Source organism: Pseudophaeobacter arcticus DSM 23566, assembly GCF_000473205.1.
Taxonomy (GTDB): Bacteria; Pseudomonadota; Alphaproteobacteria; order Rhodobacterales; family Rhodobacteraceae; genus Pseudophaeobacter; species Pseudophaeobacter arcticus.
This window is the reverse complement of the sequence record NZ_AXBF01000004.1, coordinates 229,496-279,892: the sequence shown is the minus strand read 5'-3', so window position 1 is coordinate 279,892 and position 50,397 is coordinate 229,496. Positions and strand designations below refer to the sequence as shown.

The window sequence follows — 50,397 nt, the reverse complement described above, 5'->3', positions numbered from 1 at the left end:
CAGAGCAGGGCGATAGGATGATTTTGGTCTCGGACCGGATGCAGCAGGGGTACAGCTATCGTTTGACGGCCAAAATGGGCGCGGAGTTCGACGAGGCCTTTACCCCGTTTCATACACCGGCTGAGATGCTGGCGCTGGGGGTCTTTGAGGGCAAATACCTGAATGACTGCCGTGCTGAGTTCCCGGCAGCCTGGTTCGACGAGGCTAAACTCTCTGAGACCGCCGATGTGGCAAAGAACTATTTTGGCATCAAAAGCCGCCAACCCCTGGGCCATTGGCAAGACAAGGGCTGGATCTACGGCCCAGATCCGCGCGGATGGTTTCAGTGGTATTGCCGCTATTACATGGGGCGTCGCCTGACAGATATCGACCAGATCCAGATCAAACGCTGGCGTGGCTTTGCCCGACATGCCGGTCAGATCCGCGCCAATTGTTATCCGGGGGATGTCTTTTGTCGCCCGCGGCAAAGGCAGGCGCTTTTGCAATGGGCCTATGACCCCTTCATCTGATTGATGTGAGGTGGTTCAGGCTGTGCCGGAGTGGTTGAGTATTCAAGAAATGGAATTTTGGTTGAACGAATCTCCTTATGGTGGCGCGGGGGATGGGCTATGCTGGAGCCGTGACGCGCATTGTTTCTGGGCACCGGACAGCGGGTTTGGGCGTGTTTTTGCAAAAGAACCTGCCGCCATTACAGATTTGTCTGGTTCTCTCTTTTTCATAGACGTGGTAGTAAGGGGCAAATTTTTTGATGGAGACTGTTTATGACAATCCGTAGAATTTTGATTATTGGATCTTCACTTGGTGCCCTTGCGAGCTCTGCATTTGCTGCAGTTGAACCGCTGAATTGTAAAGCGCCTGTCAATGCAGCCCAGGAAGAGTGCTTTTGCCAAGACAGCAATATTCCTAACTTGTCCGATGCAGACAAAGAGCTTTGTGTTGCTTGGATTGCCAGTGGCGGCGTGCCCGCTGGTGGTGGCGCGGCCGTCACCAACTTTGCGCCACTGATCGCGCCGGTTGCCGGTGTTCTGGGTGCTGCTGCGGCTGCAGGTGCAGGTGGGTCCACGACCGGTACGACCGGAACAACCAGCACCACTGGAACCAACTGAACCCTGTTGATAACCTCAGGTTCTGATGAATCGGCCTGCCGCCTGGTGGGCCGATCTTGTTTTAAACCTATGACATCCCCGCGACCGGTATGTGCCTAGGGTTTTCCGCCTAAGCGCTGTTAGGCCGTAAAGAAAGAGACGCCATCTGGGCCAATTTGAGCAACGGTGAGTTTGCCGGTGGCATAGGCGCCGGTGTCAATTGCAATCCGGCCGTTTCGGGCAGTGGCGCTGTCCACAATGGTGTGGCCATGGACAATCCAGATTCCATCCCTGCGAGGAGTTTTGTGAAATTCCGGATGCCCCCATAACAAGTGATGTTGTTGCTGATCTTGCAGAGCCGTTTCAGGATCGGCTGCCGCGTGAACGACAGCCACATTTCCGGAGCAAAAGCGCAAGGGGAGGGCCTGTATCCAGTTAATCAGTTCCGGCCCCATGGCCGCGATCAAGGCATCCCGCACCTCGAGCAGCCTGCTGGACGCAGTGGTCTCGGTCACGCCGCTGACGCCAAAACTGGCCAGAGTTTGCAATCCTCCGTAGCGCAGCCAGCGTGAACCCTGCCCTGTGGGATCCTCAAGAAATTTGAGCAGCATTTCTTCATGGTTGCCCTTCAGGCATTGAATGTCACGGCGGTCATGCAACAGGCGCAGGACCTCGGCGCTGTTTTCGCCCCGGTCGATGTAGTCGCCAACACAGATGATTTGATCAGCGGGAGACAGGTGCTCCAAGGCTCGCTTCAAAAGATCGGCCCGGCCATGGATGTCACCAATCGCATAGAAGGGTTTGGCTGGGGCAAGGGGCGGGAAAACTGTTGAATTACCGCGTAGTCTGGTAATCCATGCGCCAATCATTGTGGTGTCTCCAAGGGTAAGGTACTGAATGTGATATTAGAGGCGCAGATAACCAGGAACTGTTATCCTGTGTCGGGCAATTTGGGAAGAGAACCTGGTTATTTGCTAGGGTTTTAGCACGAATTTGTTTGGGTGATTTGTATGCGATTTTTCGCAGGTTTTGGTGTGGCACTTTATTTCTTGCTGACTGGGGGCACCCCTAGCCAAGCGCAACACCTGTCGACCTATGGTACGCCGGGTTTGATCGACATGCCCACAGCCGAAGTGATGCCAGATGGAAACCTGGCGACCACCGCCTTCGTGATGCGGGACACGAACCGGAATACTGTTACATTTCAGATCCTTCCACGCATATATGGGAGTTTTCGCTACTCCTATATCGAGGATTTTAACGCAGGTGGAACGCAAAGCCGCTATGATAGAAGCTTTGATATCCACTACCAAATCCGCGAAGAAACCCGACGTGGCCCCGCCTTAGCTGTTGGCCTGCGGGACTTTGGCGGCACGGGTATTTATAGTGGCGAGTACCTGGTCGCAACCAAGACATTTGCGGAGCGATGGAAAGTCACCGGAGGTATGGGCTGGGGGCGATTGGGTCTGCGCAACAGTTTTACCAATCCCTTTGCTGCACTGGATAGCCGTTTTGAGGTCCGGCCGGCCCTGAATGTTGTCACCGGTGGGCAGTTTAACTTTAGTCAGTGGTTTCGTGGACCCGCCGCATTGTTTGGTGGTGTACAATATAATGTCGGTAATCGTCTCACCCTGTTGGCTGAATATTCCTCAGACACCTATCCCGGGGAGACAGCGAACATTGGTTTTGACGCCAGCAACCCATTCAATTTTGGTGCGAGTTACCGGTTCGACAATGGTCTCACTCTGAATGGCTATTATATGTATGGCTCCACATTGGGACTTCAGCTGAGCTATACATTGGACCCCAGGAAGGCGCGGGCGCCTGGGGGACAGGATGCAGCGGCCCCGGCTCTCAGTTCTATGCAGCAGGTCGCTGCGGCAAGTTGGAACTTGCCGCCCGAACAGACCGCTGGTGATGGCCCTTCTACCCGTGATGTATTGCGCAGCCGATTGGGCGACCAGGGTCAGCGCCTGGTGGGATATGAGGTGGCTGGAGAGCGCGCCACTGTGGAGGTGGAAAACGACAAGTTCCACGTCTCTGCGCAGGCCATTGGCCGCACCGCCCGCGCTATGGCGAACACGCTGCACCCGTCAGTGAAGGTTTTTGTGATTACCCTGCGCCGTCAGGGGCTGCCGATCACCACAGCAGAAATCCGCCGCGCTGATCTGTACAATCTGGAGAACGAGCTGGATGGCGCCTGGGCCACCCTGGCGCGGACTTCCATTCGCGATGAGCCAAGCGGTTTGCCGACAGGAACGGTTGAAGGTGCCTATCCTCACCTGAGCTATTTTCTTGGCCCCTACGGCCGCCTGTCATTCTTTGACCCAGATAACCCCCTGCGATACGAGGTTGGTCTTGCTGCCCGTGCCACCTATGTGGCGCGCCCAGGTTTGACCTTTCTCGGAGTCGTCCGGCAGCCAGTGGCCAGTACACTTGCCGACACCACCCGGGTATCGAATTCTGTTTTGCCACATGTGCGTTCAGATTGGGCCAGCTATTCACAGGAGTCCAATCTGCAAATTGGCAACTTGACTGCTGAATACCTGTGGCGTCCCGGGCCGGATCTATTTGCGCGTGTCACTGCAGGCTATCTTGAGGAAATGTATGGCGGGCTGTCGGCTGAGCTCCTTTGGTTTCCTGCGGAAAGCCACCTCGCTTTTGGGGCTGAGCTCAACTACGTCAAATAGCGTGATTTTGACATGTTGTTTGGGTTCCAAGACTACGATGTCGTAACCGGACATGTGTCCATGTATTACGACACGCCAGGGGATTATCATCTGCAGGTTGATGTCGGGCGGTATTTGGCGGGCGATTTTGGCGTCACCTTTGGGTTGGACCGTGAATTCAACAATGGCTTTAAGGTTGGCGCTTTTGCGACACTGACCAATGTTTCCTCTGCGGATTTTGGCGAAGGTTCGTTTGACAAGGGGATCCGTTTTGAGGTGCCGGTCTCCTGGTTCACCGGAACATCGAGCAAGGCCAAACTGCGTCAGGTCATTCGTCCGGTCCTGCGCGATGGTGGTGCGCGGCTCAACGTGGCCAACCGTCTGTATGAATACACCCGCGAGGAGCGGGCGGGGCGCATTGTTGGGCAATGGGGACGGTTCTACCGATGAAACATCTCATTCTTGCCCTTTGTGGCGCCGCTCTTCTACTTGGCTGCACCAATGACAACGACAGTCTTCGGCAGCTCCGCCAAGTGGTGCAACCGGGTAAGGTGGTTGTGTCGGATCCGCGGGTCGAAAGGTTGATCGAAACCAAAGCACCGCGCAAGCAGGTGAGTTTTGAACGAAATGATCTGGCGGGGGTTGTTGCCTTGGAGTCCCGCCGAGATGGGATCGAGACCTGGTTGTCCGTGGATGGCGCGACTTTGATTATGCAAGAGGGCATGGTCGTCGGCACCCGAGGCTTCGGTGGCGGTTTAATGGCCTCGGATGTTGCCCAATCCCTGGATGCAGTATTGTCAGGGCAGGGCGGTTATACCCTTCGCTTTCATAGTTTCCTGAATGGCAATGATGAGACGGTGCTGCGCAGCTACAAATGTGAGGTCAAATCCCTGGGGGCCAACCCTGCAACCATTCTTGGTGAATTGGTTCCGGCGCGCCAGATGACGGAAACTTGCCGCAGCCTGGGGCAGGTGTTTGTGAACTCTTACTGGGTGGCCGAGGCCGGAGGGGGCATTATTCAGTCGCGCCAATGGCTGGGTGACTTCCTGGGCTCCGTGACATTGCGAGATATCCCTCAGGATGCGTTTTGATTATTCGTGAAGTGCAAAGCGCGTGAATAGCGGCCTGAAAGCTGAGAATCAGGGCGTATAGGTTTGATAATTGTGCTGTTTTGTTGGGCGAATTGGTGGATAGATGCAATAATCGTTCTGTAAAACTAATATGAAAAAAGCGCTCCGATCTTATTTAAACCCCCTGCAGCACTGGGTTGTGGGGCGAAACCTCTGGGGATTTTGGTGGTATGGAAAATTATTTATTTTCAAGTCGGTAACTGAAGGTTCCGCCCCCAGGAACAACCCAGAGCAGCCCGTCGGCTGATCGTCCGGCGTCACGGTAATTTATTAACCATTCTCAAAAACATCTTATCTCTTTGTTTACTTTGACCTTGGTGGCGCGTTACAAACACTAAAGTTTTAGATTCTTTTTTTGTAAGTTGTAGCGATGCTGGATTTTTGGATTCCGCTTTTTACTTCGGTAATTGTATCGGCCGTTTTGGTCATTACGAAGTCAAAGCATTTGAAGTTTACTGGAGCGGGAGCAGACACTTCCGCAGTACAAGCCTCACATACTGTACCGACGCCTCGCATTGGCGGCTTGGCCGTCATGGCTGGTATGGTGAGTGGTGTGATGTTCGACTTGGCGCAGGGGCATACCCTGTACCTGATCTTGCTGCTGACAGGCCTCCCAATGTTTCTAACCGGGCTTGGGGAAGATCTGTTTCGGCATATCTCAACCAAAGTTCGGTATCTCGCGACGGTTGTCTCCGCTGCAATCGCGATTTGGGCAACGGGGATCTGGATCACCACAGCAGATTCCTACGGGTTGGAATGGGCCTTCGCCCTGCCTCCGCTTGCCATTTTGATCACCCTGTTTGTTGTGGCCAGTTACTGTCATGCGTTTAACCTTATTGACGGGCTGAACGGGCTTGCTTCGGGTACGGGCATTCTGATTGCCGTTGGTCTGGCAGGGATTGCAGTGCAGGCCGGGCAGCAAGAGATTGTCAGTATGTGCATGATCACAGCTGTATCAATTGCTGGTTTCTTTCTCTTCAACTTCCCGTTTGGCCGCCTTTTCCTGGGCGATAGCGGCGCCTACATCATCGGCTATATGCTCACCTGGACTGGCTTGGTGATCCTTCACCTTGAGCCAGCGACATCAACCTGGGCACTGTTCCTGATATTCTTCTGCCCTTTGTTGCCGCTCTTTTTCTTTCAAACTGTGGCATAGCTTATCATTCTTCTTCGGTTTCTCCGGGGGTTACATCCTCTGGGTCGAAGGTTCGTGTTATTCCACTGACAGCAGAGTCGGTGCTGGTGGCCAACCGAAGCGCCTATACGCCAAAGCAGCTGCCTGATGCTTTTTTTGCCTCAGCCGGAGCGCCTGCTGGGTTTGCGGGTACCTAACGCAGCGGTCGAGCCGGCATATAGGCCTGAAACCCGGCCGGGACATGTGGCAACACGGCTGCCGCCAGCCCCAGCCCAGACGCCCTATCGTATTGGCGTTGCCGATACTTTGCTGCTCGCTACCCCAAGTGCCTCGTCCTCGGTTGAGCAGCTTTCGGGACTTTTGGCGGCCCAAAATCGTCGGCAGGGGTATTCGGTTCAGGACGATGGATCCATTTCGATCCCCGACGTTGGGCGCGTGCTCGTGGCCGGAAAATCCCTGGAAGAAGCAGAAAGCGCTGTTTTTAACAGTTTGGTTGAAGCGGGCATCAATCCGGCCTTCAGTCTGGAAATCTCGGAGTTCAACTCGCAGCGGGTGTCGGTTGGCGGCGCAGTGAATAATCCCACTGTTGTGCCACTGACCTTGTCACCCTTAAAGTTGAATCAGGCCGTGAATGCGGCAGGCGGGTTCTCCTTGAGCGATTTGGATTATGCATCCATTCGCATCTACCGAGATGGCACATTGTACCAAATCCCGGTCAAGGAATATTATAGCAAAGGCTCTTTGCAAAATACGCTTTTGGTGGACGGCGACAGTGTCTTTGTCGATACCGATTTTGATCTCGACAAGGCGACGCTATATTTTGAGCAGCAGATCAAACTGACCGAGTTTCGCCAGTCTGCCCGCAACACTGCTCTTTCCGAGCTGGAGCTGGAGGCTGATCTTCGCCGCGCGGAATTGGCAGAGCGACGCAGCAACTTTGAGGATCGCGTTGCTTTGGACGCTGTCGAGCGGGACTATGCCTATGTTCTGGGTGAGGTTGGACGCCAGTCACGGTTCCCGCTTCCCTTTGGCCACAAGGCTACTTTGGCAGATGCTCTTTATAGTGAGGCGACAGGTTACAGTAATCGTACGGGTGATCCGCGCCATATCTACGTTCTGCGCAGCAGCAATGACCCGGCTGGTTTTTCCGGAATGACTGCTTGGAATCTCGACGCACGCAATGCTGCAAATTTCATTCTCGCAACGCGGTTGGAGCTTCGGCCTAATGATGTTGTCTTTATTGCGGAGCAACCGGTCACAAAATGGAACCGGGTTTTCACACAGCTTGGGCCAAGTATCCTGTCCAGTTCGGTGGCTGCAGTAAATTAATTCTCCTCATTTTAAAGTATAGAATGGGGCCTTTTGAACGGAACTTCTGACGTGAGCACATTCGAAAATATGTCCCAAATGGGTGTTTCTTCGCCAGTCCAAAGGGCCTCTCAGGCTGCGCAGCCTCTTTCGGATGATGGTATCGACCTGGGGCAGCTGTTGCGAACCCTTTGGCGCGGTAAGTTCTGGATCCTGATCTCCATGTTGGTGGCGATCCTGGTGGGCGGATATTATGCCTATGCAGTTGCGGTCCCCCTCTATTCGACAACTTCCGTCGTGACGCTTGAAAACCGTCAGGAGCAGGTCGTTGATTTTGAAAGTGTTGTCTCTGGGCTGGGGGGGGACCAGACCAGTATCAATACCGAGGTTGAGATCCTTAGGTCCCGTGCATTGATCAAAAAGCTGGTTATCAAACTGGACCTGATGAGCGACCCGGAGTTCAACATCAGCCTTCGAGAGGACACAGGGTTTTCTGTATCTGGTGTGATTGATGGCGTTAAGAACTTGCTGCTTGGTGCCCCGGACCCAAAGCCGGACCCAACGGAAGAACAGCTGTTAGAGACTGTTACAACTGCCGTTCGGTCTGCTATCTCCATCTCCAATATTCGCAACACGTATGTTTTCAATCTGCGGGTGACGACTGAAGGGGCGCAAAAATCCAAGCTGATGGCGAACACGCTGGCGGATCTTTATGTACTCAATCAGTTGGATGTGAAATTTGAAGCAACGCAGCGGGCAACGGCATGGTTGTCCGAGCGGGTGGCCGACCTCCAGGTTGACCTCGAGAACTCTGAGGCGCGCGCCAAGGAATTCAACGCCGGCACCGAACTGATTAGCCCGGAAGTTCTGGAAGGTTTGAACCGACAGGCCAAGGATACGCGTGAGCGGCTGAAAACAACATCGGACCGGATTTCCGTGGTGTCCGCCCGCATCGCCGACATGCAGGTTGCGCTTGACGGTCGCGACCGGGCAGAAATGGCACGGCTGGCGAATAACCCAACACTGACACAAAGCCTGGCGCGGGTTGAGGCGGGCACCACACCAGCGGAGCTTTTTGACAGCCAGTTTGAACAAATTCAGCGCAGTGAAACCGTTAGCCTGAGCCGGTTGCAGACTCAGGCGGCGGGTCTCAAACAATCTTTGGTCACAATCGACGGCCAGATTGAGCGGCAGTCCAAGGATCTGGTCACACTGCAGCAGCTGACACGAGAGGCAGAAGCGGCGCGGTCGATCTACGAATATTTTCTGGGCCGCCTCAAGGAAACCTCTGTTCAGCAAGGAATCCAGCAGGCCGATAGCCGGGTTCTGTCCCAGGCTGTATTACCCGATGTGCCATCGGCACCCAAAAAGTCACGTGTTTTGGCGTTTTCGGCCATTCTGGGCGCAATAGCAGGTGTTGCCGGTCTTCTTCTGCGTGAATTCATGAGCAATTCATTCCGTTCTGCGCAGCAGTTGCAATCTGCCACGGGCTTTACAGTCTTAGGCCAGGTGCCCAAATTCCCCGGCCGCAAGCGCAGAGGGGTTATCGAGTATCTCAAGGAGAAACCAACGTCAGCAGGGGCTGAAGCCATTCGTAATTTGCGGACCTCCGTTATGCTGTCAAATGTGGATAAGCCGCCTCAGGTGATTATGTTGACGTCGTCAATTCCGGGAGAAGGGAAAACAACTCTGTCATTGGCCCTCGCTCAGAGTTTTTCGGGACTTAACAAAAAGGTTCTCCTGATTGAAGGCGATCTGCGAAGATTGGTATTCTCCGAATATTTTGAGGCTGAGCCCAATAAGAAGGGGTTGGTCTCTGTATTGTCCGGGGAGAGCACATTTGAGGAGGCGATCCGCAGTATTGATATTGTCGGAACAGATGTTTTGCTTGGGGAGAAGACCCAGGCAAACGTTGCGGATCTATTTGAATCAGAGAGATTTGCCAACTTGATGGAATTGGCCCGCAGTAAATACGATATCATCCTGATTGATACGCCTCCTGTCTTGGTGGTCCCCGATGCCCGTACTATTGCGCAGCACGCAGATTCCTTGTTGTTTGCAGTGCGTTGGGACAGCACCAGCCAGGAACAGGTTGCCGAAGGTATTAGAATGCTCGCAAGTGTCAATATACGGCCAACGGGCGTTGTATTGAGCCAGATCGATATGAAGGGAATGAAGCGCTATGGGTATGGTGGTCAGTATGGCGCGTACTCTCAATACGGCCGCAAGTATTATGTGAATTAATTATTATAGGGAACTGAGGTTGGTCATTGCGCCTGAAATAGATCAACTGTCGAACAGTTCTGGATAAAGAGTGACAAACTTAGTATGAGGAGGATCCTATTGCTAACCTGTATTTCAGAGCAGCTCAGCGCAATTGGCAACCCTGATGATCGCGTAAACATTTGAAGTCTTTATGACAATTTACTTATCTATTGCATCTGCCTGTAGATGCTGCAAATACTCACAAGTATTTTAGAACGTTGGAAACCATTATGCTTAAAAACAGTACGATTCTTGTTACTGGCGGAACTGGATCTTTTGGCAATACTTTCATTCCGATGACCTTGGAAAAGTACAATCCAAAGAAGGTTATTGTTCTTTCCCCGGATGAAATGAAGCAATGGGAGATGGCCAAAAAGTTCGAGGGCGACAGCCGTGTCCGTTTCTTTATCGGCGACGTGCGGGACCGCGAGCGCCTGTACCGGGCTTTGGACGGGGTCGACTACGTGGTTCACGCGGCGGCTACCAAGATTGTACCAACGGCGGAGTACAACCCGTTTGAATGTGTAAAAACCAATGTTATGGGTGCAATGAACTTGATTGACGCCTGTATCGACAAGGGCGTGAAGCGCGTTGTGGCGCTCTCCACTGACAAGGCTTCCAGCCCAATCAATCTTTATGGTGCCACGAAACTGGCCTCCGACAAACTTTTTGTAGCGGGCAATGCTTATTCGGGTGAGCACGGAACCCAGTTTGCCGTGGTGCGCTATGGGAATGTCATGGGGTCGCGCGGGTCGGTGATTCCGTTTTTCATGTCGATCCGTGACACTGGTGAATTGCCCATCACCGACACCCGTATGACCCGCTTCATGATCTCGCTCGAACAGGGCGTCGAATTGGTCTGGCACGCCTTCGCGGACATGGAAGGCGGCGAAATCTACGTCAAGAAAATTCCCTCGATGAATGTCACCGACGTGGCGCGTGTGGTGGCCCCCGAGGCCAGGCAGAAGGTCATCGGTATCCGTCCGGGCGAAAAGATCCACGAACAGATGGTCGGCGAGGAAGACGCCTTCTTCACCTACGAATACGCCGAGCATTTCAAGATCCTGCCGCAGATCAATGAATGGTCCACCAGCCCCGAGCGGATCAAGGATGGCCAGCGCGTGCCCGAGGGGTTTGTCTATTCCAGTGGCAACAACACCGAATGGATGAGCGACGCGGAACTCCAGGCCTGGATTGACAGCAACGAAGGCAAGATTGGTAAAATCTGATGATCCCCTATGGTCGCCAGGACATCCGGCAGCAGGATCTCGATGCGGTCATCGAGGTTCTGAAATCCGACTTCATCACCCAGGGCCCGGTGGTCCCGCAGTTCGAGGACGCCCTGGCGGAAAAATCCGGCGCGGCGCACGCGGTGGCGATGAACTCCGCCACCTCGGCACTGCACGTCGCCGTGGTGGCGCTGGGGCTGGGGCAGGGCGATCTGATGTGGACCACGCCCATCACCTTTGTGGCCTCCGCCAATTGTGGACGCTACGTGGGGGCGGACGTGGATTTTGTCGATATCGACCCGGACACCTTCAATATGTGCCCCAGGGCGCTGGCCACCAAGCTGGCGCAGGCCGAGGCGGCAGGCCGCCTGCCCAAGGTGATCGTGCCGGTGCATATGTGTGGCCAGTCTGCCGCAATGTGCGAGATCGCCGAACTGGTGCGCCCCTACGGCATCCGCATCGTCGAGGACGCCAGCCACGCGGTGGGCGGCCGCTACAGGGATCAGCCGGTGGGGTCCTGCCAGTACTCGGACATCACCATCTTCAGCTTTCATCCGGTCAAGATCATCACCACCGCCGAGGGTGGCATGGCGCTGACCAATGATGCCGAACTTGCGGCCCGCATGGAGCTGCTGCGCAGCCACGGCATCACCCGCGACCCCACCCGGATGACCCAGGATTCTGACGGGCCGTGGTACTACCAGCAGGTCGAGCTGGGCTGGAACTATCGCATGACCGAGATCCAGGCAGCGCTTGGATTGAGCCAGCAGCTGCGTTTGGCCGACTATGTAGAGGCCCGCAACGCGCTGGCCAATCGATACGACCGATTGCTGGCGGATCTGCCGTTGGATCTGCCGGGACGGCTGGAGGCTACGCGCTCTGCGTTCCATCTCTATGTCATCCGACTGCATGATGCCTCGCGCCGCCGCGAGGTGTTCGAGACGCTGCGCGCCAACGGCATTGGTGTGAACCTGCATTATATCCCGGTTCACCTGCAGCCCTATTATCGCGATCTCGGTTTTGCGGAGGGGGATTTCCCTGCGGCTGAAGACTATTACAGCCGCGCCATCAGCATTCCTCTTTTTGCCCAATTGAGCGAGGTGGAGCAGGACGAAGTGGTCGCCCGAATTCTGGAAGCTTTGCAATGAGGGTTGCGGTAATCCCGGCACGCGGTGGTAGCAAGCGTATCCCCAACAAGAACATCCGCAAATTTGCTGGAAAGCCAATCATTTCATGGTCGATTGAGGCGGCGCTTGATAGTGGCTGTTTTGACAAGGTTGTTGTATCGACCGATAGTGCAGAGATAGCGGAAACAGCGCGCGCTTATGGTGCGGAGGTTCCCTTCGTTCGGCCATCGGAGTTTGCGGACGATCTGACTCCTACAATTCCTGTAATCCGTCATGCTATCCAAGAGTTGCGTCGACAGGGTCTGAGCCCGGAAGAAGTCTGCTGTATCTACGCCACGGCTCCGTTCTTGACCCCTGAAAACCTGTGCACAGCCTTTGAGATGCTGCCCGAGACGGAGGCTTTTGTTTTGGCCGTGACGGAGTATCGCTTTCCTATACAGCGCGCGCTGAGGCGTGATGCGGATGGTCGGATTGCGATGTTTTCGCCCGAATATTTTGCCACCCGATCGCAGGATCTTGAATCGGCTTGGCATGACGCTGGCCAATTCTACCTCGCGCGGGCGGTCACTTGGCTGTCAGAGTCCGTTGTTTTTCAGGAAGGCTCCATAGGGGTCGCTCTGCCAACCAGTCAAGTCCAGGATATTGATACGCCAGATGATTGGTTGCAGGCCGAACTGATGTACGAAGCTTTACAAAGCCGTATTTCCCGACAGGAGACATAGGATGAGCCAAGTTACCTTTGTCGAAAACCGGGGTAAGACTGCTTTTTGGCAAGACGTGGCCGGTGTTCTGAAGCGCAACGGACATAAAGTCAGCTGGATTGTCCAAAATCCGGTCTATAAGCCCAGTGCCCCAGGGGGGGATGTCGTCGTACTGCGTTTTCCCAACCCAGGAGATTTGCAGGACGCGGCCATCCCCGAAGCCGTGAATACCGATCGAGGGCGGACGCTTTTTGGTGCCGGACATCGCCACTACGCACATTATCAGCGAGAAATTGACCAAGCGCTTACTCAGCTGAACCCCAGCCTTGTGATTGGTGAATCTACGTTGTTTCACGAGTTGTTGACCATTGATGCTTGCGCGGTGCGGGGTATTCCCTATGTGCATCCAACCGGCACCCGCTACCCAAACGGGCGGATGATGCTGTTTGAGGGCAATACTCAGGTGCCGGCGGTGCGCAGCGGTGATGTCTGGTCGGACGAAAAACTCGACCTTTTTGCGCGGTCTTTGCAGACAGGTAATGCTTTGCCGGATTATATGCGGGTGCCGGGAAAGTTCGCTCTCTATATTCGCAAGGCCCGGCTGGCGTTGGGGCACGCGCGAACATTGTGGGGCCGCATACTGGGGGATCATTACAACACGCCTTCCTTGACGCGAAAGCTGGCGCTGTCACGCCAGCTGAAGGCTAATCTGGTGGTGTGGAAGCAGCTTCAGCGTCTGCCGGATACCGGCCTAGAGGCTGGCCCGGTGATCCTGTACCCGCTGCAAATGCAGCCAGAAGCCAATATCGAGGTCTGGGGACGACCGTTTTCCAACCAAGTGGAAATCGTCGAACGCTGCCTGTCTGCCTTGCCAGCAAACGGGCAGGTGGCCGTGAAGGCCAATCCAAAATCAAAATACGAAGTCTCCGAAGCGCTTTTGGCGCTGGCGAGACGTGACCCGCGTGTCGTTTTGCTACCTTTGGACTGCCGAATGCCAGTGGCCCAGGATCTCGCAGTCGGTGCGGTAACGGTCACTGGAACGGTCGGTTACGAGGCCGTGTTTGGCCGAGGTCGCTGCATATCGCTGCGCCATCCCATAGTGGAACAACACTTCCCCGCGTTCCATGCGCAAACGCCTGAGGCGGCCGTAGGTCGTTTGCTGGACGATCCGCAGGCAGGACGTGGAAATCTAGATACGGGGCGGGCGCTGCTTAAGCTGCTCATTGCTGATAGCTTTGAGGGTAGGATCAACGAGCTGGCCTTTGACCCTGACTGCCGTTCCCCGGAGAATATTGAAAGAGTGGCAGGCGTTTTGGAAAAGCTTTTGCACAAGTTGGAGCAACAACATGTGGCATAGCCGCTTTGGGTTGCACGATGTGACGTGGGGGAGAGGAGAGCCAGGAATGGCCACTGGGCGTATCGTAATTCGCGCCGATTCTGGTCTGGACATCGGAACCGGGCATGTCATGCGCTGCCTGACTCTGGCGGATGCCTTGCGTGACCAGGGCGCTGAGGTGGTCTTTGTCACCCGTAGGCACAAAGGCCATGTGATCTCTGCTCTCACCGGACGGGGGCACCGTGTGGTAATTTTGCCGGGCAATACTGGGGTTTCTTATGGGGCGCATCCGGCGCCGCCTGCCCATGCCGGTTGGCTGGGAGCAGCTTGGAGCGAAGACGCGGCTGCCACCCGCAGGGTTCTGGATGCCGAGGGGGCAGATTGGCTGGTGATGGATCACTATGCGCTGGACCGGGAATGGCAACAAGCGGCGCTGACTGCTGGCACCCGGCTTTTGGTGGTGGACGATCTGGCAGATCGCCCACATATGGCGGATATACTGCTGGACCAGAATGCGGGGCGGCAGGCGGCGGATTACAATGGGTTGGTGCCGGATGATTGTGACCGCCTTATCGGTCCGACCCATGCATTGCTGCGGGCTGAATTTGCCCAGTCGCGTTCCGAAGCGCTGGCGCGCCGCGACAGCCTGAGCAGGCCTGAGAGACTTCTGGTCACACTTGGAGGCATCGACAAGACAAACGTTGCTGCGACGGTACTGGAGGCCCTGGCCGCAAGCCCTGTAGCTGCCGGTTTTGAGATCACCGTCATAATGGGCGGCAGTGCGCCGTGGCTCGAAGAGGTGCAGTCTAGAGCCGCCTGCATGCCCATGCCTACTGAGGTGGCTATCGATGTGGCCAATATGGCTCAGCACATGACCAGGGCCGATCTTTGCATCGGCGCAGCCGGGTCAACCGCTTGGGAGCGCTGCACCCTCGGTTTGCCGACCCTTCAGGTTGTGCTCGCCGATAACCAGATGGCTGCCGCATCTTATATGGACAAACACGGTTTGGCGCTGGCGCTGCCTTTTCCCGATGCGCCGGATTTCGCAAGCGCAGTGTCGAAGGGGCTGGAGCACCTGAGCCAGCGAGATACATATCGCACCATGGCCCATCGCGCCGCTGCCCTGACCGATGGGGAGGGAACCGGGCGTCTCGCACACCAATTGATAGACAGGGAGCCGCTGCATGCGCATTGATCTTCTATGTACCAACCGCACTCACCCGGTGGTGCCCAGCCTGCGCGATTGGATCTCCGCGCGCGCCGGAGATCACACACTCCGGCTGATTCACGACAAGTCCGACCTGCAAGAAGGGGACATCCTCTTTCTAGTGTCCTGCAGCCAGTTGATCGCTCGCGATGACCGCGCGCGCTATCGCACCACCATGGTTTTACACGCCAGTGATTTGCCTGAGGGACGCGGTTGGAGCCCGCACGTCTGGGACATTCTGGCTGGCAGAGAGGAATTGACACTCTCGTTGCTCACGGCTGAAGATGGCGTCGATAGTGGCGCAATCTGGGCCAAGCGGCACTTTCATGTGCCACGTCATGCCCTGAGCGCCGAGATCAACGCGTTGCTGTTCGAAGCGGAACTGGCGTTGATGGATCGTGGCATTGAAATGGTCGCGGCTGGTGAGTATCCCCAACCTCAGCCGGATGCTGAGGCCAGCTACCACCCGCGCCGGACGCCGGAAGATAGCCGCCTAGACCCAAGCCAACCCTTAGCAGAGCTGTTTGATCGGATCCGCGTTGCGGACCCTGACCGTTATCCGGCTTTTTTTGAGATGCATGGGAAGACCTTTGAGCTAACCTTGAAAAAACGGGAAATTTGAAAATGGAAATTTCAGGACGGCTGATCGGCCCGGATCACACTCCCTATGTCATTGCCGAACTGTCCGCCAACCACAATGGCGACTATGATCAGGCATTGCGCATTATCGAGGCCGCCAAAGCCGTTGGTGCCGACGCGGTCAAGCTGCAAACCTACACGCCGGATACCATCACGCTGAACGCGAATACCGAGGATTTTGTGGTTAAGGGGGGACTATGGAACGGGCGCACACTTTACGATCTCTACGAGGAGGCACACACGCCCTGGGATTGGCACAAGCCGCTGTTTGAGCATGCGCACAAACTGGACATCACCATGTTTTCTTCGCCTTTCGACACCACGGCGGTGGATCTGCTGATGGATCTGAACGCGCCGGCGTTCAAGATTGCCTCCTTTGAGGTAATCGACCTGCCGCTGATCCGCTATGTGGCCTCGACCGGGAAACCGATGATCATCTCAACCGGCATGGCCGATGACGAGGAAATCGCCGAAGCCGCACAGGCCGCGCGCGACGGCGGCTGCACCGATTTTGCCTTGCTGCACTGTGTGTCGGGGTATCCAGCCCCTGCTGCGGATTACAACCTTGCAACCATCCCTGACATGGCGCGGCGCTGGGGCGTGCCGGTGGGCCTGTCGGATCATACGCTAGACAATACCACGGCGATTGCCAGCGTAGCGCTCGGGGCCTCGATAATCGAGAAACATTTTACCCTAGACCGCAGGGGGGGTGGCCCCGATGACAGCTTTTCATTAGAGCCGACGGAGTTCGCGCAACTCTGCCAAGGTGCCCTCACCGCATGGGAGGCCATCGGCCACATTGATTATGGCCGCAAATCCAGCGAAGTGGGGAACGTGACCTTCCGCCGATCCCTTTATTTTGTGAAGGATCTCAAAGCAGGTGAGATCGTGACCGCTGATGCAATCCGTTCGGTCCGCCCCGGCTATGGTCTGCCGCCAAAACACACCGACGTGGTGATTGGCAAGCGGGTTACTCGCGTGGTCAAGGCCAACACGCCTACGTCCTGGGAGGTCCTGGAAGAGGACCAAAACGCATGAAGCAGCGCCTGATCAGCCTTGAACGCACCCTATTGCGCGCCGCGCCAGTGGGGCTTTTGGTGCGCATCTTTGTGACCTTGGGATTTCGGTTGCGCTGGCTCTGGGGGCGGGTCAGCAATCCCACTCGGCGGGCCGCTCTGGCACAGCGGCTGACTGGCTTCAAACCCGACCACACCCCTGCCGACGCAGCCCGTGCTGACGCAGGATTACGCGATCTGACCAGCTCGGGCCTGCCCGCAGTGGCGTCTTATGATCGTTGGATCAATCGAGCGTACCTGAAGTAAGAAGCGCGCCCGTTCGGACTTCTTCTCCGGATGGGAAAATGCGGAGAATTGCATGATCTATCGCCCGGAAAACGTTCTCTTCATGGGGATCGGCCTCTACGTTCTGATCTACCTGTTCAGCCCGCTTGAAGTGCTGGTGGAAATGGAGTTTGGGAGTTTCGTCTTCATCGGGTTGAGCATTGCCGCGCTGGTGCTGGGCAGCCGGGTGGCGGATTATTTTCGCCTGGGCGGGACAATCCGGCAGATCCCTGCCGCACGACTGATGCGGATAGAAAACCGGTTGTTCTGGATCATGATCTGCCTAGGGGGGCTGGGCAACCTGCTGCGGCTTGTGGACAAGTATGTGTTGCGTGGCGTGGGCAGCCTGACTGGTCTTGAGGCGCGCGAGGTGTTGGTCGAGACAAGTGTTACCAAGCTATCTCTGATTGGCGGTGTGCTTTATCCTTTCGGCTACCTACCAATCATAATCCTGTTGGGGGCACGGGTCTTGCCCCTCCGCCGTTGGAAACTGGTTCTGGCGGCCTTCATCTTCTTGATCCCGGCGCTGGATGCGCTGGTTCTGTTCTCGCGCAGTTTCATGCTGGTAAGCCTCGCTATGATTTATTTCGGCACCTCGCTGACGCTGTTTCAGGGCCGCGCCCTGCCGCGCCAGCTGGTGCTGCCGGCCATGGTGGGGATCTTCGGCGTGCTGATGTTGTCGGTGCTGGCCTTCCTGTGGCGGCTCGACCAGATGTCCTTTGACGTGTCGGATTCGATCTTCCAGTCGGGCTATGCCTATACCGTTGTGCCCAATGCCGCGATGGAGCGACTGATCTCCGGCGACAGTGCTCTAGGCGGGCTGGTTGTGGGGCTGCTTCCCATCATGCAGTACTACGTCCACTCGATCCCGGAATTTCAGATTCTCTGGAGCGTGAACGACACTCAAACATTTGCTGGCGGGGCGCTGCATTTTGCGCCTTACGTCAAATTTCTGGCCATGTTCGGCCTGACCTCCGAGCTCGATCTGTTCACGCTCTTCCCGCGCGTCGGCATTTTTACCAGCTTCTGGGGACCGCTCTGGGTGGATTTCGGTTGGTTCGCGCTGCTCTTCATGTTTCTGTCAGGCTTCATGGCGCGTATGATTGGGCGAGCTGCCCGTAACGGCGATCTGGGGGCCTACCCGCTCTATACCTATTTCTGTGTCATTCTGTTCTTCATGCCGGTGGTGAATTTCGCCATCTCGGCGCAGGGAATGTACGTCATCAATGCCTTTGCCCTGTTCTGGGTCATGACGCGCAAAGCCGCCCGCGCGATACCGGCATGATCAGTCGCCTGTTCATGGCCCTGCGTTTCCTAGCCGGTTTCGGCATCGCGCGAGGCCTGTTGTTCTTTTCCCCGATCCTGCTGTCTAACCTGCTGCCGTTGGACCGATATGGACAGTTTGAGCTAGCCCAATCGTTAGCTTCAATCGGCGCATTGGTCATTGGCTGCGGCCTTGTTGGCACGGTTCCTCTGATCCGCCTGCGTGATGAGATCGATGGGCGCTGGGACACGCTGTTGTTGCTAGTGGCCGGACTGGGTGGGGGCTGTATTCTGCTGGCGCTGGGGGTTGGGCTCACCTCAGGTACACTGTTTTCTGTACCTGTGTTGGTACCGCTGGGCATCGGGGTACTGATGCTGCAGGGGCTCTGGGCCAATACGCTCAAGAGTGACGGGCAAGGGACGCGAGCGATCTTTGTTGAAGTCGGATTCTGGGCAGTGGCCGTTTCGGGTGCTGGGCTAACGGTCTTGAGCAAAGACCGTCTGTCGCAAGGTACCATTCCATTGGTCTTGCTGGTCTATGCTGTGGTGCTGCTGGGGGTAACCTTGGTGCAGCAGGTCCGTTGCCGTACAGGGTCCTTTGGCCTGCTGGACTTACGGCGCAACATTGCGCTGGGGCTGCCCCTAATGTTCACAGGGATACTGACCGTGTTGATTACCTCTTCGGGGCGGCTGGTACTGGGGCAAACTTCGGGAGTCGAGGCCGTCGGGCTTTACGCGGTGCTCTATCGTTCGACCACCCTGCCGCTGGTGGGACATCAGATTCTAATTATCGGATTCTTCCGGCAAATCTTTTCGTGGTCGGACGAGGTGCTGCGGGCCCGCGCTGCGGTGATCGTCGTGGGGGTAAGCGCCATGGCATTGGGGTTCTGGGTGTTGGAGCCCTATCTTGGATGGCTGCTGGGAAAGCGTTTTACCCAGATCTTTGCCGCCTATCGCGCCGAGGGGCTGACCCTGCTGGTGCAGACCATCCTGTGGTCTGCCATTGCGCTGAATGATCTGGTGAATTCGCGGCTGCAGATTGCCGGGCGCGTGACCCGTGTGACCGCACCCTATCTTGCCTTGGGTCTGGGGGCCCTGACCTTCTGGACCTGGAGCCGGGCACAACACATGCCGATCAGCGATACCCTCCATGGTTTCATCATGGGTCATTTCATTTTGATGGTTGGTTTTTATACGGTTCAATGTTGGAGTGCTTGGTGGCTTGGCCACCGCTTTGTACGCCTATGGCTGTCGACTTACGTCTGCACCGTTGGGGTGGGGCTCCTGATATTCTTAGGAGAGCTTTACGGATGAAAATTGTTCATTTTGCAAAATTCTATCCGCCGGAATACGGCGGCATCGAGAGCGTCACCGAAGCGCTGGCCGAAGATCACGCCGCCGCGGGCCATGATGTGGAAGTTGTCTGTTTTACCTCTGGCGATTCACGGGTGGAGAGGCGGGGAAGCTTAACGCTGCGCCGGGTGAAAATGCAGGCCAAAAAATCTTCACAACCACTGGCGATGGGGTATCTCGGAGCCTGCGCTCGGGCGGCGCGAGATGCGGATGTGGTCCATGTGCATACCCCAAATGTGCTGGCCTCATTGGCCGTATTGCGCGTGCCGCGCGCTATACCGGTGGTGATCCACTGGCATGCGGATATCGAGGGGAAAGGTGCGCTTGGGTACGTCGTGCGCCCGGTTGAGCGGGCGATGCTGCGACGTGCGGACAAAATTTTCGCCACCACCGAAGCCTATGCCAAGGCCTCGCCTGCGCTGACGCCCTTTAAGGACCGTATCGAGGTCATTCCAATCGGCATTGCAGATCAAGACTGCGTACCGGGGGAAGAGACGGGAGCTCAGCCCTTTGTGCTATTTGTCGGCAGATTGGTGCCCTATAAGGGGTTGCCTGTCTTGCTGGACGCCATTCGACACGTACAGGAGGACGCGATATTTCGCATCGTTGGCGTCGGTCCTGAAGAGGCGGCGTTAAAGGCGCAGGCCCGGGAAATGGGTATCACGGATAGGCTGCAGTTTATGGGGAGGGTCGACAGCGACCGGTTGCAGATGCTGTTTTCTGGTGCTGCACTGTTCTGTTTGCCCTCGGTTAACCGACTTGAGGCGTTTGGTGTGGTGTTGCTTGAGGCAATGCGCGCAGGCCGCGCCATTATTTCTACGGATATTCCCGGCAGCGGAGTGTCCTGGGTCAATACAACTGGTGCCGTTGTGCCTGTGGGAGATTCAAAGGCACTTGCAAAGGCATTGGACAAATTGCTGGCCAATCCGGAGCAGGCCGCACAGATGGGCCGTGCGGCCCGTGCGCGCTTTGAGCGTGAATTCCTCCGCGAGCTCATGAGCACACGGTTCCTGGATTTGTACAAGAGGCTCATCGAACAGGACAAGGCCGAGGTCTGAGGCGGCTTAGCTGCATATATAGGCGCCACTTTGGGGAGAATGCGGCCCTCAGCCGATGTGCACAACAGAGCCCATCGCGGCGGAAAAGTCTTGCGATGCTGATCTTTGATTACAGTCGCAGATCAGAAGCTTCAGCGGGCAGGACATATTTGAGATCATAAAGCACTGCGTCTTTGCTGCCAAATGCGCGAAAATCGCTTTCTTTCATTTTGGCAAATTCAGCGTGGGCCACGGCAATGATTATTCCGTCATAGGTGTCTTTTTCGGGGTTTTGAACAAGCTTCAATCCAAAATTGGCACGTGCAGACACCGGGTCGGCGCAAGGATCACAAACATCTACGCTCAGCCCGTAGTCTTCCAGTCCACGGACCACATCGATAATCCGCGTGTTGCGCAGGTCGGGGCAGTTTTCTTTGAAGGTCAGCCCCATGACCAGCACCCGGCGCATAGGTTTGCCGCGCTTGACCAGAGCCTTGATCATCTGTTGGGCAACATAGGTCCCCATACCGTCGTTCAGGCGTCGCCCTGCAAGCAGGATATCAGGATGATAGCCTAGGCTTTCGGCCTTATGGGTCAGGTAATAGGGGTCTACGCCGATGCAGTGACCGCCGACAAGGCCTGGGCGGAAGGGCAGGAAGTTCCACTTGCTGCCGGCCGCTTCCAGCACCGCCTCTGTGTCGATGCCCATGCGATTGAAGATCATTGCCAGCTCGTTGATCAGGGCGATATTGATATCGCGCTGGCTGTTCTCGATCACCTTGGCGGCTTCGGCGACACGGATGCTGGGGGCCAGATGTGTGCCAGCGGTGACAATTTCATTGTACAGCGCATCGACGCGCGCCGCCACCTCTGGGGTCGATCCCGAAGTTACCTTGGTGATATCGGGCAAACGGCGGGTCTTGTCACCGGGATTGATCCGTTCAGGCGAGTAGCCGACGTAGAAATCCTGATTAAATCGCAGACCGGATTCAGCCTCCAGTACGGGCACGCAGTCTTCCTCGGTGGCACCCGGATAAACGGTGCTTTCATAGATCACCAGATCGCCGGGTTTCAGCACGGCGCCAACGGTTTTGGAGGCCGCCAACAGAGGGCGCAGATCGGGGCGATGGCTGGTATCCACAGGGGTTGGAACGGTGACGATATAGATCCTGGCATCAGAGATCTTGGCAGGGTCCGTAGTGAGAGCCAGCTGGGGTGCGGCGGCCAGCTCTTGCGGCGTAGCCTCGCCGGTCTGATCTGTGCCTGCGCGCAACTCGGCGATGCGGCTTGCGTCGATGTCAAAACCCAAAGTGGGACGCTGCTGACCAAAGGCGAGGGCCAGGGGCAGGCCAACATAGCCAAGGCCAATGATGCAAATCTGATCCTGCATGCTCTGCTCCTGCACTTTTGTGACGCCTGGGTACTGACGCTCTTTCATAAACGCCCATATAGCCACTCGCCGGACGCATCACCAGCCCTACCAAAATGGAGTCGCAGCAGATGCTCGGCTTTGGGTCTTTACGGTTTGGCTTGGGCTAAGGTTTCGACTACACACAAGGCAGTATAGGGAAAGCGTATTGTAGGTGTGGAATGAAGATTGCCGTTGCTGGAATTGGATATGTTGGCCTGTCAAATGCCGTCTTGTTGGCTCAAAATCATCAGGTGACTGCAGTTGATGTGACAAAAGAGCGGGTCGATATGATCAATGCCCGCGAATGTCCCATTGTTGATGCAGAGCTGGAGGCCTTCCTGGCGGATAAACCCTTGCAGTTGACGGCCACAATGGATGCGCAGGCGGCCTATCGCGAGGCTGAGTTTGTCATTGTCGCAACGCCGACGGATTACGATACGGATACCAACTATTTTGACACCTCCAGTGTTGAAACGGTGATAAGTCAGGTTCTGGCGGTAAACCCTGCGGCCACAATTGTCATCAAATCAACCATTCCGGTGGGGTTTGTTCAGCGGCTGCGGGCTGAGCTCGGCATTGACAACCTGCTGTTCTCGCCCGAATTCCTGCGCGAAGGTCAGGCGCTATACGACAACCTGCATCCCTCGCGGATTATTGTTGGCTCACAAAGCGAAGCTGCGCGCAGATTTGCAGATTTGCTGATCGAGGGGGCGATCAAAAAGGATGTCCCGGTTCTCTTTACCGATCCCAGCGAGGCCGAGGCGATCAAGCTGTTTGCCAATACCTATCTCGCCATGCGGGTGGCGTTTTTTAATGAGCTGGACAGCTATGCGATGGCGGGTGGCATGGAGGCGCGCCAGATCATCGAAGGTATCGGGCATGATCCGCGGATCGGCAATCATTACAATAACCCCTCGTTTGGCTATGGTGGCTACTGCCTGCCCAAGGATACCAAACAGCTCTTGGCGAATTACTCAGAGGTACCGCAAAACCTCATCCGCGCCATTGTGGATGCCAATCACACCCGCAAGGATTTCCTGGCGGATCAGATCATTGCCAAGGCCCCCAAGGTGGTCGGCATCTATCGTCTGGTGATGAAGGCGGGGTCGGACAATTTTCGCCGCTCTTCGATCCAAGGTATCATGAAGCGGATCAAGGCCAAGGGGATCAAGGTTGTGGTCTACGAGCCGGTCTTGCAGGAGGGTGAATTCTTTGGCTCAGCCGTGGTGCGGGATCTGGAGGCCTTCAAACAGGTGTCAGATGTCATCGTGGCCAATCGGGTGACCGATGACATCCGCGATGTCGAAGACAAGATCTTTACCCGTGACCTGTCGGGCACCGACTAAGACCCGCTGGATCAAGGCGGGATTGCCCCGGCGCCGGTGGCCGGGGCGTATCGGTCACTCTGACCAGGTGATGGTCAGGTCTTCACGGAAGGCAAAGCGCACCAGGTGATCTGTGATCACCTGTCTCCAGCGCGCCAGATCGCCACGCGGTCCTGTGGTGGCGGTGATCTGCAACTGGTCGGCTGAGGCCGTCATTGCAACCCGGTTGCCAGTGTCAAAAGTGATGCTGCCCTGGGTCGTATCAAAGTCTGTTGTGGCTTTGTGGGACCAATGTTTGCACAGCTGTTGCAAATAGCGGCTGGCGTTTTTGGTTGTTGCCTGTCCGGTTGCGACCTGATCCGGCAGCAGCGCCAGCGCGGCCTTGGCGGTATTGCGCATGGCAGCGGCAAACAGCGTGACGTCGATATTGGTGGCCACAAAGGTCGCCCCGGCCGCAAGGCAGGCCCGCTGCATTTCTGGGTCCAGTGTCAAGATACCGCCCGCCTTGCCCGCAGCGACGATCTTGCCCATGGCCTCCATGATGGCGGCCTTGACCTCGGGCGCATCGGCATTGCCGATAAAGCCCATATCGGCAGCCAGATCCGCCGGACCGATAAAGACCCCGTCGACGCCCTCGACCTGCAAAATGTCATCCAGCGCCGCGATGCCTGCGCGGTTTTCCACCTGCACCAGCAGGCAGATTTCGGCATCGGCGGTTTGCAGATAATCCGGAATGGCTGAAAAATTCGAAGCCCGCGCCAGAGCAGAGCCAACACCGCGTAGCCCATGGGGCGGATAGGTCACCGCACGCACCAGTTCGCGCGCCTGTGCGGCGCTTTCGACCATGGGGATCAGCAGGGTCTGGGCGCCTGCATCCAGGTACTGTTTGATCATCCAGGTCTCGCCGATGGTGGGGCGGACGATGGCATGGCTGTCAAACCCGGCCAGCACCTGCATCTGCGCGGTGATCGAGCGCAGATCATTGGGCGCATGTTCGGCGTCAATCAACAACCAGTCAAACCCGGCCCCGGCGCTGATCTGCGCCACATAGGGATCAGCCAGCCCCAGCCAGCAGCCCATTTGGGGTTTCCCGGCTTTCAGCGCGGCTTTGAACGGGTTGTGCGGAGCGGGCATGGGCTATGTCCTTTTAGGTAAGATATAGTGTCACAGGAGCCTTAGGCGAAGCGAATGTCAACCGAACCAAAGGCACCAAAATCAGCGTGGATGTCGCTGCCCGAGGGGCATTCAACAGGCCGGATAAAGCTGCCGGAGAGGATCACCTGGCCCGGTTCGATGCTTTGGCCATATTGCGCCATGCGCCGGGCCAGCCAGACAACGCTTTCCACCGGATCATTCAATACGCCCGCGCCCAGACCGGTTTCCTCGACCTCGCCATTGCGGCTGGTGATGGCTCCGACCCAGCGCAGATCATGGGCGTCAAGGCTGTGGCACTCGCGGCCCAGCACGATACCTGCATTGGCGGCATTGTCGCTGATGGTGTCAAAGACGCTGCGGGTCTGGCCGGTTTCCGGGTCTGCGCGCAGGATGCGGGTATCCAGGATCTCGATCGAGGGCGTCACATAATCAGTGGCGGCAATGACTTGCGCGCGGGTGACCTCGGCGCCGCCGATGGGGGTTTTCATCACAAAGGCGATTTCGGCCTCAATGCGGGGCTGGATAAACCGCCCCGCTGGCACCGTGGCGCCGGTTTCAAACAGCATATCGTCAAACAGGATACCGCTGTCGGGAATGTCGATGTTGAGCGCATATTGCATCGCCTTGGAGGTGAGGCCGATCTTCCAGCCGATCACCTTTTGACCCGCCGCCAGTTTGGCGCGGTAGATGGCGTTTTGCACCGCATAGGCGTCATCCATGCCCATGTCCGGGTGGCGTTTGGTCAGCAGGCCGATCTGCTGGCCACTGGACTCGGCCTGCAACAGATCGGCGGCGGCCCGGGCGTGGTCCTGTGGCGTCATGATAGCACCTCGTCCTCAACGCCATTGCGCAGGGTGCCGATGCCTTCGACCTCAACCTCGACCACATCGCCGGGTTTCAGATAGCGCGGCGGATCAAAGCGGGCGCCAGCCCCCGTCGGGGTGCCGGTGATGATGATATCGCCGGGCTGTAGCGTCATGAAGGTGGAGATATATTCGATCTCGCGGCGGATCGGGAACATCATTCGCGACAGCACATCGTCCTGGCGGACCTCGCCATTGACACGGGTGATGATGCGGGCCTCATCCAGCTGTCTGGCCTCGGTGAAAGGCACCAGCCAGGGGCCGAGCGCGCCGGAGTTGTCCCAGTTCTTGCCTTGGGTGACGTTGAACTTGGCATGGCGCACCCAGTCGCGAATGGTGCCCTCATTGCAGAGCGTCAGGGCGGCGATATGGTCATAGGCGTCGTCCTGGCTGATCCGGCGACCACCCTTGCCGATGACGATGGCAACTTCGCCCTCATAGTCCAGGGTGTGGTTTTCCGGTGGCCGGACCAGATTGCGCCCATGGCCGGTGAACCCACTGGCAAAGCGGGGGAAAAGCGACATGTATTTTGGCTGGGCGCTGCCGTCTTTGTATTCGGCGTTGCGATCCGGGAAGTTGACCCCAACGCAGAGGATGCGCGGCGCATTGGGCAGTACCATCTCAAAAACATAGTCCCTGTGGGTCACCGGTCTGCCGGCGGCGGATTTTTCCAGTTCCGCCAGGCCCTGATTGGCAATCACATCATAAAGCGTTGCCCATTGTGGGCAGGCGTCATTCAGCGCGATCATACCCGTGTCGGTGACGGCGCCAAAGAATGTCGCCCCCTCGGCGCTATAGGTTGCAAAACGCATCTGGTTTCTCCTCCACAAACAGGCGCCGTGGCGCTGCCCTGCGTATCATTGTTTGATGAGATACCCGGTCAGACCGGGAAGATCACATTGGTCTGGCCAGTGCCGGAGGATGGAAAATACTCCGTCACCACTTCGCATTTGCCGGTGTATGTGTCCCAGCCAAGCGCCCCATAGAGCATCGCCGTGTCATGCATCGAGCCTTCGCCACAGCAGAATTGGGCATATTCGCCCAGCATTTTCAAGAACGTGGCATGGTCGCCCTGTTTCCACATCTCCAGCACATGCAGATCCATCTGACGGTTGAATTCGGAGGAGATGGTAAAGGTGCCATTGTTGGCGGCATAGTCCTTGTTGGCCCAGATCTTGTGGCTGAGACTGCCAGAGGCCACCAGCAGAACCTTTTCATCCGAGGCCTCAACCGCTTCGCGGATCGCTTCGCCGACAATGCGGCTCTCGTCGTGGTCATGCACTGTGGCCCAGGCGGCCACCGAGACCACCTTCATGTCATGTTCGCGGCTCATGAAGCGCATCGGCACCAGGGTGCCATATTCCAACTCCAGACTGTCGAGTTGATGGCAGAGCGTATAGGCGCCCCTGTCAGTGGCGGCTTTGGCGATGGCCTCGCCCAGGGCCGGGTTGCCATCGTAGCCATAGGGCAGGTCCTGAATGAACTGGGGGAATTCGTTCGAGGTGAACAGGCCTTCAAAGCGTTTGTTGGCATTGATGTGAAAGCCTGCGTTGATCACCCAATGGGTGTCGCAGATCACCACGGTGGTGGCGCCAAGCGCCTTGGCGCGGCGGGCGATTTCGGCGTGACCGTCAATGGCGGCCTGACGTGTGCCTTTGACCGGCCCGTCCTGCTCGGACATGAGCATGGTTGGGACATGGGTCATTTTGGCGGCAAGTACGATCTCTCCCATGGGGGTTCTCCTTATGTGAGGCGGGGGGAGGGGCCAGCCCCTCAATTTCAAATTGGCATTTGAAATTTCACCCCGGGATATTTTTGGCCAAATGAATTTGGGGTCATGCGCCGAGGCGGGTGATCTTGTGTTGGCCGGTGGCAAAGCCGATGTGTTTTTGCTCCATGTAGAAGTCAAAGCTCCAGTCGCCGCCATCGCGGCCGATGCCGCTGGCCTTGACCCCGCCAAAGGGGGTGGGCAGGTGGCGGACGTTTTCCGAGTTCACCCAGATCATGCCGGCCTCAAGCTGGTCGGTGAAGCGCAGGGCGCGGGTGAGGTCGCTGGTCCAGAGATAGCCGGTGAGGCCGTATTGGGTGTCATTGGCCAGCTCAAGCGCCTCTGCTTCTGTGCTGAAGGGGATCGAGGTCAGCACCGGGCCAAAAATTTCTTCCTGGGCGATGCGCATCTTGGTGTTGGCATCGGTGAAGAGGGTGGGGCGGATAAAATAGCCCTCATCCCCCAGTCTGGTTCCGCCAGCGGCCAGGGTGGCGCCGTCTTCCTTGGCGATGTCAAAATAGGAGGTCACCTTGGTGTAGTGCTCTTGGCTGATCAAAGGGCCAATTTCGCTGGCGGGATCCAGCGGGTGGCCAACCTTGATGGCGTTGACGCGCTCAACCAGCCGGGCTTCGAAGGCTTCGCGGATAGTATCCTGCACCAGCAGGCGCGAGGAGGAGGTACAGCGTTCGCCGTTGATGGAATAGATCATGAAGATCACCGCATCCAGCGCTCGCTCCAGATCAGCATCGTCAAAGACGATGACCGGGTTTTTACCGCCCAGTTCCAGGTGCATGCGCTTGAGTGTATCGGCACCCTGTTTGGTGATGATCGACCCGGTGCGGCTTTCGCCGACAAAGGCGATGGCCTTGATTGCGGGGTGTTCGGTCAGGCGTTTGCCTGCGTCGTGGCCATAGCCGTTGACGGTGTTGAGCACGCCGGGGGGCAGGCCGGCCTCTTCGGCGATTTCAACCAGGAGGCGGGCGGTCAGCGGGCTGTCTTCGGCGGGTTTGTGGACCACGGTGCAGCCCGCTGCGAGGGCCGGGGCGATTTTCCAGGTGGACAGCATGAAGGGGGTGTTCCAGGGGGTGATGACGCCAACCGGGCCGATGGGTTTGCGGGTGGTGATATTCATCAAGGTGGGCGATTGCAGGTGCTGGCCGTCACGGGCCTGCACCACCTGATCGGCAAAATAGCGGAAGTTTTCGGCGCCGCGCAGGGCGGCCTTGGACATGAAGCGCAGGGTCTGGCCGGTGTCCCAGCATTCGCACAGGGCAATTTCTTCGGCGCGGGCTTCGATGCCTTCGGCGACGCGGATCAGGATTTTTTTGCGCTCAACTGCGGGGATGTCGCGCCAGGCGGGGAAGGCTGCTTTGGCAGCTTCTGCGGCGGCGTCAATGTCGGCCTCTGTGCCGCGGGCCACATCGCAGATCACCGATTTGTCCACTGGTGAGGTGGATTGAAAGGTGCCCGCAGAGCCCGGGCGATCCTCGCCTGCGATCCGGTTCTGGATGCCGGTGTCCTGAAAGCGGGCAAGAAACCCGCTCAGCTTTGAGATGTTGTCGTTCAGAGCAGTCATGAGGATACCTCCAGCGAAGAGCGGCCAAGATGGTCACGAATTGAGCCGGTTTTGGGGGAAAGATCGGGGTCGATGTCGCGCATTTCCAGCGAAAGAGCGATGGAATGCCTGGCGATGGCGGGGGCCAGAAAGCTTTGCGCGGCGTCAAAGATCCGCTGGGTTGCGTCTTGTTTGACCTCGGGCGTACGCCCGGCGCGCAGGCGGATCGAGATGTCTACAAAACCATGTTTGGGATCCCCATCGGCGATGGCATAGTGGTCTACGCGGGTGGCACGCACCCGGACACCGGCCATCGGGAAGGTGTCGATTTCAACTGCGGTTGCGCGAATATGTTCACATAGCGCAGTGACGTCGACGATCTGTTCCAGATTTCCAGAGTATTCGATCTGAAAGTGGGGCATCTCGAAACCTTTACATGTTAAGTAAGGGCACCATAGTTCTGGGGAGGTGGGCTGTCAAGATTTATTTAACATGACAACTATCTTAAGCTAAACCTAAGAGCTGCCCCTAGATGCTATCCGCATTGGGGGTTTGGATCGACCTATGCCATCCCGGTTGCCAAAGCCCCTTGGCCTGCCTTTAGAGAGGCCAAGGGGGGCGTTTTGCCTTTAAACTGTCAAGTGTAGTGGGATAATCTCAATCGGGGTCAATCCTTCGGGGCCTTGGGATGCGGTGTAAAGACCTTGGTTCTAGCTGCGCGCAAAAGGGCGTTTTTGATCCCATTGGACGAAGGGGCTGGTCATACTTATGCTTGGTTATTACTGCAGGATGCGGATGATCAGTGCAGCATGCGATTTTGAAGGACGGATTTATGATTACACCAATTTTGCTTTGCGGTGGTTCCGGCACCCGGCTTTGGCCTTTGTCGCGCAAAAGCTACCCAAAACAATTTGTGCCTCTGGTGGGGGAGACCACCCTGTTTCAGGCCTCGGCGCAGCGGCTTGCGGGGGCGGAATTTGCCGCCCCGATGGTGCTGACCAATTCTGATTTCCGCTTTATCGTGACCGAGCAACTGGCAAGCGTTGGTATTGATCCCGGCGCTATCCTGATTGAACCTGCCGGGCGCAACACCGCGCCTGCGGTTCTGGCGGCGGCGCTGTATCTGGCCAAATCTGACCCCGAAGCCGTGATGCTGGTGGCGCCCTCGGATCATGTGGTGCCTGATGATGTGGCCTTTCGTGCGGCGGTGGCCGCTGGGGCCGAGGCGGCCAAACAGGGCCAGATCGTCACCTTTGGTATCAAGCCCACCCATGCTGAAACCGGCTATGGCTATCTCGAACTCACCGGGGATCCCGGCGATTTTTCTCCCCGCGCCATTGGTCTGAAACGCTTTGTCGAGAAACCCGATGCCGCCACCGCTGAGGTGATGCTGGCCTCTGGCAATTTCTTGTGGAACGCCGGGATATTTTTGTTTTCGGTCCAGACCATCCTTGCGGCCTTTGCTGCCCATGCGGCTGATCTGATGGCGCCGGTCGAGGCGGCGATTGCAGCGGGCGAAAATGATCTTGGCTTTTTCCGGCTGGACCCCGCCGCCTGGGAGACGCTTGACGATATCTCGATCGACTATGCGGTGATGGAGAAGGCTGACAATCTGACGGTGGTGCCCTTTGCGGCAGGCTGGTCTGACCTCGGCGGTTGGGATGCGGTCTGGCGTGAAAGCAAGGCCGATGCCAATGGTGTGGTTGCCAGCGGCAACGCCACGGCAATTGATTGCCGCGACAGCCTGTTGCGGTCCGAAGATGACAGCCTGGCGGTTGTGGGCATTGGCTTGCAGGATGTGATCGCGGTGGCGATGCCGGATGCGGTGCTGGTGGCGGATGCTTCCCGCGCACAGGATGTGAAACTGGCGGTGGCTGCGCTGAAGGAAAAAGGCGCCAAGCAGGCCACCGAATTCCCGATGGATCATCGCCCCTGGGGCTGGTTTGAGAGCCTGGTGGTGGGCGAACGGTTCCAGGTGAAACGTATCCACGTGCACCCCGGCGCGGCGCTGTCGCTGCAAAGCCACCATCATCGCTCAGAGCATTGGATCGTGGTGGAAGGCACCGCCAAGGTGACGGTGGATAACGAGGTGAAACTGGTGACAGAGAACCAATCGGTTTATATCCCGCTGGGGTCGGTGCACCGGATGGAAAACCCCGGAAAACTGCCAATGGTTCTGATCGAAGTCCAGACTGGCAGCTACCTTGGGGAAGATGACATCATTCGCTACGAGGATGTCTATGCCCGTGGCCAGGGGGCCAAAGGGTAATTCAACAAGGCAGCGCTCTGGAGGCCCCAGTAGGCGGGCCTCCATATGCCCGGCTGCTTGGGGCTGGGATGGGACCTGCCAAGGGGCCTGATGGGCGCGGCAGGCGCTGAGGCCTCAGTGGGGGGCCACCACCTCGCGGGCGAGAAGATCAACGTAGTCTTGTGCAGAAAATTCGCTGTCCTCACTCAGATACAGCCGGTCCAGAGCGCGCATTTCCAGCGGGGTTTTCCAGCCTGTTTCTACCCGGTTCAATGTCACCCGGCCGGGGCTGCGAAAATACAGGCCTCCGGGCGTCACAGCCGCATAATAGGCCCTGTGTTCCCCGCTGCGCGTTGTTTGTGCTGACAGGATTTTGTCCTGCCCCATCAGGATATAGATCTGGCCCCGGTCAAACCCAATGGTGAAACTGCCATCCCAGGTCTTGCGCCAGTCTGCGTCCAGGGTGCGCGACCAATGGTCATAGTGGAAGTGACCGGTGTGGAAGGTCAGTTTTAGGCCGCCCTGCCGATTGGGGCCATCAAGGCTTTCCAGGGTTAAGGCAGCAACCGCAGTCTTCTCCACATTCGCTGCGCTCTCGCTGAAGTAAATTCTGGTCCGCATGTCCGGGTCATCGGGGCGGATCCAGAATTTTGTCTCAAAGGGTGTGGCGGCTATGCGGTAGTCCAGATTGACGACGGGCTCAGCGCTGACCAGTGCAATCCGGTTGCCCGAGGGCGGATTGGGGCGGCGTGACAGGGTGATCCCTTGAGGGGTTTGTTCGGCCAGATTTGCAAACAGGGCGTCGCCGATATCACGCTTGGTCCATTCCGGCCCCGACTCACCGGTAAACAAAGTGGTCACAGGCAAAGCTGGCAGATCAGAAACGGCTGGTTCTGTCGCAGGTGCAATGTCTGGACTGTAGTTGACGTCGATCTGTTTCAACGTCAGTCCGGTCCTGCGGTCAGCCCGTCCGGTGGCATAGGCCCAGAGCCGCAGCCCGGTGCCATCCTTTAACCACCGGCAAGAGGTTGGTTTTGCGGATGTGCCCGCCATCAGCACCGAGATACCACGCGGGGTCAGAACAAATGTGAACTGATCGGGGATGGCCTCGACTGTGCCCAGGTCAAGCACCGACGTCTGGCCTTCACTGCCTGCCAGAACCACCTGATAGCCAGTCTCTTGCTGGGCAACATTCAGCATACAGGCCTCGCCGCCCAGTCGATTTTCCGGCAACCCAAAGCGACTGTGAAACCCCACCGTGAAATCTCCCGTTTGGCTGCCGTCCAAAGAGACCGTGATGCGCGCGACGGCATTTTTGCCAAAGTGGTCGAGCCAAAGAATGGGCTCGTTGGAATAAATCCCAAGTGTCTTGACGGTGTCTGATTGCGGCCAGGACAGGTTTAAGGCGCCGTCTTGCAGAGTGGAGAACCGGTGGGCGGCGCTTGCTGGGTTTGACAGATTGGCCCAAACCGGCGCTATAGCCTGTCCGTCAAAGATGGTCGTTTTGCGCGGCCCCTGCGTGAGCGCATCAATGGGGGGAAGCGGCTGCGCCTGCACTGTGTCCAAAACAATCCGCGCAAGGTTCAGCCTGGTGTTTGTGGTGCGGCGGCCTTCGGCAACATAGGTTTGCAAAATCCAATTGCGGCCTGAATAGTCCTGATCCAATGCGGCCCAACCCAATCTCCCACCTGCCTGATTGCGCAGTTCAACACCCTGATCGGGGCGCAGAATGACATCAAAGGTGACCTGCCCTTTGGGCCAGGGGAAGCGCATGTCATAGGTGTTTGAATCCTCCCGGTGACGCAACTGTGCAAAGGCGGATCCATCGTCGAGGCGCAGAATGAGCAGGCGCAAATCAAAGCTTTCCCAAGGGTCGAGATCAGCCTTGTCAGCGGGGGTCAGGGCCATGACAAAGGTATTGGACTGATCCGCATCTATGGTGAAGCTGAGCCGGGTTGCTTGGTGATCGTTACGGCTGGGGAAGGAGACCAGCGCATTTTTTGTTTGTATGCCGAGTTTGGCCCTGTTCTGGCCATCCGGGATGGTGAGCGCCAAAGTGCCCGCCTGTTGACTGGCCCAGGCCGCAAAATCTGCACCCACATGGGCAAAAGGCGTGAATTGCTGCAGGGTGTTGCCATCAAACAGAACTATTGGGCCGCTGTGCTGTTCCTGTTGCTGGCTCGGCCTGTCCGTTGCTGCTTCGACCTGCTCGCTTGGGGTGGCTCCGGGATCGGCTTTGCGGGTCTTGCCCCCCGGTGACGGTGCAACACCGGGCTGTGTGGTCTGCGCCATGGGGGCGGGTTGCGACGGTGAGCCTGCTGCCTCTGGCCACTGCAGGGTCTTATAGTTGAGATCAATTTCACCATTTTTGCGCAACGAGACCTGGGTCAGTAAATGGTCACGCACCTCGAATAGGGCAAAAGGCTGGTCCCCGTTGCGCAGCAGCAGCTTGTCATAAAGGGGGTGAAAATAATCTTCCGTCGCGCCCTGTTGATCAAAAGGGAATGTCACGGCAAAAACCGGCAGGCGCCCATGCTGACAGGACAGGGTAAGCGTCACGTCCGCCCCGGCGTCTTGCAGAATGCCAAGCATCCGGCGCATCTGTCTTGTGGTTGCTTCGGTGTCACAATCATTGCCAAAATTTGTCTTCAGCACCGCCGCCCAAGAGCTGTCAGATGCGGGTTCTGACGCGGGCTGTGGTGCCTGTGGTGCTGGATGTTGTTCGTTTGACGCCGCCGCCGCGCTGGGTTTCTTGCCCGGCCCTGCTGTGACGGGTTGTCTGGGCACCACCGGCGCGCTCTCGGCTTCGGGGTGCGGTGCGGGGGTCTGCGTCGGGGGCAGTTGCTCGCGGCCAGGCTTTGCCGGGACACCGTCCAGCCGAAGGCGTGCCAGCAATTGATCAAACATGGCGCGGTGCTCGGCCAGGGGTGTGTTTTGCGCGATCAGCTGAAAGAGGAATTGGTCGCCCTTTGCGTCTGGCATCAAAAAGGCCAGCTCCAATATGCGCTCGCCTGCCAGTTCCGAATGGATGAACAGCGCTGGCTGCCCGGCAATGGTCAGCTCTTCGTGGGAGACAATATCGGGATATCCCAACAAAGGCTCATCCGGGAACCACCACCGCGCCCAAAGTTTAAACCGTTCATCCGGGCTGACAAAATCCAGCTCTTCCTCCCGCATGTCCATGGTTTGATACCAGGCCTGCGGCACCGCAAAGTTGGTAGTGCGAAGACTGTAGTCCTTCCAGTCTCCGGCACCGGCAGAAAGGGGAGCCAAGAGCGCCAGTACCAAGGCGGCAATCAGTCGAATAAACATGATCTACTCCGTTTCTGCCTGTCGGCGTGTCTTGGGGAGAAAACTGGACAGGCCGGGGGCTATCGGGGTGCCCGCCTGTTGCAACCGCTTCATGAGCGCCCTTGTGGGGGTCTCAAAGCCATCCGCCTTGATCACCACCTTGGGTCCGGTGGTGAGCTCAAGCGCGATACCGGTGCTGTCGCGGGCCAAGAGGAGACCCCCGGCCTGGCCGTAATATCCCTTGGCGATCAAAAACGGTGTCAGATAGCGCATCCAGCGGGGCAGGCCGCGACGCCAGGGTTTGGCCTGGGCAACCGCGTCAAATTGGATGCTGCGGGGCTTGAAGCCTGTATGGATCGTAAATGAATGCGCATCCAGCACCAGGGCGTAGGCCTCGTTGCGCCAGCCGATCACCGGCAATGACAGGAGGATTGCGGCAATCGGCCAAACCAGAAAGGCCACCGGGTGCAGCAGCTCTGCCCCGCCGTCAGCACGCGCTGCCCAGATCGGCAGAACACACAGCAGACCGCCAAAAAGAAAGCCAATCCAATCAGGCCCTGCGATCGCTGTTGCCCAGCTATATGAAAGCGCGCGGTCCGGGAGGGCTGGCCGGGGGGCGCGCCAATAGATGGCAATGGCAGCAATCAGAAAGGGGCTGGCCCAGATCCAGTTTGGCAGGGCCGCCAAACCGATCAGAAACAGCATCAGGACAACTACGCGAAGAAGGGCAAGCAAGGTGCCGCGGCGTGACATCATCTGGTCCTAGTCATTGTTTTTACCGGCGATCTCGGCTGCACGGGCGCGAATGCCTGCCTCCACAGCCTGAAAGGGATTGGGATTGCCCTCCGCTTCGACCCTGGCACCACAATTCTTCCACTTCTCCGGGTCGGTGGGGAGCGGATGACGCGTGCAGCCAAGGCCGCTGACAATGCAGGGCGGACCGGGATGCTGGCAGGAGTAGCGCGCATCAAAGGTGCCGATTGTGTCGGGCTCATAAAATTGAGACGCCCCCGAACTGCCATAGCCAGCAGCGCGACACACACAGTTGAGATATCCAACGCTTGGGGTGACACCGAGGGCTTTGAAGGTGCTCATCAATTTGCCATGGGGCAGCCGGGTGAGTTCGCACAGGAAATCCCCCGCTTTGCAGGAAATGGGGGTGTGAACAAAGCCGGTTTTGGTGATCTTGTCGCATTCGCCGCGCGCAATGGGCAAAGCGTAACGCGCCAGGGCCTGGCTTTGAACATGGGCCATGGCAATTCTTTGCAGGTTCAACGAGATCATGTGCTGACGCGACTGCAATGCCTGCTTGAATTCCGCGACCCGTTGGTCCCTGGCCTCTTGATTGGCGGCAACAAAATTGGCCTGAATGGTGCCGAGTTTGATGTTATATGCGGCTTCGGAATTGATTTCCCTGTCCAGCTTGTAAATCTCGACATCGCGGGCGCTGGCGATACGTGACAGCCGGTCCTGAAACCTCTCTTCGATCTTTGGTATCGCGGCTTTGGCGGTAACTTCTGCGGCCTGGATACCGGCATGGGCCTTTGCTACCTTTGCGCGCAGTTTTTCCTGCGCCCCGGCAACTGTGTTTTCATTCCAGTTGTGCAGGGTGCTGACCCGGATGATATCCTCTATCCAGACCTCCCGGCTGTTGGCGATGGCCTCGCGGTTGTGGTCGACAAAGGCATTTACCGTTTTGTGCAGATTTTCGAACATGCCCGAAAGGGAACTCACTGAATCTGCAAGGTTCGACTGCAGGAACATGTAGGGATCAATTTGTAGATCCACCTGCAGATTTGGATTGATCTCTGCCAGCAGCGACATTCCCCAGATATCGGCAAGATCCCGTATCAAATTGGTATTTTGCAGATCCTCGACCGCAGCTTCAACGCTGGCTTCGCGCCGGTGCGCATCCAGGAAAAGTGATCCGGCAACGGCCTTGAGACAGTCATCCCTTTGGCCATCGAGCACAGTTTTTAAGTCGCGAATTGTTCGCGCAGGGTATTTGCTCAGGTCTGAGAGGGTAGGGGCGACATAGCCCCTGGATTCCAGATCCCGGAGAGTCTGATTGGCTTCGTTGCGGATTACATCTACCTCATCCGCCTGCACCGACAGAGGCGATAAAAGCCAGCAGGAACACAGCAAGACCCGAAAGAGCTTTCCTGGGCGAAGGATCTGCAAAGCCCTGGGGCATGCCACGTTTTCTAGTGCTGAAAACCTTGGAAAGCTGTGCATTGAATGGCCTCCTGAAATGCCGCCTTCAAGCCTAGGGGAGTGCCATATGACTCACTTTGATTTAGAGCAAATTTATCTGGTTGAGCCCCCGCCAGAGGCCAGGAGGCCCGCAGTTGACCAGGCCTTCCTTCGATTTCATCCAAATCCGGGCGCTGCAACTGGCAGACAGCTCATCCGCGCCCGGTATCGAGGCTATCTGTGCCCTGTCCCAGTGCTTTTTGGATGGCAGCAAATAGATCGGTGCGTTGCACGGGTTTCATCAGGCGGATGTCTTCGGGGCGCAGCCCGTTCCCATGTACCGCAGCCTCGCTGGCGTATCCTGACATAAAAATCACCGGCAGATCCGGGGCCAGGCTGCGCAGCTCTGCGGCAAGGCCGGTGCCCAAGAGCCGACCCGGCATGACGATATCCGTGATCAAGAGATCAAAGTGAGGATCCGCTTCAAAAATTTCCTTTGCCGCGTCCCCCGACGGTGCTGCCGTGACGACATACCCGGCCTTTTGCAGGGTTTGGATCAAGACTTCCAGAACGGAAGCATTGTCTTCTGCCAGCAAAATTCGCCGCGCGGTATGGTTGGTTGTCTCTGGTTCTGCCTCGGGGCGCGCATCGGCTTCTTCTGAGGAGGAAGCTGCCACTTTGAAGAACAGCTTGAAGGTGGTGCCTATTCCTGGCTCGGAATAGACTTGGACAGTGCCATTGGACTGGCGCATGAAGCCGTGAACCATAGAAAGCCCCAGGCCGGAATTGCCGCCCGGGGCCTTGGTCGAAAAGAAGGGCTCAAAGATATCGGGCACGATCTCTGGGGGAATGCCCTCGCCGGTATCGCTGACCGCCAGCATCACATAACGCCCTGGTGGCAGCTCTTCCTGGCGCGCATCAATGTAGTTTTTATCAATAATAATGTTGGCGGTTTCAATGGTGAGCTTGCCACCGTTGGGCATGGCATCCTGGGCATTGAGGATCAGGTTCAAAAGCGCGCTTTCGGTGGCGCTGGGGTCGGCTTCAACCAGCCAAAGCCCATCAAGCAGGGAGGTGTTGACGGAGATTGTTGCGGGCAGGGTCCGGCTGATCCAATTTTTAGTTTCCTGCACCACCAGATTGATGTCGATCGGGCTGGGCTCCAGGCTGGCCTTGCGGGCAAAGGCCAGCATGTTGCGGGTCAGATCCGACCCCCGCAGTGTCGCGGCAATGCCCTTTTCGATGAGCTGCTTATGTTGCTCGTCATCAATCTCGTCCCGGAGCAACTCCAGATTTCCCAGTGTGACGGCCAGAAGGTTGTTGAAATCATGCGCCACGCCGCCGGTCAACTTACCCACTGCTTCCAGTTTCTGGGAGACCGCGAGCTGTTCTTGGATCTTGGCACGTTCCTTGATCTCTGCCTTGCGGGCCGAGATTTCGACCACGCTGGCGCGGATGAGTTTTCGATCAAGGGGCGGCAGGCGGGCCAGAGAAACCTCACAATCTAGCATGTCTCCGTTTTTGTTTTCAAACTGCCATTCAAAAACAGGGAACTCGCCTGCAAGGGTCTGCCGAAGATAGGTGGATACCGCCACTCGGGAGCGGCGACCGTCAGGTTGGAAGGGGGGGCTTATCTTGGGGGTAATTGCCTGCATAAGTTCATCGCGGGAATATCCAAGAATTTGCTCCGCGCGGGTGTTGCTGGTGATAAAGCAGCCCAGATCCATATCATATATCAATATGGCTTCCGGGGCATATTCAACCAAGGCATGCATTTGATCATGCTGTTTATAAAGCGCGATGTTGGAGGCTTCCCATTGCGTGCGCAGATGCTCCGTTAGGGTGATACAGGCGGTACCGCTAAATAACAGGGCGAATGTCATCACCATCCAGTTGAGCCAATTTTCTGTGTGATGATCGTAGTTGAGAGTATTGGTCTGCAGATGTCCCGCTGAATGCAGATAGCCGAGGCTGATTGAAATGAGCAGGGAAACGGTCAGCGTCAGATAGGCCGCATGCCGTCCCACCAAAGCCACTGAAATGATGGGGGCAGTCAGCAGAATGAGCCAGCCGGGCGATGCCAGACCGAGAAAGGTAAGGCTGGTGGTCGCGATAATAAACAGGCCAAGGACGAGCAGAGTGACGCGCTTTGTGTGATGTTTTCCACCCGGAAAAATCATTGGCGGGGCCACAAAGAATATCAAGAAAATTGGGATGCCAATGTAGTAAAGTGGCCCATAGGGAATGGCGCGGGTCGTGGCGGCGCAGATGCATAACCCGACGGCAACCATGAAATAATAGAACAGCCAGTTTGACGATTCTCTTATGTTTTCTGCATGTGTTTTTCTGGCCTGGAGGATCTGATCGCCCGCCATTTTATCCCCTTAACAAACATGCGGCAGCAAAAAACAGTCTTGGAATTATCACCGTGCTATAGCGTGAGAAAAACACGGCATCCGTATTCCGTGCACGTGGTGATCAACCCCAAGTGTAGGATAATTTCTATCGTGATCAAGGATTTTCACGCCGAAGGCCGTCTTGGTGGCTTTCGGCGTGTATCAAAATTCAGTTTTAATGGGTTGGGTTTTCAGGCTTTCAGGTGGTGGCCTAAAAGCCGTGCATGCGTTTGGCCCATTGATAGGCAACCACAAGACCCTTCATTCGCGGCAATAACAAAAGAGAGCTCAATATGGTCACCAGCGACATGATCAATGCCAGGGTGAAAGGGTCAGGCCGAAACTGCGTGTAAGTGATGTGAAGCGCAAAGCCGAGCAGGTGCCCGACCAGCAAAATGGTCAGATAGGCCGGGCCGTCGTCAGCGCGATTGTGATAGAGCTCCTGGCCGCAGTTGTCGCAGCTGTGTTTCACTTTCAGATAGCCTTGCAGCAGCTTGCCTTCGCCGCAGCTGGGGCAACGCAGTCGCAAGCCGCGCAATGCGGCAGGTTTCCAGGGGCGCAGCACTGTTTGATCAGACAATGCTTGCTTGGGGGCGGTTGTCACTGTGCTGCTGTCTTGGGTCATCTTGGGTATCGCCATCTTTGATTCCTGTCTTTGCATTCCTCTAAGGTGTTTCGTGATTGATTGCAAACAATGATGCGGTCAATTTGGTTGCAATTGCCAGCGACTTGGGGATATTCCAGCACAAGACCCGTGTTGAATCACGCTTTGGAACTGGATGAGGAAAGACCGCCGTGGGGAGAGATCCTTTGAAACACTGGAGCCCGACACTGCCGGTTTCGGACAAGCCGCGTTATGTGGAAATCGCGGACGCCATTCGCGCAGATATTGACGCGGGCCTTTTGCTGCCAGGTGACCGGCTGCCACCCCAGCGCGGGGTGGCACAGGATCTAGGGGTAGATTTTTCTACCGCTTCAAGAGGTTATGCCGAGGCCGTGCGGCGCGGCGACATCGAAAGCTTTGTTGGCCGTGGGACATTTGTGCGCGCGCCTGACCTGCGGGAGGCGCTGGACGGATCAAACGCGGTGCCGGATCCCCGCCGAATTTTGGAAGAAGACCCGATGATGAACATGCCGCCGGAACCGGATGATCCTGCCCTGGTCGCCCGTATGGCCAGTGGCCTGGGCCATGTGGCGGCAAATCTGGTGCCATTGTTGCGCTATCAATCGGTGCGGGGCAGCGCTGCCGACCGCGAGATTGCCCGGGATTGGATGCAGGCAAACGGGCTGGACTTTGCCGCCGACAGGTTTGCCATCACGCCGGGTGCCCATGCCAGTATCTATGCGATTCTGACGCTGCTGAGCGAACCAGGACAGACCCTGCTGTGTGAGACTTTGACCTACCCCGGCATTCGCTCCATCGCCGCCCGCCTGGGGCTGAAGCTGGTGGGGGTGCCAAGCGACCGGGAGGGGCTGCGCCCCGAGGCGCTGGAGCGGGCCATTAGCGAACATTGGCCTGCGGCGCTCTACCTGAACCCAACCCTGCAGAACCCAACCACCCAAACAATGTCCGCAACCCGCCGCCGCGAGATTGCCGAGGTGCTGATGCAGCATGATCTTCAACTGATCGAGGATGATGCCTATAGATTTGTCGCCGCAGATGCACCGCCGCCGATTGCCCACCACCTGCCAGATCTGGCCTGGCATGTCGCCGGGATTTCCAAATGTTTTGGTGCTGGCCTGCGGCTTGCCTATACAACCGTGCCACAACGGGCCGAGATGGGAGGCTTCTCCCAGGCGCTGCGCAGCATCAATGTGATGGCCTCGCCGCTGAGCCTGGCGTTGCTGGGGCACTGGATCGAAGACGGCACCGCCACCGAGATCCAGGCTTTTGTGCGCCGCGCCGCGGCAGAGCGGCAAGAGCTGGCGCAGGATATCCTATGTGGGTGTTTTGTGACCAGCGCCCCCGAGGCCTTTAACCTGTGGGTGGAACTGCCCCGCGGCACCAACCGGGCTGAGGTCATGGGGCGCATGGCCAATCGGCAGATTGGCATCATGCCCAGCGACGCCTTTACCGTGGTGGGCCAGCCCAGCGAAGCGTTGCGTGTTTGCCTTGGGGGGCCAATTGGCCTAGAGCAGCTGCGCGGGGATCTGGTTGCGCTGCGCGATGCAATTCTGCGCAAAGATTGGCTGGGCTAATGCAGATAAACCTGACCACCGCCTGCACCGGAGTGACCAGATGAAACACCATATCCCTATGGGTATGCTTGGCACCGTGGTCCTGGCCATGACGCTGATCGTGATTGGCGATGCCGCAGGCAAGTCGCTGACGGTCGCTGGGGCCAGCCCCTTCTTTGTCGCCTGGTCCCGTTTTACCGTGGCGGCGGTGGTGCTGTTGCCCTTTGCCGGTCTGCGCAGTGCCGAGCTGCGCGGGTTTCTGGACTGGCGGATCATTCTGCGGTCGCTGCTGATTGCCACGGGCATTCTGTGCATCCTCACCGCGCTGAGGACCGAACCAATCGCCAATGTCTTTGGCGGCTTCTTTGTTGGGCCTATCGTGGCCTTTGTGCTCTCGGCGCTGCTGCTGAAAGAAAAGGTGGATCCGGGCCGGGTGGCGCTGCTGCTGGTGAGCTTTGTCGGCGTACTATTGGTGGTGAAACCGGGGTTTGGGATGCAGATCGGCATGGGGTTTGCCCTGTTGGCGGGCTGTTTCCATGGCTCATATCTGGTGGCAACGCGCAGTCTGGCCGGGCGGTACCGGCCCAAGTTTCTGCTGATCTCCCAATTGATTATCGGCTCATTGGTGCTGTTTCCCTTTAGCTATGGCGAGATGCCACAAAGCATTGATATCACCTCCGGAAGCCTGATCCTGATCAGCGCGCTGGGATCTGCGGCAGGGAATTTTCTGTTGGTGATGGTCAATCGGACCACGCCTGCCAATGTCGTGGCGCCATTGATCTACAGCCAGCTCCTGGCGGCAACCGTTCTGGGGGTGGTGGTCTTTGGCACCTGGCCCGATGAGCTGGCGCTTTTGGGGCTGGGGGTGATTGTCCTCTCCGGCCTGTCCTCGCTCTGGCTGGCGGGACGCCGCATGGCCCAGGCCTAGCCTGTCTTCTCAGGGGCGGCGGACCGGCGACGGAGCCGCCTCAGGATTTCCGCAGCAGGTAGATATCCATGATCCAGCCGTGATCGGCGCGGGCCTGGGCGCGGGTTTGGATGATCTGTTCGGCGACCGCAGCCAAGGGGCCAGAGAGGCTGATCTGGTTTTCCATGCCGGCATAGGCGGACCACCAGATGTCCACCCCTGTGGGGTCGATGGCCTGAAACGAGCATTCCCCATCCAGCATGATCACCAGGGTATCGGCACTCTCAGGCCAGCCGTTGTCGCGCAGCTGTCGCCCGGTGGTCACGGTAAAGGGCGCACCAATCTCGTTCAACGGAATGGCATGGGCGGCGGTCAGCGCCTGGATCGAGGTCACGCCGGGAATGACCTCTAGCGTGATATCCTGCGTGGCCTTCAGGCGCTCGGCGATGCGCATGGTGCTGTCATATAGCGACGGATCCCCCCAGACCAGAAAGCCAACCCTGACCTTGCCGCCGGGGCAGTGGTCGCGGATGGTTTTGATCCAGACCTCGGCAATGGCATCGTGCCAGTGATCCACGCGGGCGGTGTAGTCCTGGATCGCGGGGTCGCGCACCGGCAGGGCAAATTCAACAATACGCGGGCCGGGGGCCTGGATCACCTGAGCGCAGATCTGCTGGCGCAGCCCGGCGAGGTCGTCTTTGCCCGCGCCCTTGTGCGGGATCAGGATCAGATCGCAGGCATTGAGCGCGGCGACTGCCTGCAGGGTCAGATGCTGCGAGTTGCCGGTGCCAATGCCAATGAGCGAAAGCTCGATCACGGCGGCCGTGCTGTCATTGTTCATCTGTCGGGCTCCTGCCAAAAAGAAACACGGCCCGCTATGGCGCCGTGTTTCAGCATAATCAAGCCCGGATCCGGCTGCATCGCGGGATCGGGCCGCTGTGTATCGACTTCGCGTCAGGTCAGGCGGCAGACCGGGGCTGCAACCGGGGCACCAAGGGGTCAGGGGTTGTCGATGATCACGCTGTCAGCAATCGGGTCTGTCCCGATCATCAGCGGGCTGTGGCTATTTGCGTTCAGCCCCACGGTGATTTCGACGCTGCCCTTGGGCAGATCGCCCAGATGCAGCCAGTTGCCATAAAGCCGGGTCAGCTTGCTGCCGTTGATATAGACATGGGCATGACCTTCGCCGGGGCGATCCGCAGTGGAGACATGTTCGGGCGAGAAGATGAAATTCTCTGTGGTGACCTGCAGGTTCCAGCCGGACATCGGGTCCTTGTGGACGTCTATTGCAATTTTGGGCGCGGTGCTGCCTGGGGTGATCATCAGAGGTTGGCTATGGGCGTGACCGGCGCTTTCCATCTGGTGTTCTGCCCCTCCGTGCTGGGCAGGGTCGCCGTGGTCGTGGCCGGTGAAGGTGATGCCATTGCCGGCAGCAACAACAAAGCCGATGCCACAGCCAAAGGTAAGCCCAATGGCAAAGAGAGCGAGGGAACGGGACATTCTTGATCCTTTGAAACGGAAACCTCCGCCAGTGGCGATGCACCGACGGAGGTTTTTTTCGATTACGCGGCGGCGGTGCGCTGTGCTTCCGATTGCCAGAAATAGCCAGCAAAAGTGCCAAGCAGAACCCAGGCGGCCATGCCAACGCCAAGGGCGCGTGCGGCAAACAGCGCGCCGATCTCGGTTGGAACCGGACCGGTAAAGCTGTCTGGCTCCGGGGCGCCAATCAGATGCGGCAGCAGCAACAGCGCCACCGCAATGGCATAAGAGACCAGATTGCCGCCAAAGGCGATGAGCCACATGGCAATGCCGGCCGCAGCCACGGTTGCTGTCCACCAGATCTGGCGGTCAAAGACATCGGCAGCGGCGACGCCGGGCACTTCTGGTGCCAGGGTCAAAGCTGGCGCCAGATGGAAGGTGACAAAACCTGCCAACCCCCAGAGAATGCCCGCCCGTGCGGTGACAACATGGCCCTTGCTCTCGGCAAGTGACATCAGGGCAACCATGACCAGCGCATAGCCGGTGTAGGTCAACATGGTGAAAATGATGCTCAACCCGTCGCGCATGACGTCAAAGCCGGGCAGATCCGGATGCGCCGAAACTGCGGCGCCGCCAAAATGCACCAGCTCGCCGGTCTCATAAAGCTCGGCATGCAAAAGAACAGGCTGCACAAAAAGAAGCTGCAGCAGAGCGGTTAACAACCCTGCTGCAGCACCAGCGAACAACGCGCTGGTCAAGATACGGTTCATCATCTGCTTAGTGGCAGGGGAAGCCGGTTGCGTGACGGACATCATGGGCCGCGTCATGCAGGGCAGAAGCCTGTACGTGACCGGTCAGGGTGACAATACCCAGGCCAAGGATCACGGCAAACAGAGCTGGTGCAAAACCAATGCCTGCAGCGGATTTGTTCAGTGTCTTAGTTGTCATCATTGTTCTCCACGTCGTCACACCCGACGACAAAAGTTTCAGTCCATTACATGGCCGGTCTCCTGACTCGCAGGTCACAGCGATTTTTCCCCTTCCCGGTGGCCAGATTGGCCCCAGTGGATATGAAAAACCACTCGCTGCTCACAGTCGCGGGGGCGGTTGAGGGCGTGGCGCCGCGATTTGGTCCGCCATTCCTCATTCCCGTTTCAGCCCTGATGCTTTGCACCGTTGGACACCATGTTCATTTGTTGTGCCCTTTGTCATACTGCCCGGTCAAGTTGGAAACCGTCCCGCTTGGACAAAGATGCGACTTTTTCGGTGGGCAGGGCGATTTTGACCCGGCTGTCGGGTCTAGTCCAGATCCGCCGGGATTCGCGCGATGGCCTTCATGCGCAGCGCCCCCAGCGGGCGGGAATCTGCCAGGGTGCCATCGGGGCTTTCGTTAAAGAGCCGCAAAAAGGTGAGGATATTCGGCAGGTCCGCTGCGGTGATCTCGCCAAAGAGATAGGCCGTCTTGCCGCTTTGCCGCACCGCAAGGGTCTGCGGGCGTGTGCAGCCGGACATGCAGTCCACCTCTTGCACCCGCGCCGCGATCCCGGCCTGTTCCAGGGCCTCCGCCAGATGGCGGGGCAGGGCCAGATCGGCGCTCTTGCAGCTCTTGCAGAGGGTCAGGGTTGGCTGCGGCACCGGCTCAGCCTCCCGGGGTCAGATCGGTATCGGCCAGCGGGCCGTAGAGAATGAGAACCGGCGCAGTGGTCTCCATCGCACGCAGTACCTGTGGCAGTTCACCCACCGTATGGCAGCTGAGTTCTTGTTCGGGTGTGGATACCCCCAATGCCACCAGCGCATGGGTTTCAGGTGGCAGACCGGCTTCGACCAGCTTTTCCGCCAGGGCCGCAAAGGTGCGTTTGCCCATATAGACAACCGTGGTGGCATCCGGATCGGCCAGCGCCGCCATGTTGAGGCTATCCGGCAGGCCACCGGTGACGTCGTGACCGGTGATGAACTGCATACGGCGCGCCGTCAGCCGCCGGGTCAGCGGAATATTGGCCGCTGCCGCCGCAGCTGAGGCTGCGGTGACGCCGGGGATGATCTCAAACGGGATGCCCGCAGCACGCAGCGCAGTGATTTCTTCCTCTAGCCGACCAAAGACGCCACTGTCACCTGACTTCAACCGCACCACCTTGAGGCCGCTTTTGGCATAGTCCACCAGCAGTTGGCTGACGTGGTCCTGTTTTGGTGAGGGCCGCCCGGCGCGTTTGCCAACACCCACCAGATCGGCATCAGGGCGGGCATGAGTCAGGATCGGCCCCGAGGAGAGATCGTCAAACAGCACCGCATCGGCCGCTTCCAGCCGTTTCACCGCCTTGACGGTCAGCAGCTCCGGATCACCAGGGCCAGACGAGACAAAACTGACAAAGCCGCTCATGCGCCTTCTCCGGTGATCAGATGGAAAAAGGTGCCGGTGACATGGCCCTTGATGGAGCCGGTTTCCGGCACCGGATTGCCATCGGCATCCATGACATGGGCCAGTGGGGCGTCGGGTTCATCCAGAATGGTGCAATAGTGGAACTCATGCCCGCGCAGGGCTGCACCTGTTGCAAAGCCCGGCATCGGCGCCTGCAACTCGGCGCGGCGATAGCCCAAATGGAATTTGCGTTTCTCATAGGAGGTGACCAGGCCCAGCAGACCGGCCATCTGATGGCGGTTGCCCTCCTTGTCGATCAGAGCGTCGCCAAGGGCCATGTAGCCCCCACATTCGCCATGCACTGGCTTGGTCTCGGCATGTTTGCGCAGGCCCGCACGGAAGGTCTGGGCGGCGGCCAGGGTGCCGCCGTGTAGTTCCGGGTAACCGCCGGGTAGCCAGACCAGATCGGCGTCTTGGGCCGGGGCCTCATCCGCGAGGGGGGAAAACGGCAGGATTTCAGCGCCGGCGGCGCGCCAGCCGGTCAAAAGATGCGGATAGGTAAAGGAAAACGCCGCATCCCGTGCCAGCGCGATGCGCTGCGCCGGGGGCTTTGGCAGCCTGTTGGGGGCTGGGGCGGCTGCGCCCATGGCTGCCGATTTGAGCGCCTCAAGATCCACATGTTCGCGCAGGAAAGTGGCATAGCCTGCGATGGCGGCTTCCAGATCGGGATGTTCCACCGCCTGAATCAGGCCCAGGTGGCGTTCGGGCAGGGCAAGATCGCCGCGCCGGGGCAGCGCGCCCAGAACCTTGACGCCTGCGCGCTCCATCCCCAGCCGGGTCAGGCGTTCGTGGCGGGGGCTGGCGACCCGGTTCAGGATTACCCCCGCAAAGGGCACCTCGGGGTCGTAGGATTTAAACCCCAAAGCGGTGGCGGCAGCGGACTGCGCCTGGCCGCCCACGTCAATCACCAGCACCACCGGCCAGCCCATGCGCTTGGCGGTTTCAGCAGAAGAGCCAAAGCCGCTCTGCCCACGGGTGGCAACCCCGTCAAACAGCCCCATCGAGCCTTCGCCGATGCAGATTTCAGCCCCTGTTGCCTGTCCGGCAACCGCATCCAGCAGCTGCGCGTCCATCGCCCAGGTATCCAGATTGAAGCTGGGGCGCTTGGCAGCGGCAAAGTGAAAGGCCGGGTCGATGTAGTCGGGGCCGCTTTTGAAGGGCTGAACCGCCAGGCCGTCTTCGGCCAGCGCCCGCAGCAGGCCCAGCATCACCGTGGTCTTGCCGGTGCCAGAGGCCGGGGCGGAGATCATCAGGCCTTTGGGAAAATCAATCATCACCTTCGCTCCAGTTGGCCCATTGGCTGTCGGCGCTTTGTGGCCGGTAGCGGCGGTCGTAATCCTGCGCGTAAAGGCAGCTTTCGTCAAAACCTTCATTGCCAAGCGCCGGTCCGACCAGAATCAGCGCGGTGCGTCCGCGCACCCCGCCGGTAGCCTCTTCCAGGGTGCCAAGCGTCGCCTTGACCACCTTTTGATCTGGCCAGGTGGCGCGCCAGACCACGGCAACCGGGCATTCGGCGCCATAGCTGGGGGTGAGCCGGGCGACCACATCCTCCAGCACATGCACCGAGAGGTGAATGGCCAGGGTCGCACCGGTGCGGGCAAAATTCTCCAGCGTTTCGCCTTCGGGCATCGCCGAGGCCTTGCCCGAGGTTCGCGTCAGCACCAGCGATTGGGCGACACCGGGCAGGGTCAGCTCTGATCCCAGCGCCGCTGCCGCCGCCGCAAAGGCGGGCACGCCGGGGGTGATGTCATAGGGGATGTTCAGTGTGCGCAACCGGCGCAGCTGTTCTCCTAAGGCAGACCAGACCGACAGATCGCCCGAATGCAGCCGGGCGATATCGTGACCAGCGTCATTGGCCTCTTTGATATGGGCGATGATTTCATCCAGCGACAGCGCTGCGGTGTTGATCACCTTGGCCCCTTTGGGGCAGTGCTGCAGCAGCGCCTCGGGGACCAGCGAACCGGCATAGAGACAGACCGGGCAGGCAGCGATCAGGTCGCGCCCGCGCAGAGTGATAAGATCGGCGGCGCCGGGGCCGGCGCCAATGAAATGAACGGTCATGGCTCAAGTCTTTCTGCAAGGGCCGCGGTGGCCATCCCATCCGCGGTCATAAGTCTGGGGGTGATCAGGCGGGACCGGGCCAGGCCTGCGCCTTGGCGGGCGGCCACCAGGGCGCAGGCCTCGGCAACCGAGCCGGTGCCAAATCGGGATTGTATGCGGGGCGAACAGGTGAGGGTCTGTTCGCCGGCGATGTCTTCTTCGCGCAGGGCAATCAGCGGCAGCGCCAGTTCCCGGGCAAGCTCTATCAGCGCAGGCTGCGCCGCCTTTGCCGCCAGGCTGGCCAGGGCATCGGGGCGCCCCCCTGTCAGCGCCAGCACGCTGCGCAGATCGGCCAGCGTCGCATTGGCGCGAAATCCAATCCCGGCCACTTTCATCGTGTCACGCTCCACTGAATGACGGGGCGGGCGCGTTGCCAGTCGCGCATCGACCCTAAAGGCCCGGCTTCGGCAATTTCAGCCTTCAGCAGATGGCCGCCCCACTGTGCATGGGCCTGCATCAGCAGGGTTTCGGTCTCCAGCGTGACGCCATTGGCCACCAGACGGGTGCCCGGCGGCAGGATCTGCCAGAGCTGATCCAGCAGCGCTTGCGAGCCGCCGCCGCCGATAAAGACGCAATCGGGCAGCGCATGTCCCGTCAGCACTTCGGGGGCTTTGCCCTGCACTGCCGCCATGCGGTGGCTCAGGCCAAAACGCGTGGCATTGGCGCGGATGTTTTCCAGCCGCTCCCGGCGGGGCTCAAAGGTGATGGCGCGGGCGCCGGGGGCCGCCAGGCACCATTCAACCGAGACAGAGCCAGAGCCGCCGCCGATATCCCACAGCAGTTCGCCTCTGCGTGGTGCCAGCGCCGACAGGGTCAGGGCGCGGATGGGACGTTTGGTGATCTGGCCATCGCTCACGAAATGCGCATCGGCCAGCCCCGCAGCCTGCGGCAGCCCGGGCTGAGTTGCCTCGATGGCGACGAGGACCGGAGCCCCCCCTGGCGGCAGATCCCATTCCTTGGCGGTGGCCTGAAACAGGCGTTCCCGGGGGCCTCCCAGCCGTTCCATCACATGTATCCGCGCCGCATCCTGGCCGTTCTCAACCAGCCAGCGGGCCAGTTCAGCCGGGGCCGCTCCGTCGCGCAGGGTGCAAATCGCGCGGCTGCCCCGGCCCAGCAGCGGCAACAGCTGTGCAAAAGGCGCCGCATGCAGCCCGAGGCAAAGCACCTCTTCCAGTTTCCAGCCCAGCCGGTTGGCGGCCAGCGCAAAGCAGGAGGGCACCGGGTGAGAAACCCATTCGTGAGGATCAAGGTCGCCCATCAAGGATCCTCCGGCGCCGTGCCAGAAGGGATCGCCCGAGGCAAGCACCACCACCGGGCGTCCCCGTTGCGCCAGCACGGGCTGGATGGAAAAGGGCACCGGCCAGGGCTGGCCCCGGTCGCCGGCCAGCACCAGATCCAGATGGCGCGGCCCGCCAAAAATCACCTCGGCCTCATGCAGCGCTTTGCGGCTTGCCTCCGAGAGGCCCGCCAGTCCATCCTCACCAAGACCAATCACCGTGAGCCACGGCTGAGTGACAGAGGCAACAACAGGATCAGACATGACACGAACCCTTGTGTTGGGCGGCACCACAGAGGCCAGCAAACTGGCCAAGGCTCTGGCTGAGGCGGGTATGGATGCGGTATTTTCCTACGCCGGCCGCACGGCCAACCCGGTGGCGCAGCCCCTGCCCATGCGGGTGGGTGGCTTTGGCGGTCTCGACGGGCTGCTGCGCTACCTCAGAGAGGAGGAGATCAGTCATGTGGTGGATGCCACCCATCCCTTTGCCGCCCAGATGAGCCGCAATGTGGTGCAGGCCTGCGCCGAGGCAGGCCTGCCGCTTTGCGCCTTTGAACGTCCGCCCTGGCGCCCGGTGGCGGGGGATAACTGGACCCATGTTGGCGATATCGAGGCGGCGGTGCAGGCGTTGCCGCAGGCGCCTGCGCGGGTTTTCCTGGCGATTGGCAAACAGAACCTTGCGGGCTTTGCCGCCAAGCCGCAGCATCACTATCTGTTGCGTCTGGTGGACGCACCCGAGGCGGAGCTGCCGCTGCCCAGTTGTAGCGTCGAGATCGCCCGTGGTCCCTTTGATGAGGCCGCAGATCTTGCCTTGATGCAGCATCATGGCATCACCCATGTGGTGTCGAAAAATGCCGGCGGTCGTGGCGCCTCGGCCAAACTTGCCGCCGCGCGCGCCCTCACCCTGCCGATCATCATGATCGACAGACCACAGGTGCCCCCCCGCATGACCTACGGGGATTTGGCAGAGGTGATGGCCTGGCTGTTTCATACCCCGGCTCAGCCCGCGTCG

46 protein-coding genes, 1 pseudogene and 1 riboswitch (2 of these 48 only partly in view) are annotated in these 50,397 nt (G+C 58.4%); of the genes and pseudogenes, 23 read left to right on the top strand and 24 right to left on the bottom strand.

Translation table 11 applies throughout. The annotated features are described in order from the left end of the window. The first annotated feature begins 17 nt into the window (after nt 1-17). A complete protein-coding gene (locus ARCT_RS0101335) occupies nt 18-509 on the top strand; it encodes a hypothetical protein (RefSeq protein WP_027238494.1) in 492 nt (163 codons plus the stop codon). A gap of 399 nt (nt 510-908) precedes the next feature. After that, nucleotides 909-1,106: a hypothetical protein gene (locus tag ARCT_RS27775; protein ID WP_154665280.1), complete on the top strand. Its 198-nt coding sequence runs from the start codon at nt 909-911 to the stop codon at nt 1,104-1,106. Nucleotides 1,107-1,225: 119 nt separating this feature from the next. Here ARCT_RS27775 and ARCT_RS0101325 read toward each other — a convergent pair whose 3' ends face one another. Next, nucleotides 1,226-1,954 (bottom strand): metallophosphoesterase family protein, encoded by a 729-nt coding sequence (locus ARCT_RS0101325; RefSeq protein WP_027238492.1) that lies wholly within the window; start codon nt 1,952-1,954, stop codon nt 1,226-1,228. A gap of 141 nt (nt 1,955-2,095) precedes the next feature. Between ARCT_RS0101325 and ARCT_RS25100 the strand changes: the two are divergent. The 16 genes and pseudogenes from ARCT_RS25100 (at nt 2,096) to ARCT_RS26885 (ending at nt 20,845) form a co-directional block, all read left to right on the top strand. Continuing rightward, a pseudogene (locus ARCT_RS25100) lies at nt 2,096-4,204 on the top strand (YjbH domain-containing protein). After that, a complete protein-coding gene (locus tag ARCT_RS0101315) occupies nt 4,201-4,845 on the top strand; it encodes a YjbF family lipoprotein (RefSeq protein ID WP_027238491.1) in 645 nt (214 codons plus the stop codon). The pseudogene ARCT_RS25100 and the gene ARCT_RS0101315 overlap by 4 nt, the downstream one beginning before the upstream one ends. 409 nt (nt 4,846-5,254) lie before the next feature. Continuing rightward, nucleotides 5,255-6,040: an MraY family glycosyltransferase gene (locus ARCT_RS25095; RefSeq protein ID WP_084300669.1), complete on the top strand. Its 786-nt coding sequence runs from the start codon at nt 5,255-5,257 to the stop codon at nt 6,038-6,040. A gap of 126 nt (nt 6,041-6,166) precedes the next feature. After that, entirely contained in the window at nt 6,167-7,348 is a 1,182-nt protein-coding gene (locus tag ARCT_RS25090; protein ID WP_322786391.1) for a polysaccharide biosynthesis/export family protein, read from the top strand. 51 nt (nt 7,349-7,399) lie between these two features. Then, entirely contained in the window at nt 7,400-9,571 is a 2,172-nt protein-coding gene (locus tag ARCT_RS0101300) for a GumC family protein (protein WP_322786390.1), read from the top strand. Between the two features lie 239 nt (nt 9,572-9,810). Next, a complete protein-coding gene (gene pseB / locus ARCT_RS0101295) occupies nt 9,811-10,821 on the top strand; it encodes a UDP-N-acetylglucosamine 4,6-dehydratase (inverting) (RefSeq protein WP_452596439.1) in 1,011 nt (336 codons plus the stop codon). Next, nucleotides 10,821-11,969 (top strand): UDP-4-amino-4,6-dideoxy-N-acetyl-beta-L-altrosamine transaminase, encoded by a 1,149-nt coding sequence (gene pseC, locus ARCT_RS0101290; RefSeq protein WP_027238488.1) that lies wholly within the window; start codon nt 10,821-10,823, stop codon nt 11,967-11,969. Before pseB ends, pseC begins: the two co-directional genes overlap by 1 nt. Then, nucleotides 11,966-12,670 carry a pseudaminic acid cytidylyltransferase gene (gene pseF, locus ARCT_RS0101285; protein ID WP_027238487.1) on the top strand — a complete coding sequence of 235 codons (705 nt, stop codon included), beginning with the start codon at nt 11,966-11,968 and terminating at the stop codon, nt 12,668-12,670. Before pseC ends, pseF begins: the two co-directional genes overlap by 4 nt. 1 nt (nt 12,671) lies before the next feature. Continuing rightward, the gene (locus ARCT_RS0101280; protein ID WP_027238486.1) at nt 12,672-14,006 is read left to right on the top strand and encodes a hypothetical protein; all 1,335 of its coding nucleotides are present in this window, start codon (nt 12,672-12,674) and stop codon (nt 14,004-14,006) included. Nucleotides 14,007-14,052: 46 nt separating this feature from the next. Then, a complete protein-coding gene (pseG, locus tag ARCT_RS0101275; RefSeq protein ID WP_027238485.1) occupies nt 14,053-15,180 on the top strand; it encodes a UDP-2,4-diacetamido-2,4,6-trideoxy-beta-L-altropyranose hydrolase in 1,128 nt (375 codons plus the stop codon). Beyond that, entirely contained in the window at nt 15,170-15,814 is a 645-nt protein-coding gene (locus ARCT_RS0101270) for a formyltransferase family protein (RefSeq protein WP_027238484.1), read from the top strand. Before pseG ends, ARCT_RS0101270 begins: the two co-directional genes overlap by 11 nt. A gap of 2 nt (nt 15,815-15,816) precedes the next feature. Next, entirely contained in the window at nt 15,817-16,869 is a 1,053-nt protein-coding gene (pseI, locus tag ARCT_RS0101265) for a pseudaminic acid synthase (protein WP_027238483.1), read from the top strand. Then, a complete protein-coding gene (locus tag ARCT_RS0101260; protein WP_027238482.1) occupies nt 16,866-17,153 on the top strand; it encodes a hypothetical protein in 288 nt (95 codons plus the stop codon). Before pseI ends, ARCT_RS0101260 begins: the two co-directional genes overlap by 4 nt. A 52-nt stretch (nt 17,154-17,205) precedes the next feature. Next, the gene (locus ARCT_RS0101255; protein ID WP_027238481.1) at nt 17,206-18,456 is read left to right on the top strand and encodes a hypothetical protein; all 1,251 of its coding nucleotides are present in this window, start codon (nt 17,206-17,208) and stop codon (nt 18,454-18,456) included. 14 nt (nt 18,457-18,470) lie between these two features. Next, entirely contained in the window at nt 18,471-19,748 is a 1,278-nt protein-coding gene (locus ARCT_RS0101250; RefSeq protein WP_161631279.1) for a polysaccharide biosynthesis protein, read from the top strand. Further along, nucleotides 19,745-20,845 carry a glycosyltransferase gene (locus ARCT_RS26885; RefSeq protein ID WP_027238479.1) on the top strand — a complete coding sequence of 367 codons (1,101 nt, stop codon included), beginning with the start codon at nt 19,745-19,747 and terminating at the stop codon, nt 20,843-20,845. Before ARCT_RS0101250 ends, ARCT_RS26885 begins: the two co-directional genes overlap by 4 nt. Before the next feature lie 109 nt (nt 20,846-20,954). On the opposite strand, the gene ARCT_RS0101240 is transcribed toward ARCT_RS26885, so the two are convergent. Then, entirely contained in the window at nt 20,955-22,214 is a 1,260-nt protein-coding gene (locus ARCT_RS0101240; RefSeq protein WP_027238478.1) for a nucleotide sugar dehydrogenase, read from the bottom strand. A gap of 200 nt (nt 22,215-22,414) precedes the next feature. On the opposite strand from ARCT_RS0101240, the gene ARCT_RS0101235 reads away from it, so the two are divergent. Further along, nucleotides 22,415-23,581, top strand: coding sequence for a nucleotide sugar dehydrogenase (locus tag ARCT_RS0101235; RefSeq protein ID WP_027238477.1), 1,167 nt, complete (start codon nt 22,415-22,417; stop codon nt 23,579-23,581). Between the two features lie 54 nt (nt 23,582-23,635). Here ARCT_RS0101235 and ARCT_RS25080 read toward each other — a convergent pair whose 3' ends face one another. The 6 genes from ARCT_RS25080 to ARCT_RS0101205 form a co-directional block, all read right to left on the bottom strand. Then, nucleotides 23,636-24,694 (bottom strand): aldolase/citrate lyase family protein, encoded by a 1,059-nt coding sequence (locus ARCT_RS25080; protein WP_036783822.1) that lies wholly within the window; start codon nt 24,692-24,694, stop codon nt 23,636-23,638. Between the two features lie 41 nt (nt 24,695-24,735). Further along, a complete protein-coding gene (gene hpaH, locus ARCT_RS0101225) occupies nt 24,736-25,536 on the bottom strand; it encodes a 2-oxo-hept-4-ene-1,7-dioate hydratase (protein WP_027238476.1) in 801 nt (266 codons plus the stop codon). Then, the gene (locus ARCT_RS0101220) at nt 25,533-26,390 is read right to left on the bottom strand and encodes a fumarylacetoacetate hydrolase family protein (RefSeq protein ID WP_027238475.1); all 858 of its coding nucleotides are present in this window, start codon (nt 26,388-26,390) and stop codon (nt 25,533-25,535) included. Before ARCT_RS0101220 ends, hpaH begins: the two co-directional genes overlap by 4 nt. Before the next feature lie 68 nt (nt 26,391-26,458). Continuing rightward, the gene (hpaD, locus tag ARCT_RS0101215) at nt 26,459-27,310 is read right to left on the bottom strand and encodes a 3,4-dihydroxyphenylacetate 2,3-dioxygenase (protein WP_027238474.1); all 852 of its coding nucleotides are present in this window, start codon (nt 27,308-27,310) and stop codon (nt 26,459-26,461) included. A gap of 103 nt (nt 27,311-27,413) precedes the next feature. After that, nucleotides 27,414-28,922 carry a 5-carboxymethyl-2-hydroxymuconate semialdehyde dehydrogenase gene (gene hpaE, locus ARCT_RS0101210; protein WP_027238473.1) on the bottom strand — a complete coding sequence of 503 codons (1,509 nt, stop codon included), beginning with the start codon at nt 28,920-28,922 and terminating at the stop codon, nt 27,414-27,416. Next, nucleotides 28,919-29,323, bottom strand: coding sequence for a 5-carboxymethyl-2-hydroxymuconate Delta-isomerase (locus tag ARCT_RS0101205; RefSeq protein ID WP_027238472.1), 405 nt, complete (start codon nt 29,321-29,323; stop codon nt 28,919-28,921). The genes hpaE and ARCT_RS0101205 overlap by 4 nt, the downstream gene beginning before the upstream one ends. A 410-nt stretch (nt 29,324-29,733) precedes the next feature. Between ARCT_RS0101205 and ARCT_RS0101200 the strand changes: the two genes are divergently transcribed. Then, on the top strand, nt 29,734-31,170 hold the full coding sequence (locus ARCT_RS0101200) for a mannose-1-phosphate guanylyltransferase/mannose-6-phosphate isomerase (protein ID WP_027238471.1): 1,437 nt from the start codon (nt 29,734-29,736) through the stop codon (nt 31,168-31,170). A gap of 114 nt (nt 31,171-31,284) precedes the next feature. On the opposite strand, the gene ARCT_RS0101195 is transcribed toward ARCT_RS0101200, so the two are convergent. The 5 genes from ARCT_RS0101195 to ARCT_RS0101175 form a co-directional block, all read right to left on the bottom strand. After that, nucleotides 31,285-34,461 (bottom strand): hypothetical protein, encoded by a 3,177-nt coding sequence (locus tag ARCT_RS0101195; RefSeq protein ID WP_027238470.1) that lies wholly within the window; start codon nt 34,459-34,461, stop codon nt 31,285-31,287. A 3-nt stretch (nt 34,462-34,464) separates the two neighbouring features. Beyond that, nucleotides 34,465-35,193, bottom strand: a complete 729-nt coding sequence (locus ARCT_RS0101190; protein WP_027238469.1) for a hypothetical protein — start codon at nt 35,191-35,193, stop codon at nt 34,465-34,467. Nucleotides 35,194-35,202: 9 nt separating this feature from the next. Further along, nucleotides 35,203-36,621 (bottom strand): hypothetical protein, encoded by a 1,419-nt coding sequence (locus tag ARCT_RS0101185; protein ID WP_161631278.1) that lies wholly within the window; start codon nt 36,619-36,621, stop codon nt 35,203-35,205. Between the two features lie 224 nt (nt 36,622-36,845). After that, a complete protein-coding gene (locus ARCT_RS26880; RefSeq protein WP_161631277.1) occupies nt 36,846-38,813 on the bottom strand; it encodes an ATP-binding protein in 1,968 nt (655 codons plus the stop codon). A gap of 427 nt (nt 38,814-39,240) precedes the next feature. After that, nucleotides 39,241-39,669, bottom strand: a complete 429-nt coding sequence (locus tag ARCT_RS0101175; protein WP_240476185.1) for a DUF983 domain-containing protein — start codon at nt 39,667-39,669, stop codon at nt 39,241-39,243. A 170-nt stretch (nt 39,670-39,839) separates the two neighbouring features. Here ARCT_RS0101175 and ARCT_RS0101170 point away from each other — a divergent pair, with 170 nt between their 5' ends. Together ARCT_RS0101170 and ARCT_RS0101165 are read left to right on the top strand one after the other, a co-directional pair. Next, the gene (locus tag ARCT_RS0101170) at nt 39,840-41,228 is read left to right on the top strand and encodes an aminotransferase-like domain-containing protein (protein WP_036783818.1); all 1,389 of its coding nucleotides are present in this window, start codon (nt 39,840-39,842) and stop codon (nt 41,226-41,228) included. A 40-nt stretch (nt 41,229-41,268) separates the two neighbouring features. Next, nucleotides 41,269-42,135 carry a DMT family transporter gene (locus ARCT_RS0101165; protein ID WP_027238465.1) on the top strand — a complete coding sequence of 289 codons (867 nt, stop codon included), beginning with the start codon at nt 41,269-41,271 and terminating at the stop codon, nt 42,133-42,135. A gap of 40 nt (nt 42,136-42,175) precedes the next feature. Here ARCT_RS0101165 and cobF read toward each other — a convergent pair whose 3' ends face one another. The 10 genes from cobF to ARCT_RS0101115 form a co-directional block, all read right to left on the bottom strand. Continuing rightward, nucleotides 42,176-42,931 (bottom strand): precorrin-6A synthase (deacetylating), encoded by a 756-nt coding sequence (gene cobF, locus ARCT_RS0101160; RefSeq protein WP_027238464.1) that lies wholly within the window; start codon nt 42,929-42,931, stop codon nt 42,176-42,178. 182 nt (nt 42,932-43,113) lie between these two features. Continuing rightward, the gene (locus ARCT_RS0101155; protein WP_027238463.1) at nt 43,114-43,614 is read right to left on the bottom strand and encodes a hypothetical protein; all 501 of its coding nucleotides are present in this window, start codon (nt 43,612-43,614) and stop codon (nt 43,114-43,116) included. A 62-nt stretch (nt 43,615-43,676) separates the two neighbouring features. Next, a complete protein-coding gene (locus ARCT_RS0101150) occupies nt 43,677-44,366 on the bottom strand; it encodes a CbtA family protein (protein ID WP_027238462.1) in 690 nt (229 codons plus the stop codon). 4 nt (nt 44,367-44,370) lie between these two features. Continuing rightward, complete coding sequence (locus ARCT_RS27360; protein ID WP_084300665.1) at nt 44,371-44,541, bottom strand: CbtB domain-containing protein; 171 nt, start codon at nt 44,539-44,541, stop codon at nt 44,371-44,373. Between the two features lie 35 nt (nt 44,542-44,576). After that, a riboswitch (cobalamin riboswitch) is annotated at nt 44,577-44,796 on the bottom strand. Nucleotides 44,797-44,892: 96 nt separating this feature from the next. Beyond that, nucleotides 44,893-45,228 (bottom strand): DUF1636 family protein, encoded by a 336-nt coding sequence (locus tag ARCT_RS0101140; protein ID WP_027238461.1) that lies wholly within the window; start codon nt 45,226-45,228, stop codon nt 44,893-44,895. Nucleotides 45,229-45,232: 4 nt separating this feature from the next. Further along, the gene (gene cobA / locus ARCT_RS0101135; protein ID WP_027238460.1) at nt 45,233-45,970 is read right to left on the bottom strand and encodes a uroporphyrinogen-III C-methyltransferase; all 738 of its coding nucleotides are present in this window, start codon (nt 45,968-45,970) and stop codon (nt 45,233-45,235) included. Continuing rightward, a complete protein-coding gene (locus ARCT_RS0101130; protein WP_027238459.1) occupies nt 45,967-47,283 on the bottom strand; it encodes a cobyrinate a,c-diamide synthase in 1,317 nt (438 codons plus the stop codon). The genes cobA and ARCT_RS0101130 overlap by 4 nt, the downstream gene beginning before the upstream one ends. Then, entirely contained in the window at nt 47,276-48,070 is a 795-nt protein-coding gene (gene cobM / locus ARCT_RS0101125) for a precorrin-4 C(11)-methyltransferase (protein WP_027238458.1), read from the bottom strand. Before cobM ends, ARCT_RS0101130 begins: the two co-directional genes overlap by 8 nt. Further along, nucleotides 48,067-48,444 (bottom strand): cobalamin biosynthesis protein, encoded by a 378-nt coding sequence (locus ARCT_RS0101120; protein WP_027238457.1) that lies wholly within the window; start codon nt 48,442-48,444, stop codon nt 48,067-48,069. Before ARCT_RS0101120 ends, cobM begins: the two co-directional genes overlap by 4 nt. Further along, complete coding sequence (locus ARCT_RS0101115; RefSeq protein ID WP_027238456.1) at nt 48,441-49,649, bottom strand: bifunctional cobalt-precorrin-7 (C(5))-methyltransferase/cobalt-precorrin-6B (C(15))-methyltransferase; 1,209 nt, start codon at nt 49,647-49,649, stop codon at nt 48,441-48,443. Before ARCT_RS0101115 ends, ARCT_RS0101120 begins: the two co-directional genes overlap by 4 nt. On the opposite strand from ARCT_RS0101115, the gene ARCT_RS0101110 reads away from it, so the two are divergent. Further along, nucleotides 49,648-50,397, top strand: partial view of a cobalt-precorrin-6A reductase gene (locus ARCT_RS0101110; protein WP_027238455.1) — the 5' portion only. 9 nt of this gene lie beyond the right edge of the window; only the first 750 of its 759 coding nucleotides appear in the window; it begins with the start codon at nt 49,648-49,650; the stop codon falls past the right edge of the window. The genes ARCT_RS0101115 and ARCT_RS0101110 overlap by 2 nt on opposite strands. After that, nucleotides 50,385-50,397, bottom strand: partial view of a precorrin-3B C(17)-methyltransferase gene (gene cobJ / locus ARCT_RS0101105; RefSeq protein WP_027238454.1) — the end only. 767 nt of this gene lie beyond the right edge of the window; only the last 13 of its 780 coding nucleotides appear in the window; its start codon lies beyond the right edge, outside the window — the gene reads right to left on this strand; it ends in the stop codon at nt 50,385-50,387. The genes ARCT_RS0101110 and cobJ overlap by 22 nt on opposite strands.

What these genes read in the sequence shown, in the direction of transcription:
- ARCT_RS0101335 (WP_027238494.1), top strand. Translation starts at nt 18, where the DNA reads ATGATTTTGGTCTCGGACCGGATGCAGCAGGGGTACAGCTATCGTTTG.
- ARCT_RS0101325 (WP_027238492.1), bottom strand. Translation starts at nt 1,954, where the DNA reads ATGATTGGCGCATGGATTACCAGACTACGCGGTAATTCAACAGTTTTC.
- ARCT_RS0101315 (WP_027238491.1), top strand. Translation starts at nt 4,201, where the DNA reads ATGAAACATCTCATTCTTGCCCTTTGTGGCGCCGCTCTTCTACTTGGC.
- ARCT_RS25095 (WP_084300669.1), top strand. Translation starts at nt 5,255, where the DNA reads ATGCTGGATTTTTGGATTCCGCTTTTTACTTCGGTAATTGTATCGGCC.
- ARCT_RS25090 (WP_322786391.1), top strand. Translation starts at nt 6,167, where the DNA reads ATGCTTTTTTTGCCTCAGCCGGAGCGCCTGCTGGGTTTGCGGGTACCT.
- pseC (WP_027238488.1), top strand. Translation starts at nt 10,821, where the DNA reads ATGATCCCCTATGGTCGCCAGGACATCCGGCAGCAGGATCTCGATGCG.
- pseF (WP_027238487.1), top strand. Translation starts at nt 11,966, where the DNA reads ATGAGGGTTGCGGTAATCCCGGCACGCGGTGGTAGCAAGCGTATCCCC.
- ARCT_RS0101280 (WP_027238486.1), top strand. Translation starts at nt 12,672, where the DNA reads ATGAGCCAAGTTACCTTTGTCGAAAACCGGGGTAAGACTGCTTTTTGG.
- pseG (WP_027238485.1), top strand. Translation starts at nt 14,053, where the DNA reads ATGGCCACTGGGCGTATCGTAATTCGCGCCGATTCTGGTCTGGACATC.
- ARCT_RS0101270 (WP_027238484.1), top strand. Translation starts at nt 15,170, where the DNA reads ATGCGCATTGATCTTCTATGTACCAACCGCACTCACCCGGTGGTGCCC.
- pseI (WP_027238483.1), top strand. Translation starts at nt 15,817, where the DNA reads ATGGAAATTTCAGGACGGCTGATCGGCCCGGATCACACTCCCTATGTC.
- ARCT_RS0101260 (WP_027238482.1), top strand. Translation starts at nt 16,866, where the DNA reads ATGAAGCAGCGCCTGATCAGCCTTGAACGCACCCTATTGCGCGCCGCG.
- ARCT_RS0101255 (WP_027238481.1), top strand. Translation starts at nt 17,206, where the DNA reads ATGATCTATCGCCCGGAAAACGTTCTCTTCATGGGGATCGGCCTCTAC.
- ARCT_RS0101250 (WP_161631279.1), top strand. Translation starts at nt 18,471, where the DNA reads ATGGCCCTGCGTTTCCTAGCCGGTTTCGGCATCGCGCGAGGCCTGTTG.
- ARCT_RS26885 (WP_027238479.1), top strand. Translation starts at nt 19,745, where the DNA reads ATGAAAATTGTTCATTTTGCAAAATTCTATCCGCCGGAATACGGCGGC.
- ARCT_RS0101240 (WP_027238478.1), bottom strand. Translation starts at nt 22,214, where the DNA reads ATGCAGGATCAGATTTGCATCATTGGCCTTGGCTATGTTGGCCTGCCC.
- ARCT_RS0101235 (WP_027238477.1), top strand. Translation starts at nt 22,415, where the DNA reads ATGAAGATTGCCGTTGCTGGAATTGGATATGTTGGCCTGTCAAATGCC.
- ARCT_RS25080 (WP_036783822.1), bottom strand. Translation starts at nt 24,694, where the DNA reads ATGCCCGCTCCGCACAACCCGTTCAAAGCCGCGCTGAAAGCCGGGAAA.
- hpaH (WP_027238476.1), bottom strand. Translation starts at nt 25,536, where the DNA reads ATGACGCCACAGGACCACGCCCGGGCCGCCGCCGATCTGTTGCAGGCC.
- ARCT_RS0101220 (WP_027238475.1), bottom strand. Translation starts at nt 26,390, where the DNA reads ATGCGTTTTGCAACCTATAGCGCCGAGGGGGCGACATTCTTTGGCGCC.
- hpaD (WP_027238474.1), bottom strand. Translation starts at nt 27,310, where the DNA reads ATGGGAGAGATCGTACTTGCCGCCAAAATGACCCATGTCCCAACCATG.
- hpaE (WP_027238473.1), bottom strand. Translation starts at nt 28,922, where the DNA reads ATGACTGCTCTGAACGACAACATCTCAAAGCTGAGCGGGTTTCTTGCC.
- ARCT_RS0101205 (WP_027238472.1), bottom strand. Translation starts at nt 29,323, where the DNA reads ATGCCCCACTTTCAGATCGAATACTCTGGAAATCTGGAACAGATCGTC.
- ARCT_RS0101200 (WP_027238471.1), top strand. Translation starts at nt 29,734, where the DNA reads ATGATTACACCAATTTTGCTTTGCGGTGGTTCCGGCACCCGGCTTTGG.
- ARCT_RS0101195 (WP_027238470.1), bottom strand. Translation starts at nt 34,461, where the DNA reads ATGTTTATTCGACTGATTGCCGCCTTGGTACTGGCGCTCTTGGCTCCC.
- ARCT_RS0101190 (WP_027238469.1), bottom strand. Translation starts at nt 35,193, where the DNA reads ATGTCACGCCGCGGCACCTTGCTTGCCCTTCTTCGCGTAGTTGTCCTG.
- ARCT_RS26880 (WP_161631277.1), bottom strand. Translation starts at nt 38,813, where the DNA reads ATGATTTTTCCGGGTGGAAAACATCACACAAAGCGCGTCACTCTGCTC.
- ARCT_RS0101175 (WP_240476185.1), bottom strand. Translation starts at nt 39,669, where the DNA reads ATGGCGATACCCAAGATGACCCAAGACAGCAGCACAGTGACAACCGCC.
- ARCT_RS0101165 (WP_027238465.1), top strand. Translation starts at nt 41,269, where the DNA reads ATGAAACACCATATCCCTATGGGTATGCTTGGCACCGTGGTCCTGGCC.
- ARCT_RS0101155 (WP_027238463.1), bottom strand. Translation starts at nt 43,614, where the DNA reads ATGTCCCGTTCCCTCGCTCTCTTTGCCATTGGGCTTACCTTTGGCTGT.
- ARCT_RS0101150 (WP_027238462.1), bottom strand. Translation starts at nt 44,366, where the DNA reads ATGATGAACCGTATCTTGACCAGCGCGTTGTTCGCTGGTGCTGCAGCA.
- ARCT_RS27360 (WP_084300665.1), bottom strand. Translation starts at nt 44,541, where the DNA reads ATGACAACTAAGACACTGAACAAATCCGCTGCAGGCATTGGTTTTGCA.
- cobA (WP_027238460.1), bottom strand. Translation starts at nt 45,970, where the DNA reads ATGAGCGGCTTTGTCAGTTTTGTCTCGTCTGGCCCTGGTGATCCGGAG.
- ARCT_RS0101130 (WP_027238459.1), bottom strand. Translation starts at nt 47,283, where the DNA reads ATGATTGATTTTCCCAAAGGCCTGATGATCTCCGCCCCGGCCTCTGGC.
- cobM (WP_027238458.1), bottom strand. Translation starts at nt 48,070, where the DNA reads ATGACCGTTCATTTCATTGGCGCCGGCCCCGGCGCCGCCGATCTTATC.
- ARCT_RS0101120 (WP_027238457.1), bottom strand. Translation starts at nt 48,444, where the DNA reads ATGAAAGTGGCCGGGATTGGATTTCGCGCCAATGCGACGCTGGCCGAT.
- ARCT_RS0101115 (WP_027238456.1), bottom strand. Translation starts at nt 49,649, where the DNA reads ATGTCTGATCCTGTTGTTGCCTCTGTCACTCAGCCGTGGCTCACGGTG.